Consider the following 55,466-nt stretch of genomic DNA (forward strand, 5'->3'; position numbering starts at 1 on the left):
GGAGGACATCCCCGCGACGGCGAGCGCAGCGCTGCCGGCCGGATTCGAGCTCGACCGCGCCGAGCTGGTACTGCACGGCGCCTGCGCCGACTGCGGCCGCAACGGCGTAGGGGCGCCCTGAACATGCGCCTCGAAGCCCATGTCCACACCCCCCCTGCGGCCATTCCCGGCGGACACGAGCATGCTGCTGCCCCCAGGCTCGCCGCCCAACGCGCCGCCGACCGCGGCACGCCTGCTCCCAGCCTGCTCGGCACCAGCCTGGCCACCCGCCTGGGCGTGTGCGCGGGCGCGCTGGCCGTGTTGTGGCTGACCATCCTGTGGGCGCTGCGCTGACATGGACGCCGCGCGCATGCCGATGATCCAGCTCGACAACCTCACCCTGGGCTACGACCGCCACCCCGCGGTGCACCACCTGTCCGGCGAGATCGCCGCCGGCGCGCTGGTGGCGGTGGTCGGCCCCAATGGCGCCGGCAAGTCCACCCTGCTCAAGGGCATTGCGGGCGAGTTGCGCCCGATCGGCGGCCGCATCGTGATGCCCGCCCTGCCCGCGCACGGCCTGGCCTACATGCCGCAGCGCGGCGAGATCGACCACAGCTTCCCGGTGTCGGTGTTCGACGTGGTGGCGATGGGCTTGTGGCACGAGGTCGGCGCCTTCGGCGGGTTGTCGCGCCGCCAGCGCGAGCGCGTACGCGATGCGCTGGACGCGGTTGGCCTGACGGGCTTCGAAGCGCGCCCGATCGGCTCGCTGTCAGGCGGCCAGTTGCAGCGCGCGCGCTTTGCGCGCCTCATCCTGCAGGATGCGCCGCTGATCCTGCTCGATGAGCCCTTCGCCGCCATCGACAGCCGCACCGTCGAAGACCTGGTGGCGCTGATCCTGGGTTGGCACGCCGAAGGCCGCACCATCCTCACCGTGGTGCACGACCTCGAACAGGTGCGCCGCTACTTCCCTACCGCCCTGCTGCTGTCGCGCGAACCGGTGGCCTTCGGTCCCACGGCTCAGGTACTGACGCCCGAGTTGCTGGCGCGCGCGCGCCGCCTGTCGGAAGCCTTCGACGACAACGCTGCGGAGTGCCACATCGAAGCCGTGCCCACACTGCCCCCGAGCACGGGAGACGGTGCGGCAGCCCCTGGTCACGTGCATGTCCATGATCACGACCATGCCCATGGGCACGACCACAGGCACTGAGCTTACCGACAACGCCCTCGCCCGCATTACGCGCCAGTTCCACCTCGGACCAGCCCCGGTACCAACCTGCTCCCTTTCCCCGTGACCGAATTCCTCATCGATCCGTTTACCGATTTTGCCTTCATGCGCCGCGCCCTGGCCGGCTGCCTGGCGCTGGCGCTGGGCGCCACGCCGGTGGGCGTGTTCCTGCTGCTGCGCCGCATGAGCCTGATGGGCGACGCAATGAGCCACGCCATCCTGCCCGGAGCGGCGCTGGGCTACCTCGCCTTTGGTCTCTCGCTCGGCGCGATGACGGTCGGCGGCATCGTCGCCGGACTGGTCGTGGTGCTGGCCGCGGGCCTGGTCACGCGCGCCTCCATCCTCAAGGAGGACGCCAGCCTGGCGGCCTTCTACCTGCTGTCGCTGGCCGCAGGGGTGATGATCGTGTCGCTGCGCGGGCGCAACCTGGACTTGCTGCATGTGCTGTTCGGCTCGGTGCTGGCGCTTGACGATGCCTCGCTGCTGCTGATCGCCGGCATCGCCAGCGTGACCCTGGTGTGCCTGGCGCTGTTGTTCCGCCCGCTGGTGATGGAGTGCTTCGACCCCGCCTTTCTGCGCGGCGTGAGCCGCTGGTCACCGGTGGCGCATTACGGCTTCCTGATGCTGGTGGTGGTGAACCTGGTGAGCGGCTTCCACGCCCTGGGCACGCTGATGGCGGTGGGCATCATGATCCTGCCGTCGGCCGCTGCGCGGCTATGGGCCCGCGGCCTGCCCATGCTGCTGCTGCTTGCGGTGCTGTTCGCCTTCGCCAGCGGCGTGGCCGGGCTGCTGCTGTCCTTCCATGCCGACGTGCCGGCCGGCCCGGCAATCGTGCTGGTATGCGGCGTGGTCTACTTCATCTCTTTGCTCGCTGCACCCGGTGGCCTGCTCGCCGGCCGCCTGCCGGTGCGCAACCACCTCGAACGCTGAGCGCTGCACGCACAAGGCGCCGCAAGACCCGATGCCCCTTTCCCAGGAGACCCCACGATGAAGCCCCAGCCCACAACCGCCGGACGCCGTCTCGCCCGCGCCATCGCCGGTGGCCTGCTTGCCCTTGCCCTCGGTCCGGCACACGGTCAGCAGCCGCTGGACGTCACCGCAAGCTTCAGCATCCTGGGTGATTTCGTGCAGCAGGTCGGCGGCGAGCGCGTCAAGGTGCGCAGCCTGGTGGGCGCGGACGAGGACGCCCACGCCTTCCAGCCCCGCCCCTCGGATGCGCGCGAGATCGGCTCGGCAGCGCTGGTGGTGGTCAATGGCCTGGGCTTCGATGACTGGATGAGCCGCCTGGCGCGCTCGGGCGGCTACAAGGGTACGATCGTGGTTGCCAGCGACGGCGTGGTGACGCTGGAGATGGCCGACGACCACGGCCACGACCACGGTCACAAGCATTCGCACGGCCACAAGCACGGCAGCAAGGCGATCGACCCTCACGCCTGGCAGGACGTGGGCAATGCCCGCCAGTACGTGGCCAACATCGCTGCAGCGCTGACCGCTGCCGACCCCGCGGGCGCGGACACCTACCGCGCCAACGCCGAACGCTACGACGGCGAACTGCGCGCACTCGATGCCGAGTTGCGTGCCGCATTCGAGGCGATTCCGGCCGAGCGCCGCAAGGTCGTGACCTCGCACGACGCCTTCGCCTACTTCGGGCGTGCCTACGGGGTGCGCTTCCTGTCGCCGGTGGGCGTATCGAACAATGCCGAGCCGACGGCCAAGGGCGTTGCCAGGCTCATCCGCCAACTCAAGGCGGAGAACATCCCCGCGGTGTTCATCGAGAATGTCGTCGATGCACGCCTGATCGAGCGCATCCGCGCCGAGAGCGGCGCCAGGATGGGCGGCACGCTCTACTCCGACGCCCTGTCGGGCGCTGGCGGGCCGGCAGCGAGCTATGTGCAGATGATGCGCAGCAACCTGCAGGCGCTGCAGGACGCGCTGCGCGAGACGCCCTGACCCCGGGCGCCCCGGGCGTTCAGGCGAAGATGCTGTGCAGCATCTTCGCGCACAGCACCATCAACAAGCCGGCAAAGATCTTCTTGAGTGTGGCCACCGGAAGGCGGTGCGCCAGACTCGCACCATAGGGTGCGGTGAGCATGCTGACCGTAGCCACCAGAACCAGCGCCGGCAGATAGATGTAGCCAAGGGTCAGTGCCGGCGTGCCGTCGGCGCCCCAGCCATTGACGAGGTAGCCGATCGTGCCCGAGACGGCGATCGGCAGGCCGATCGCCGCTGACGTGCCGATCGCGTGCTGCATCTTGACGTTGCACCAGGTCATGAAAGGCACGGACAGCGAACCACCACCGATCGCCACCAAGGCCGAAATGCCGCCGATGCCGACACCTGCGGCGTTCATCCCGGCGACCCCAGGCAGCTCGCGCGCAGGCTTGGGCTTGATGTTCAGCAGCATCTGCACGGCCACGTAGGCGGTGAACAGGGCGAAGAAGATCGACAGCGGCACGGTATCGGCACGCGACGCGATGAAGGTGCCGCCGAAGGTGCCAAGCAGGATGCCGGGGGTGATCCGGCGCACGATGTCCCAGCGCACCGCACCGTGCGACTGGTGGGCGCGCAAGCTGGAGATGGAGGTCAGCACGATGGCTGCCATCGAGGTTCCGAGCGCCATGTGCACCACGGACTCGTGAGCAAAGCCCTGGGCAAGGAATAAGGTGGTGAGCATCGGAACCATCACCGCGCCGCCGCCCACCCCGAGCAGGCCAGCAACGAAGCCCACCACCGCGCCAAGTAGGGGGTAGGCGAGCCACCAGGCATTCACATCCATCGGATTCTCCTTGCCGTTGTTCGCGTCAGGCACGATCGCCGGCCGTTAACGTGAAGAAGGCACGGTGATCGCTCACCGCGCCTTCTCGTGTGGCCCCCCGCCTGTGCCGTCTCCGCCGGGCATCCTGAACCTAGGGTTCAGGGAGGTCGCGTTCCTTCCGCATCAGGATCACCCGGCAAGGGGCGTTCACACAGCGGTATCGATGGTCGGCAACCGAGTCTCTCGACTATTGGTTCAAGGAATCTACGACTTCAACGAACACTGCAGGGGATTGATCTTACGTGCCCGACCAGCCTGCCGACCTGCGCAGGAGCAATTCTGAAACAGACGTCAGAAGAGCTTTTCCTGCTGGGCCAGCACCCCGTCGAGGCGCGCTTTCATGAGTCCGATTCTACGCTTCGTGCCCGGCATGTCAAACCCATTGCCACGCTGGAACTGCAGGAACTCGTGTGCAAGGTTGAGTGCAGTCATGACCGCCAGCCGCTCGCCCGCGGCGTTGGTCTTGGCGCCAAGTTCACGAAACTTGTCGTCCAGGTAGGCGACCGTGGCGAGCAACTCGTCCTTGCTTTCGGGGGTGCAGGAGACGCGGTATTCCTTCCCGAGCAACATCACATCCAGATGCTCCATCGACATGACCTCAGGCCTCCGGCAGTTTTTCTAGCAAGCTCTCGACACGCTCGGCGGCGAACCTGACCTTGTCGGAGAGCTGGCGGTTGTCGGTCTCCAGCCGCAGGACGCGCCCGCGCAGCTCGGCATTGTCGGCCCGCAGGCGTTCGTGGAGGCTGATCAGTTGCTCGAGTTGGGCTTCGAGCTGGGCGAGTTCTGTATCCATGGCGGCGATGTTAGTGAGCGGGCGATGACGGGTCAATCAGCGCTGGACCTGGGTCACGTCACGCACCGCGCCGGTATCGGCCGAGGTGGTGAGCGCAGCATAGGCCTGCAGCGCCGCCGAGACGACGCGTTCGCGCTTGACCGGCTTCCATGCAGCAGCCCCCTTGGCCTCCATCGCGGCGCGTCGGCGGGCGAGCTCGTCGGCCGTGACCGCGAGGTTGATGCTGCGGTTGGGGATGTCGATCTCGATGATGTCGCCGTCCTCGACGAGGGCGATCGCACCGCCGCAGGCCGCCTCGGGCGAGGCATGGCCGATCGACAGGCCGGAGGTACCGCCGGAGAAGCGGCCGTCGGTGAGCAGCGCGCACTGCGCGCCCAGACCTCGGCTCTTGAGATAGGAGGTGGGGTAGAGCATCTCCTGCATGCCGGGGCCGCCCTTAGGGCCTTCGTAGCGAATCACCACCACGTCGCCAGCCTGCACCTGTTCGCCAAGAATGCCGTCAACCGCGTCTTCCTGGCTTTCGAACACGCGCGCCTTGCCGGTGAACTTCCAGATCGACTCGTCCACGCCGGCGGTCTTCACGATGCAGCCCTTCTCGGCAATGTTGCCGTAGAGCACGGCAAGCCCCCCGTCCTGGCTGAAGGCGTTGGCCTTGTCGCGGATGACCCCGCGCGTGCGGTCCATGTCCAGCTCCTTCCAGCGGCGATTCTGCGAGAACGCCACTTGCGTCGGCACCCCGCCCGGCGCAGCGAGGAAAAGCTCGAACACGGAGACGTCATGCGCCTGCAGGATGTCCCAGCGCGACAGGGCGTCGCCCATGGTCTTGCTGTGCACCGTCGGCACGTCGCGATGCAGCAGCCCTGCACGATCGAGCTCGCCGAGGATGCCCATGATGCCGCCGGCGCGGTGCACGTCTTCGATGTGCACATCGGCCACGGCGGGCGCAACCTTGCACAGGCAGGGGACGCGGCGGCTGATGCGGTCGATGTCCTTCATCGTGAAGTCGATACCGGCTTCGTGCGCGGCTGCCAGGAGGTGCAGCACGGTGTTGGTCGAGCCGCCCATGGCCACGTCGAGACTGATGGCGTTCTCGAAAGCCTTGAAGCTGGCGATGGAGCGCGGCAGCGCGGAGGTGTCGTCCTGTTCGTAATAGCGGCGGGCCAGGTCGACGATGCGGCGGCCGGCTTCCTTGAACAGCTTCTCACGGTCGGCATGGGTGGCGAGCGTGGTGCCGTTGCCGGGCAGCGACAGTCCGAGCGCTTCGGTGAGGCAGTTCATCGAGTTGGCAGTGAACATGCCCGAGCACGAGCCGCAGGTCGGACAGGCAGAGCGCTCGACGGCGTCGACTTCCTCGTCGGAGCAGTTCTTGTCCGCGGCCTTGACCATGGCGTCGACCAGATCGAGGGAGATGACCTTGTTCTCCCACTTCACCTTGCCTGCCTCCATCGGGCCGCCGGAGACGAAGATCACCGGGATATTGAGGCGCAGGGCGGCCATCAGCATGCCCGGGGTGATCTTGTCGCAGTTCGAGATGCACACGAGCGCGTCTGCGGTGTGGGCATTGCACATGTACTCGACGCTGTCGGCGATGAGGTCGCGCGAGGGCAGCGAATACAGCATGCCGCCGTGCCCCATGGCGATGCCGTCATCGACGGCGATGGTGTTGAACTCCTTGGCGACGCCGCCAGCGGCCTCGATCTCGCGCGCAACGAGCTGCCCCAGGTCCTTCAGGTGCACGTGGCCGGGCACGAACTGGGTAAAGCTGTTGGCGATGGCGATGATCGGCTTGCTGAAGTCCTCGTCCTTCATGCCGGTGGCGCGCCACAGGGCGCGGGCTCCCGCCATGTTGCGGCCGGCGGTCGAGGTGCGGGAACGATACTGGGGCATGGCGGCGCTCCGGAAAATCTGCGGTAAAGACGGTGATTCTAACGCGCACCAGCCAGCATGCACATCGTTCGGCACCACGGCAGCGATCCGGCATCGCACTCGGCGCACCTGCAGGGGCGATGGGCACGGCGGGAGCCGGTGGGAGCGGCGCGAGCCGCGAGCTTTTCATCGCACCCACCCGACGCCCTTCGCCTTCAACCCCTCGCGGCTGGCGCCGCTCCTACGGCGGGAACGGACACCGCGGCGCCCTCCTGTAGGAGCGGCGCGAGCCGCGAGCCTTTCATCGCACCCACCTCACGCCCTTCGCCTTCAACCCCTCGCGGCTCGCGCCGCTCCTACGGTGGGAACGGACACCACGGCGCCCTCCCGTAGGAGCGGCGCGAGCCGCGAGCTTTTCATTGCACCCACCCCACGCCCGTCGCCTTCAACCCCTCGCGGCTGGCGCCGCTCCTACGGCGGGAACGGACACCGCAGCGCCCTCCTGTAGGAGCGGCGCGAGCCGCGAGACGTCGGAGGTGTGCGGGCTGGCGTATCATCCCGGTCTCGTCACCGCCAGGAGGCCCCATGCAGGATGCGAACCCCGCCACCGAAACACAACCGGAAGCCGGCTTCGACCTCACCCCGGCCGAGATCCGTGTGCTCGGGGTGTTGATCGAAAAGTCCTTCATCACCCCCGACGCATATCCGCTGTCGATCAACGCCGTCACGACCGGCTGCAATCAGCTCACCGCGCGCGAGCCGGTGATGAGCCTGAGCGAAGCGGAGGTACAGGATGCGATCGACAGCCTAATGGCCCGGCGCCTGGTGTCCAAGCGCGACCAGGCAAGCGCGCGCGTGCCCAAGTACGAGCACCTGGTGCGCCTGCGCCACTCGCTGCCGCCAGCCGAGCAGGCGGTACTGGCGATCCTGCTGCTACGCGGCGCACAGACTGCAGGCGAGTTGCGCCAGCGCTGCGAGCGCCTGCACCGCTTCGACGACGTTGCAGCGGTAGAAGCGGTGCTGGAACACCTGGCCGACAAATATCCGCCGCTCGTCGCCGCCCTGCCCCGCGCGCCCGGCACCAAGGAGACCCGCCACGTGCATCTGCTCGGCGGCGACGCGGCGGTTCAGGAGATGGCCGAGGCGCAGTCCCTGGGCACAGCGGCGGGCAGTGCGCGCGGACGAATCGGGGAACTCGAGGACGAGGTCCGCCGTCTGCGGGAAGAGCTCGAAGCCCTGCGCAGCGAGTTTGCCGAGTTCCGCAAGCAGTTCGACTGACCACCTGACCCACAAACGGCGCGCAGGACGAGCCACTGGCAGGCCGGCTCAACGTGTGCGCCACGCTTATTGCGCCCATCAGACCCATGCTCGTCCATCCGCAATTCGATCCGATCGCCTTTTCGCTGGGCCCACTCTCGGTGCGCTGGTACGGCCTGATGTACCTGATCGCTTTCGTGCTCTTCGTCGTCCTCGGTCGCCTGCATGCACGCCGCAGGCCTGAGCTGGGCTGGAACGCGCAGATGATCGACGACCTGTTGCTGTACGGCGTGATCGGCGTGATCGTGGGCGGACGCCTGGGCGAGGTGCTGTTCTTCCAGCCCGGCTACTACCTGCAGCACCCGGGTGAGATCCTCGCGGTGTGGAAGGGCGGAATGAGCTTTCACGGTGGCTTCCTCGGCGTGCTGGTGGCGATGTGGCTGTATGGCCGCAAGCACGGCAAGGGCTTCTGGCAGGTCACCGACTTCATCGCACCGCTGGTGCCGACCGGGCTGGCGGCAGGGCGCATCGGCAATTTCATCAACGGTGAGCTATGGGGTCGCCCGGCAAGTTTAGAGCTGCCCTGGGCGATGGTCTTCCCCTGGGTGGACGCGGCACCGCGCCACCCCTCACAGCTCTACCAGGCGGCGGGTGAAGGCCTGCTGCTGTTCGTCATCCTGTGGCTGTACGCGGCCAGCCCGCGGCCGCTGCGCGCGGTGTCAGCCGTGTTCCTGATCGGCTACGGCAGCCTGCGCTTCCTGGCCGAGTTCTTCCGTACGCCCGACCCCGGCATCTTCGGCACCTTGTCTCTGGGCCTATCGACCGCGCAGTGGTTGTGTGTGCCGATGGTGGTGGTCGGCCTGGCCCTGCTGGTACTGACGCGCACCGCCGCACCGGCGCCACGCTGAAGCAGCCGGGACTGCCCCGGCTGCTCAGGCCGCCTTGGCGTCGGCAAGCCCCGCGAGCAGTTCGGGCAGGTCGGCGACGAGGCTGACGGCGTCGGCGCCGAGCGCGCGCGCCGCGCGCGCCGGCATGGAGTCCGCAGCCGGCACGGCAACGACGATGTAACTGCCCGGGGCAACGCGCTTGAGCAGGCCGACGAGACGTGCGGGCTCCTGCGGTGCGACGCTCGAATCGAGAACCACCACGTCGGGATGACGTTCGAAGTACAGGCCCAGGGCGAGGCTCTCGCTCGCAGTGTGACCAACGACGTCTACGCCTGATTCCGCCAGGGCCGCACCGAGCGCCAGCGCGGTGTCGGCCTGCGGCGCATCGGGCGCGACGAGCAGCACTCTCAGGCGGGATTCTTGGGGGCGCATGGCGGCGGCAAGCAGCACGTTATTGCAGACTCGGGGAAGAAGACTGCCCGGAAGATGTCATAGCACCACTGCATGCGCAAGTTCAAAACAGTAAAAATGTCACGCACTGCCCGATTCGGGCTAATGCTATCGTCAACCGACACGATAAGATCGACCTAAATCAATCCGCATGGACAGTGCCTGGGCGCCGCCAGTGCCGGACCAGGGCAGGATCAGGAGGAGAACATGTCAGCTTCGGGACTCGTTTCGCGCAGCCTCTCCAGGGTGCGCGAGCTGGTGGTAAGTGCCGCACATTTCGGCAAGATGCCGGAGGCGGACGATCTGGACAGCATCCGTACGCAACTGCAGGAGTGTGCGGAAGGGCGCGGAGGCGAGGTGTCTACCCGCCAACGCGCGGCGCGACTGGCGGAGACTTACCTGCGCCTTGACGATGCAGGGCGCCACGCCTTTCTCAAGCTGATCGCGCACGAGTTCGGCCCCGACCCGGAACAGGTGGCACTGGCTCACGAGGACTATCAGCACGCGGTGGGCACACCGGCGCAGTGGGATGCCGAGGCGCGGCTGCGCACTGCGATGCGCTCGCGCCGGCTGCGCATCCTGACCCAGTTCAACGCAATCCCCCAGGGAGTGAAGTTCCTGGTGGACCTGCGCGCAGACCTGCTGCGTTTTCTGCCCGAGGACCCGCTGCTCAAGCCGCTCGACCGCGAGCTCGAAGCCCGCTTGACGGCGTGGTTCGACGTCGGCTTCCTCGAACTGCAGCGCATCACCTGGGGTTCGCCTGCAGCCCTGCTCGAAAAGCTCGTGCAGTACGAGGCGGTGCATGAGATCCGCTCTTGGGATGACCTGAAGAACCGGCTGGACTCCGACCGCCGCTGCTACGCGTTCTTCCACCCGCGCATGCCACTGGAGCCGCTGATCTTCGTCCAGGTCGCGCTACTCGAGAACATGGCGGACGATGTCCAGCGCCTGCTCGACATCGAGGCGCCGCTGGCCGACGTAGGCAAGGCGACGACCGCCATCTTCTATTCGATCAGCGCCACCCAGGCGGGGCTGCGCGGGGTGAGCTTCGGCAACTTCCTGCTCAAGCGCGTCGTCGATGACCTTAAGCGCGACTTCCCGCGCCTGCGCACCTTTGCCACCCTGTCGCCCATCCCGGGGCTGGTGCGCTGGGCTGAGCGCAATCCGGAAGAACTCGCCGAAGCGATCACCCCAGCCGACTGGAAACGTCTGCGGACACTCGGCCTGGCCGACCTCGACGCTGCACCGCTGGCCGGCCTGCTGGGTGGAGACAGCAGCTGGAGTGGCGACCCCGCGCTTGCCGATGCCCTGCGCGACCCCCTGCTGCGCCTGACCGCGCGCTACCTGCTCGAGGCCCGGCGCGGCGACAGGCCGGTCGATTCGGTCGCTCGCTTCCATCTCGGCAACGGCGCACGCGTCGAGCGCCTGAACTGGCTCGCGGATACATCGACCAAAGGCCTGCGGCAGTCCTGGGGGGTGATGGTCAACTATCTTTACGACCCGGACAGCATCGAGGCCAACCTGGAGGACTTCGAACGCGAAGGCCGCATCGACGCTTCTTCAGCAGTGAGGCGACTGGCACGGCGCTGAGCCGCGCGCCGTGCCGACCGATACCATGCTCCTGCCCCTGCGCCCAACCTCGATCCGCATCCGCCTTCTGCTCGCCAGCACCGTGGTCCAGGTGTTGCTGCTCAGTCTGCTGCTGGCCAACAGCGTACGACTGATGAACAACGCCGTGTCCGCCAGCCTCGACACCACGATCGAGCAGAACGCGAGCATGCTGCACGCGATGATCACCGCCTACAGCGAGCGCGAACGCCTGGACGCCCTGCAAGACGTGCTCGGCGAACTGCTCGAAGGCGCCGAGCAGGGCCTGGTCTATGTGCGCATCGTCGGCGCCGACATGCGCCCGCTGGTCAGCGCCGGCTCGGGCACCGACGCACCGTTGCCAGAGCCTAGCACCACCCGCCAGAGCTTCGTCGAGGCACTCACCGGCAGCGAGCTGGTTCATGTGCGGCGCCCGCTGCTGCTGGCAAGGAACGAGGTCGGCTTGCTGCAGTTCGGGGTATCGGTCTCGGTCCTGGCGGCCGCACGCAGGGCGATCATGGAGCAAGGCCTCGCCATCGCACTGGCCGAAATCGCGCTCACTTTCGTGCTGCTGTCCTCGATTGGCTTCCTGCTGACTCGCAACCTGCGCCGCCTGCTCGAAGGTAGCAAGGCCATTGCCGACGGCCACCTCGAGCACCGCGTCTCCACCCGTGGCCATGACGAGTTCGCGGTGATCGCGCGGCACTTCAACATCATGGCGGCAACGCTGCAGCAGCGTGTGCATGAACTGCAGCAGACGGCCGAGAGCCTGCGCAGCAGCAAGGCGCGCTATGCAATGGCGCTGCACGGCGCAAACGATGGCCTGTGGGACTGGGACATCAGCGCCGGAACGGCCTACTATTCCGACCGCTTCTGCCAGATCCTCGGCCTGGCACCTGGGGCACTGCAAAGCTCCCCGCAGGCGCTGCTCGACTACATCCACCCCCAGGACCTGCCCGGCTATCGCCAGCGCCTGATCGCGCACCTGAAGGGCGAGAGCGCCCAGTTCATGTTCGAGCACCGGGTGGTGCCGCCCAATGGCGAGGCGCACTGGGTGCTGATGCGCGGCGTCGCCAGCCGCGACGAGGATGGCCGTGCGATCCGTATGGCTGGCTCGCTGGGCGACATCAACCTGCGCAAGCGCGCCGAGCAACAGCTCGTGCATGACGCACTCCACGACGGGCTCACCGGGCTGCCCAACCGCGCGATGTTCATCGAGCATGTAAATCGTGCGCTGGCGCAACGCCGGCGCGGCCACGGCAAGCTGGTCGCGGTACTGACGATCAACCTCGAGCGCTTCAGCCTGGTCAATGACAGCTATGGCCATGCGGTTGGCGACGAACTCCTGCGCAGCGTCGCCCGCCACGTCGGCTCGCTGATGCGTGACGGCGACGTTTCGGCGCGCGTCGGCGGCGATCAGTTCGCCGTTCTGCTCAACGGCCTGGACGACTCGCTCGAAGCCTTGCGCATCTGCGAGGAGCTCGTCGCCCTGCCCCCCTTTGCGCCCAGCAGCGCCGAGTCGCTGCTGCATCCGCGGTGCCGGGTGGGCGTGGCACTGAGCGATGGCGAGCGCGAGGACGCCGAGTCGCTGCTGCGCGATGCCGACAACGCCTTGCACAAGGCGCGCCGCAGCGAAAGCGCCGCCATCGAGTTCTTCCAGCCATCCATGCATGCCCAGGCGCTGCGTGCCCTCAAGGTGGAGGCAGAACTGCGCACTGCCCTCGCCCACGGCGGCCTCGAGGTCTACTACCAGCCGATCGTCGACCTGAGCACACGACAGACGAGCAGCTTCGAAGCCCTTGTGCGCTGGCCCCACCCCACGCTCGGCCTGCTGTCACCGGCAGAGTTCATTCCATTGGCCGAGACCCTCGACCTGATCCACGACCTGGGCATGACGGTACTCGAGACGAGCTGCCGCGACCTGCGTGCCTGGCGCAGCCAACTCGCCGATCCGACCCCCCTGCGCGTGAGCGTCAACCTCTCCGCCCGCCAGCTCGCGCGCGCACAACTGGCCGAGGAGCTGCTCTCCGCCATCGAACGCTGCGGCGTGCCTCGCCGTCTCATCCGCTTCGAGGTGACCGAGAGCCTCCTCGCCAGCCCTGAAGGCCCCGCGCTACGCAACCTCCATGCCCTGCGCGAGGCCGGCATCGACATCCTCATCGACGACTTCGGTACCGGCTACTCCGCACTGAGCTACCTCCACACCATGCCCTGCAACCAGGTCAAGCTGGACGGCTCCTTCGTGCGCTCCATCACCCATGACGAAAGGCTGCGTGCCATCGTGCGCCACAGCATCGAACTCGCCCACGACCTCGGCATGACGGTGGTGGCAGAATGCATAGAAGAAGAAGCGCAACTCGAGATCCTGCGTGAGATGGGCTGCGACTTCGGCCAGGGCTACCTGTTCTCGCGACCGCTGGACCGGGACGCGACCTTTGCCAGCCTGCGCCGTACTACCGGAGAGTACGTTCAATGATCAGATCCTTGCTGGCAGCACTTGCCGTCGTGGCTCTGCCGGCAGCCGCCGAGACCGGCGTGGACTGGCAGTTTTCGGGCTTTGCCACCGCCGGTGCGGTGTATACCAGCTCGCACGCGCTCCAGTTCGCCCGCATCGGCATCGACGCGCCCGGCGGCAATCGAGTCGATGCCGGGCCGGACTCGGTGCTCGGCCTGCAGCTGAACGGGCGCTTCGGCGAGCGCAGCGCGGCAGTCCTGCAGTTGATCACCCGCGAAACCCAGCGTGGCGACCATACTCCGCGACCGGCACTGGCCTTCATCAGCCATGCCCTCACCCCCGCGCTCAGCGTGCGCGCCGGCCGGCTACGCAGCCCGTTCTTCATGCTGTCCGACTCGGCAGACCTCAACTACAGCCACCCATGGGTGCGACCGCCGGTCGAGGTCTATGGCCTGAACCCCTTCAGCGACATCGATGGCATCGACCTGCTATACCGCACACCGGTCGGACCAGCCCACCTCGAACTGCACCCCTACGCCGGACGCAGCCGCATTCCGGTGATCGGCGGCGGACGTGCGACGCTGGACAATCTGGTCGGGCTGAGCGTGACCATGGAGGCCGGCGAGTTCAGCATCAGCGCTGGTCATGCAATCGCGGAGCTTTCCGTTCAGCGTAGCTCGGCCCGTGTCGCGGCGCTTCCGGGCGAACTGCGCAGCCTGCTCAGCGGCGACGACGCGCGCGCCAGCTTCAGTTCGATCGGACTGCAATGGGACGACGGACGTTGGCTGTTCAGCGCCGAACTGGCACGCAACACCGCCGACGCCTTTACCAGCAGCGCACGCGGCGCCTACGCCTCGCTGGGCAGACGCAGCGGTGCATTCACGCCTTACCTCGTCCTCGCACGGCAATGGCAGGACGAACCGGCCGTCCGCCTGGCAACAGCCGACCCCGGCCTTGGCGCCCTCGTATCGGCATTCAACCGCTCGCGCAACCAGTCGCAACGCAGCCTGACCCTTGGCGTGCGCTGGGATTTTGCCAGCGCAGCCGCGCTCAAGACCGAACTCACCCACGTGCGCACCGAGCGCGGAGCCCACGGCACCTTCATCGCCCGCGGCGACCCCTTCGCACGCGGACTGGACAACCGCGCCATCAACCTGCTGAGCGTGTCCGTCGATGTGGTCTTCTGAGCGCACGCCCACCCTCGCGCTGTGCACGACGTGGCTGCTGCTCGCGCTGACGGTGCTGTGGCCGGCAGGCGCCAAGGCCGAAGAGATCGTGGTCGTGACCGCCGCACGCGGTGGGCTGACCACCCTCGATCGCGGCACCACAGAGCAGCTCTACCTGGGCCGCCGCAGCAACCTGTTCGACGGCCAAGGGGTGATGCTCATTGACCTGCCTGCCGGACCAGTTCGGGATGCGTTCTACCAACGGCTCACGCGGAAGAACCCCAGCCAGATCCGCGCCTACTGGTCACGACTGGTATTTACCGGCCGCGCCCAGCCCCCGCGCGAGGCATCGAGCGTCGATGAGGCCAGTCGCCTCGTTCTCGAATCCCAGGGCAGCATTGCCTACCTGCCGCGTACCGCCGCGAACGACCCCGGCCTCCTGATCCTGTTCAGCCTCGAATGAAAGTTGCCGGCCGGCTGCGCATCCGTGCAGCCGGCGATTGACCCTTGGGTAGGCATGTGATCTAATGCGAATCATTATTATTCGCCAGACTCTTACAAATGCTTCCCAATGACTGCGCCCATCCCCGGCCCTCCACGGGGCAAGAGACCGCCGGTGAGACCCTGCCACAGCGCCAGGGCCAGGATGCAGCCATCCGGAGCGAGCAATTGTTCGAGGGGCGGAGCACGCTCGAGATCGAGCACGAGGGATGCCGGTACTTCCTGCGCGCCACGCGCAGCGGAAAGTTGATTCTCACCAAATGAATATCACCGCCCTCAAGGGCAAAATGCGGCTGGGAGGCTAAACTATGTACGTATGCGTTTGCCTTGGGGTCACCGAACGCCAGATCGAACAGGCCGCACGCGCGGGTGCGCGCCGGCTGCGGGATCTGCGGGCGGAGTTGGGTGTGACGACCGAATGCGCGACCTGCGCACGTCATGCCCATAGCTGCCTGCGTGCGGCAATCGACTGTCAAGCCGGGAACGAGACGCTGGCCACAGCAAGGCAAACGCTGCACCCCAACCAATTTGCCCTGGAGGCCGCAGCATGAAAGGCGACAAGAAAGTCATCCAGTACCTCAACAAGCAGCTCACCATCGAGCTTACCGCCATCAACCAGTACTTCCTGCATGCGCGCATGTACAAGAACTGGGGCTTCGACCGCCTCGGCAAGCACGAGTACGACGAGTCGATCGAGGAGATGAAGCACGCCGACATGCTGATCGAACGCGTGCTCTTCCTCGAGGGCCTGCCCAACCTGCAGAACCTCAACAAGCTCCTGATCGGCGAGAACGTGCCCGAGTGCATGCAGGGCGACCTCAAGCTCGAACTGGCAGGGCGCGAGAACCTGATCGAAGCAATTGCCTACTGCGAGTCCTGTAAGGACTACGTCTCGCGGGAGCTGTTCGAGCACATTCTCGAAGACACCGAGGAGCATATCGACTACCTCGAGACCCAGCTCGGCCTCGTCGACAGCGTCGGCCTGCAGAACTACCTGCAGTCGCAGATGAAGCCAGCCGCATCCTGACCCACCGCAGCCCCGTCCAGGGGCATTCAACTGCCCCTGACGATGCCTTCTGCCGCTCACGCCGCGCCCTTTCCGCACCTATCCCCAGTGCCAGACTTCGACACGCCAGCACAGCCTCAGTCCGTTCTGGCAACGCGGGCAGTGGGACAACGCATCCAGCCAACTTCGGTAGGCGCGCCTGGGCGCCTCGCGCTGGCCACGCTCATCACGGGGCTTCACCTCGGCGGCCTTGCGGCGCTGGCCTATCTGTCGCAGGACCCGGTGATTCCCCCCGAGGTCGTCCCGATCCAGGTGTCGCTGATCGCCGGCGACCCCTTGCCGAAGCCGGCCGCGGAGACGCCGCCGGCGCCCGCTCCTGCGCCCGAGCCCGTACCAGCCCCAGAGGTCTTGCCCGTCGAGCCGCCTCCAGAGCCGCCCAAGCCGGTGGTCCGCGAACCGGAACCCCCCCCGCCCGTGGTCAAGAAGCCGCCCCCGCCCAAGCCGGTGGTCAAGCGCCCGCCCCCGCAGACGGTCACAGAGTCACCCACCGCACTCAGCGCGCCTGAAGAAGCGCCTCCGGCACCGCCTGCGCCCGCACAGGCCGCAGTGGCCGAGTCGCAGGCGCCACCGCCCGCTCCGGCAGCAGCGCCCGCAGCCGCATCGGCGGCGGCAGCACCGGTGACGGCCGCCCGCTTCGATGCCGCCTACCTGAACAACCCGCCACCGGCTTATCCGATGGCATCGCGTCGCCTGCGCGAAGAAGGCCAGGTAACCCTGCGCGTACTGGTGCAGCCGGATGGCAAGGCGAGTCAGGTCGAGATCCGCACCAGTTCGGGCTCGGACCGGCTCGACCGTGCCGCACGCGAACAGGTTGCACGATGGACCTTCGAGCCTGCCCGCCAGGGTGGCCGCAAGATCGAATCCTGGGTCCTGGTGCCCGTCGTCTTCAAACTCAAAGGAAACTGATATGGACAGTTCGCAGGCCTTCGGCCTCGCCCACCTGTGGGCGCAATCCGACCTCATCATCCGCGCTGTGGGCCTGATCCTGCTGCTGATGTCGATCACCAGCTGGTACCTGATCGTGGTCCGCGCACTGCGCCAGATGCGCGCACGCCGCCACGGCGGTGCGATCGAGGCGTTCTGGGCCGCGCCCAATCTCGAAGCGGGTCTCAAGCGCCTCAACGAGCAGGCCCCGGGCTCCCCGTTCGAGGCCCTCGCCGAACAGGGCGCCGCGGCTGCCCAGCACGTCCGCCGCCATACGCACAAGGAGACGCTGGGCGGCACGCTCGATGCCGACGAGGTGATCACGCGCGCGCTGCGCAAGTCGATCGCACTATCGACAGCAGCGCTCGAGGCAGGGCTCACGGTGCTCGCCTCTATCGGCTCGACCGCACCCTTCATCGGCCTGTTCGGCACCGTGTGGGGTATCTACCACGCACTCGTCAACATCAGCGCCTCCGGCATGGCCACCCTGGACAAGGTTGCCGGCCCGGTCGGCGAAGCGCTCATCATGACCGCCTTCGGCCTGTTCGTTGCGATCCCGGCAGTGCTCGCCTATAACGCCATCACGCGTGCGAACCGGGTGGAGCTGTCCGAGCTCGACGCCTTCGCCCACGACCTCCATGCCGCCTTCTCGACCGGCTCGCGCATCGCCGCGGTGAGCGCCCGCCAAGGCCAGCCCGAGGCGGCCTCACGCGCCTCGAGCCTGAACCCGGCACCGAACCACGGAGCTGCATGATGGCCTTCGGCGGATTCAGCCAGGGGGACAACCGTCCGCTGCAGAGCGAGATCAACATGGTCCCGCTCATCGACGTCATGCTCGTGCTGCTGATCGTGTTCATGATCACCGCGCCCTTGCTGACGCACTCGGTCAAGATCGATCTGCCGCAGGCGTCGAGCGCACCGACCGATCAGAAGCCCGAGACCGTGGCGCTTTCGCTCGATGGCGAAGGACGCATCTTCTGGAACAACGACGAGATCGACCCGCTCACCCTGCCCGAGCGTCTGGCTGCCACAGCAGCGCAGACTCCGCAGCCCGAACTGCATCTGCGTGCCGACCGCAATACGCGCTATGAGTCGATCGCCGACGTGATGTCGAAGGCGCGCAGCGCTGGCGTCGAGAAAATGGGCTTCGTGACCCTGCCGGAGCATTGAGGACCGTGCGGGGCGAGCAGCCCCGCACAACGAAACCGGGGGCGCTGCATTGCTGCAGCGCCCCCGGTTTTTCTGAAGCAAGCGGCCGCGTTGCGCTCAAGCGCTGCGGTTGCGCACCCTGACGATGACATCAACCTCTTCCAGCTCCACGCCAGCTGGCAGGCGCGGCGCGCCGATCACCTCGATCTCGTCGGCGGCGAGGTCGCGCACCTCGCCGGTATCCATGTTGTAGAGGTGAAAATGCGGCGTGGTGGTGGAGTCGTACACGATGCGCTGCGGATCAACGAACAATTCGCGTACGAGGTGCTTCTCGGTGAACAGCCGCAAGGTGTTGTACACCGTGGCGCGCGAAACATCGGGCGCAGTGGCCTTGACAGTGGCCCATATCTGGTCGGCCGACATGTGCACCGGTGCCGAAAACAGCACGCGTGCAATCTCGATCCGCTGCTGGGTGACGGGGACACCGGCCTTGCGCAGGCAGGCGATGGCATCGTCGGTGGTGTATGCGTTCATGGGCTATCCAGGGCATGGCGCGCAAAAAAGCGTGCTATGCAGCAAATTCATTGACGATGGAATCGTGAACGGCTTCCCGGGTAAACGTCAACAGGCGTACGTACCCTGCGGCACGCACGCCTGCGAAGCAATCGGCAGCCAGTCACACAGCACTGGCTGCCAGAGCCCTCTCCCACGCTTACTTGAAGGGATCCGGACGCGGCGTTGCGTTGCTCGACGGCGGCAGGATCGGCATGGTGAGTTGCGGCTGGTCACCGGTCATCGTCTTCAGGAAGGCGACGATCTTGCCGATTTCGTCGTCACTATAGGTGCGTCCGAGCTGCAGGCGGCCCATGATATCCACCGCCTGCTCCAGCGTGGCAGCTTCACCGTCATGGAAGTAGGGGTAGGTCATTTCGACGTTGCGCAGCGTCGGCACCTTGAAGTTGAAGCGGTCCGCATCAACCCCAGTGACTGCCGAGCGCCCTTCGGCCGGCGAAGTCGACTGGTACGGCTCAACCAGGCCCATGCGCTGGAACGAGGTACCACCGGCAGCAGGACCGTTGTGGCAAGCCACGCAGCCGCTTTCCTTGAACAGCGTGTAGCCGGCGAGTTCCTTGGCGTCGAGCGCCTTGTCGTCGCCCTTGAGCCACTTGTCGAAGCGCGAGTTCGGCGTGACGAGGGTCTCCTCGAAGGCCGCGATCGCACTGGTCACCATGTCCATGTCGATCTGTTCCTTGCCGAACACACCCTTGAACTCGGCAACGTAGCCCGGAATCGACTGCAGCACGTCGAGCGCCAGCGTATGCGGCATGTTCATCTCGACATCGGCCTGGATCGGGCCACCAGCCTGCTCCTGCAGGTTTGCGGCACGACCGTCCCAGAACTGGGCGATGGCAAGGCTGGAGTTGAGAACGGTCGGCGAGTTCACCGGACCTGCCTTCCAACCATGGCCGATCGAGGTCTTGAGGTTGTCGGTACCACCGCGCGACAGGTTGTGACAGGTATTGCAGGAGATGATGCCGGACATCGACAGGCGGGGTTCGAACCACAGCTTCTTGCCCAGTTCGACCTTGGCGGGGTTCTCGACCTTGGCGGGTTGGATCGGCTGGATCGGCTCATCACGGACCGTTGCAGCCCATGCGCTGCCCGCAACCATCATCGCCACCGCCACACTCATCGTCTTCAGCTTGAACATCTTGCTTCTCCTTGACTTGCCATTCGAACCGTTCGCTGGAACCCGGGATAACAAACCATCGGGCTTGTTGTCTTTTAGACGGCGTCCAGATATTGGCGCCCATTAGACGCCTGGCTGACGTACCCGATCTTGACTTTAGTCAAGCTTTCTTCCGATGAACCAAGTCGGCGTCCATAGGTCGGTTCAGCCTGCACGGGCTTCAATCCGATACAAAGACGCTGTGGCCGCTCCGTTATGCTGCAAACGTCCTGACACGCTCGTTCCCGTGCGCTGTCGCCAACTGCCAAGACTCGCAATGCAGAACTCCAACGCTCTTCCCAAGCCCCGCACAACCGGTCGCCGTACCGTCCTGGCGGCGCTCACGATCTCCGCAGCACTTGTCGTCGGCGCATGGCTCGCCTGGCCAAAGCTTTTCGGCGAGCGCGATCCGCTCGCGCAATACCAGCTCGCAACCGTCCAGCGCGGCACGGTCGAGGACGTGGTCACCGCCACCGGGACCCTGCAACCGCGCGATTACGTGGATGTGGGGGCACAGGTTTCAGGTCAGCTCGAGAGGATCCACGTCGAGGTCGGCAGCGAGGTCAAGGAGGGCGATCTGCTCGCTCAGATCGACCCGACGGTCTACCTCGCACGGGTCGATGCGTCACGCGCACAGTTGCGCAACCTGCGCGCCCAGCTGAAGGACCGCGAGGCTCAGCTCGCGCTCGCCCACATCCAGCTGCGCCGACAACGTGCATTGATGGCCGAAGACGCGAGCACCCAGGAAAACCTGCAGACCGCCGAGGCCTCGGCGAAATCGGCCGAGGCCCAGCTCGAGGCCTTGCGGGCGCAGATCGAACAGATCGAATCCACCCTGCGCGCGGACGAAGCCAACCTCCAGTACGCCCGCATCCTGTCGCCGATGGCCGGAACGGTGGTCTCGATCACCGCACGCCAGGGCCAGACCCTCAATACCAACCAGCAGGCGCCGGTCGTGATGCGCATCGCCGACCTGAGCACGATGACGGTTCAGACCCAGGTCTCCGAGGCCGACATCAGTCGCCTCAAGCTCGGCATGGAGGCCTACTTCACTACCTTGGGCGGCGCCGGCAAGCGCTGGTACGGAAGGCTGGAGAAGATCGAGCCAACGCCGACGGTGACCAACAATGTCGTGCTCTACAACGCGCTCTTCGACGTGCCCAACCCCGACGGCAAACTGATGACGCAGATGACCGCCCAGGTCTTCTTCGTCGTTGCACAGGCCAAGGATGCGCTGCTGATCCCGATGGCAGCGCTCTCGCAGGGCGCAGTGCGCACGCCGCAGCCCGGCAGTGCAAGCACGTCGACGGCACCCGGCGCCACGCCTGGCAACGCCCGCGCTGACGGCCAGGGGCGGCGACCAGGCGCCCGCGACTCGGCCTCCATGGCGGGTACGCGTACGCTGAGGGTCGTCGGCGAGCGCGGCACGCTTGAGGAACGCAGCGTCGAGATCGGCGTCACCAACCGTGTCCAGGCTCAGGTGCTGAGCGGCGTACGAGAGGGCGAGCGCGTGGTCGCGGGCATCGTGAGCGGCGCTGCCGCAGGCAACCGTCCGCCGATGACGCCGCGGCTATGAAAGTCGAACAGCTCCCACCGCCGGCATCGGCCCCCTTGCCCGCGACCGCCACGACACCACTGATCGCACTCTCTGGGGTTACGCGCAGCTTCGTCACCGGCGAGGTCGAGACACAGGTGCTGCACGGTATCGACCTCGAGATCTTCCCCGGCGAGTTCGTCGCCATCGTCGGCGCGTCGGGCTCGGGCAAGTCGACGCTGATGAACATCCTCGGCTGCCTCGATCGACCCAGTAGCGGCACCTATCGCTTCATGGGCGAGGACGTCGCCGGCTTCGACCGCGACGCGCTCGCACGCCTGCGCCGCGAGGCCTTCGGCTTCGTGTTCCAGAGCTACAACCTGATCGGCGGCGCCAGCGCGCGCGACAACGTCGAGGTGCCGGCGGTGTATTCGGGCATGCCGCCTGAGGAGCGCCACGCCCGTGCCGAGTCGCTGCTCGCCACGCTCGGCCTGGGCGAGCGCATCCACCACCGCCCCAGCCAGCTCTCCGGCGGCCAGCAGCAGCGCGTGTCGATTGCACGCGCGCTGATGAACGGCGGCCGCATCATACTTGCCGACGAGCCCACCGGCGCCCTCGACAGCAAGAGCGGCGCCGAGGTGATGAAGCTGCTGCGCGAGCTGTCAGCCGCCGGCCACACCATCATCCTGATCACCCACGAGCGCGAGGTCGCCGAGCAAGCGAGCCGCATCATCGAGATCCGCGACGGACGCATCGTCGGTGACCCCGGTCCGCACCCGCCGCAGAGCGAGGAGCCCGACTTCGCCCCCCATGTGGACCGCACGTCACCGCTGTCGGACGTCGTCGAGGCCACCCGCACCGCGCTGCGCGCACTGCGCGCCAACCTGTTCCGCGCCATCCTCACCTTGCTCGGCATCGTCATCGGCGTGGCTTCGGTGATCGCCATGCTGGCAATCGGCGACGGCGCCAAACAGAAGGTGATCGACCAGGTCAGCGCGATGGGCACCAATCTGCTTACCGTGCGTCCCGGCGCGCCCAACACGCGCGGCCGCGACGCCCCGGCGACGCTGGTGATCGAGGACGTGCAGGCGATCGCCGAACTGCCCAACATCCTTGCCTCGGTCCCAGAGCAGGGCGGCACCATAACCATCCGCGCCGGCAACGTCGACCACCGCACCAGCGTCAACGGCACCTCGGCCGACTACGTGGTCGCGCGCACCTGGGTACCGGCCAGCGGCACCTTCTTCAGTGCCGAGGACGAGGCCCGCTACGCCACCGTGGCCGTACTCGGGCAGACCGTCGCCAATGCCTTGTTCCCGGCGGGCAACGCGGTAGGCGAGTTCGTGCTGGTCAACAACATCCCCTTCCAGGTCGTCGGCGTGATGTCGCCCAAGGGCGCCACGCCATGGGGGCAGGACCAGGACGACATCGTCTTCGTGCCCTACACCACGGGCAGCCTGCGCATCACAGGCCAGCGCTTCTTGCGCAACGTGACCGTCGCCGTGGAGGACGTCTCGCGCATCGACGAATCGCAGGCCGATGTGCACGCCCTGCTGCTCGCGCGGCACGGCGTCGAGGACTTCCAGATCCGCAACATGGCCTCGGTGATCGACACCGTGTCCGAGACGCAGAACACGCTCACCATCTTGCTCGGTACGGTGGCGGCGATTTCGTTGCTGGTGGGCGGCATCGGTGTCATGAACATCATGCTGGTGTCGGTCACCGAGCGCACACGCGAGATCGGCATCCGCATGGCCACCGGCGCACGCATGAAGAACATCCTGCAGCAGTTCCTGATCGAGGCGCTGGTGGTGTCCGCCGTCGGCGGGCTGATCGGCGTGGCAGTGGGCCTGGGCAGCGCGGCGATCATCGAGCGCTTCGGCACCGCTGTGCAATATTCGTTGACGCCGGTCGTACTCGCCTTCAGCTGCGCCTTCCTGACCGGCCTGATCTTCGGCTACCTGCCTGCACGCAAGGCAGCCCGCCTGGATCCGGTCGTCGCCCTCGCTTCCGAATGAACCCTCGCCGCCTTACGCACTCCCGCCTCGACACCGCAGGCCAGCCTGCGGCCAACCCCGTTAGCGCCCCCATGCAGCCCACCCGACGCAGCCTTCTTCCCCTCATTGCCACCCTGCTCGCGACCGGTTGCGCGATCACCGAACCGATCGCCCGCCCGACGCTCTCCGTACCGAGTGCATGGTCGGAGCGCGCTACCGAAAGCGGCGACGCTGTCGCCACCGACTGGTGGCATGACTTCGGTGCTCCCGAGCTGGATGCGCTCATTACCGAGGCGATGTCCGCCGCCCCCGACCTGCGCATCCAGGCCGAGCGCGTCGTGCAGGCCGAACTTGCGCTGCGCCAGGCCGGCGCCTCGCTCTTTCCGGCGCTCAACCTGAGCGGCGGCAGCGGCACACGCAACGTCGACGGCAGGGAGTCCGGCTCCACCGACCTGAGCCTCGGCGCCAGCTACGAACTCGATCTCTGGGGCCGCATCGCCGCCGGGGCCGATGCCAGCCGCGCCAGCCTGGTCGCCACCCGCCATGACTACGATGCCGCCCGCCTGTCGATGAGTGCGAGCGTGGCCACCACCTGGTTCCAGGTGCTCGCGCTGCAGGAGCGCATCGACATCGCGCGCCGGAACCTCGACATCGCCGAGCGCGTCTTGCGTGTCGTGCAGGCCCGCTACGACAACGGCGCGGCCTCCGCGCTGGAGTTGAGCCAGCAGCGCAGCACCGTACTCAACCAGCGCAAGGCGATCGAACCGCTGGAAGTGCAGCTGCGCCAGACGCGCAGCGCGCTTGCCATCCTGCTCGGACGCAGTCCGCAAGCCAGCGTCGCGGCCGACGTACGGCTGCATTCCCTGCACGTGCCACATGTCAGCGCCGGCCTGCCCTCGGACCTGCTACTGCGCCGCCCGGACATCGCCGCCAGCGAAGCTCGGCTCGAGGCCGCGGCCGCCAACATCGCCGCGGCGCGCGCCGCCCTGCTGCCCAGCATCAGTCTGTCGGCAGGCGCAGGCATCGGCAGCGCCGCCCTGCTCTCGCTCGCCGACACCACACGCACGCTGTCGCTTTCGGCTAGCGTGGTGCAGAAGATCTTCGATGGCGGCCGCCTGCGCACCGAGGTCGAACTGCAGCGCTCACGCCAGCGCGAGCTGCTCGAAACCCACCGCCGCACCCTTCTCGTCGCCCTCAAGGAAGTGGAGGATGCCCTCGCGGACAGTGCACGCGATGCCAACCAGGAAGCTGTCCAGCGCGAGATCCTCGCCGAGGCCGAGCGCAGCCTGCGCCTGGCCGAGCTGCGTTACCGCGAAGGCGCCGACGGCCTGCTCACCGTGCTCGACGCCCAGCGGACCCTGTTCTCAGCCCAGGACCAGCTCGCCCAACTGCAGCTGGCGCGCCTGAGCAATGCGGTCGGCATGTACAGAGCACTGGGAGGCGGATGGCGCAATGCAGCCCCTTAATACGAATTGTTCGCAGTCTTATTGACATGGCACGCCCATAGACCGAGAATGGTAAGCATCTGCAACAGCAGATCGTGATACCCGCTGCAGGCCCGCGTCTGCACGTCGCGGCGGGTATCGCCTAAGCCAGCCAGCCACTCCGCCCGTGCGGATCAGCCAGCCAAGCCAGCCCGAGTCAGCTTGACCTGGAGATCCGCACGTCTCCCGTCGCAACACGATGCAGCCCCCCCTAGCGCCCCCGACGCGGCAGGCGGGGGCAGCATCCTGTTGCCTGGAGCACGCTCTGCCGAACCACCAAGCACGGGCTGATCACCCCCGGATGTATCGACCAACCGTGATCAGGAAGACCCGATGTCATTGAAGCAATCGCAGGCCTTGCGCCCTAACTCGCTGCGCAAACGTCCCATCGTCACCGCAATCGCCGTCGGCCTGTCCAGCTTCATGCTGGCACCGGCAAGCGCTCTCGCTCAAGCACAAGCGCAGGCGAACGCCGAAGAGGCCAGCCTGCAGACCGTACGTGTCGTCGATACTGCGCTCGAAGCAAACCCCAACGCGGAACCAGGCGTCCCCTACAAGGCCAAGTACTCGGGTGACGAACGCCACAAGCGCCCGCTCGCCGAGACGGCACAGAACATCCAGGTCCTGACCAAGGCACAGATCGAGGACTCCGGCTACACCGACCTGCGCGAGATTCTCGACGCCCAGCCCGGCATCACGCTGGGCACAGGCGAGAACGGCAACGCCTTCGGCGACCGCTACATCATCCGCGGCCAGGAGGCACGCAGCGACGTCTTCGTGGACGGTCTGCGCGACCCCGGCATGACGATCCGCGAAAGCTTCGCCACCGAGCAGGTCGAGATCTCCAAGGGCCCCAACTCGAGCTTTGCCGGCCGCGGCACCTCCGGCGGCGCGGTGAACTCGGTCACCAAGCAGGCCACCACCGACTACACCTACACCCGCCTGTCGACCGGGTTCGGCACCGACAAGTACACCCGCCTTACGCTGGACACCAACCAGGTTGTGACCGAGGACTTCGCCCTGCGTGCCAACCTGCTCTACGGCTACCAGGAAGTACCCGACCGCGCCCCGACCGACCGCGACCGCAAGGGCGTTGCACTGTCGGGCTTCTGGACGCCCACCGACAAACTCGACCTCACGCTCGATTACTACGGGATGCGCGCGGAGGACAACCCCGACATGGGCAGCTTCCTGCAAGGCACCGTGCCCAACCGCAAGCCAGCGAAGAACGTACCGGTGTACGCCCAGCAGCAGGACTTCCTGAGTTCCGATGTCGACACCTTCACCGCCCGCGTGCGCTACAAGTTCGACCAGGACACCCGCATCACGAACCTCACCCGCCTGGGCATGGCCGACAACGGCTATGTCGTCACCGGCGCGCGCGCTGCCACCTTCGGCGCCAATGACCCCCGCGCCGGGGCTTCGACGATCTCGCTCAGCACGCACCAGGGCTGGCAAGAGGTCGACTACTTCGTCAACCAGACCAACCTGCACCTGGACCGCGTCATCGGCGGGCTCAAGCACGAATTCATCTTCGGCCTCGAGTATTCGGACCACAAGGTGCTCAACGGCGTCTATCGCATCGCCAATTCGGGGCAGAACTGCATCACCGGCAATACCTCGACGACCAACAACAACTGGTGCGTCACCAACTCGGACGGCAGCACCGTCAATGGCGTCAATACGCTGATGAACCGCAGCATCACGCGCGGCCCGTGGGACCAGGACTGGAACGTCAAGACCGTCTCGCTATCGCTCATGGACACGGTCGACCTCAATGACAAGTGGACCGCCTTTGCCGGCCTGCGCTGGGACCGCTACGACTACAGCCAGACGATCCAGAACACGACGACTCTGGCGCGCACGCCATATAACCTGACTGACTCGCTGTGGAACGGCCACATCGGCCTGACCTACAAGTTCCGTCCGGACGCCAATGTGTATGCCAGCTACTCCACCGCTAGCGACATCAACGGCGGCGAGTCGGACGTTGGCACCAATGCCGGCTACGGCGGCTTCATCCCGGGCGCGGCCAAGCCCGAGAAGACCGAACTTATCGAGCTCGGCACGAAGTGGAACCTGATGGGCGAGAAGCTGCTGGCAACCGCTGCCGTATTCCAGATCACCAAGACCGACGTCATGGAAGGCAACGGCTACACGGCAACCGGCACCTTCAATTCGTCCGAAAACCGCGTCCGCGGCATCGAACTCGGCCTCACCGGCATGATCACCGACAAGCTGACCGCACAGGCCGGTATCGCGATCATGGAGGCCGAGGTGCTGAAATCGGCCACGCCGTCCCGCGTCGGCAAGACGCTCAGCAACTTCGCCGACACCAGCGCCCACGTCCAGCTCAAGTACCAGGCGACGGACAAGTTCTCGTTCGGCGGCGCAGCCAAGTACGAGAGCGAGAAGTACGCCGGCCAGCCGGACACCGCAGCCAGTTTCAACGCAACGACTGGGCAGTACACGCAGCCGATTCCCGCCTACACGGTACTCGACTTGTTCGCCAACTACCGCATCAACAAGAACATGGATGTGCGCCTGAATGTCGGCAACGTGACCAACAAGGACTACTACACGGCGGCCTACCAGTCGGGCTCCTTCCTTTACAAGGGTGACGCACGCAATGCCCGCGTGACCCTGAACTACGATTTCTGAACCTCGTAGTGTTTCATCCGGCCGGGCGACGCGTCACTGCGCCGCCCGGCCGTTCCCGTTCAACAGGCAAGCCTGCGGAGCCGTTCATGCACACCGAAGCACCATCGCACCCTGCACCTCGATCCATTCGTATTTCCCGTCGCCGCGCACTGCAGGCGCTCACGGCTGGCATCGCCGGCACCGCGCTGCCACGCTGGGCCCTGGCCGCACCGGAAGGCGCCCGCGCGGTCGTGGGTGCAGCCTGGCGTGGGCCGCGCGCGGACGACCAGAACTTCGCCGGCACCCTGGTTGCGGACTGGGAAGCACGCACGCTCGGTTTCGGCTACAAGCTGGCTCTGCCGAGCCGGCCACACGGCCTGATGGCGGAGCCCGACGGCGGACTGCTGGTCTGCAGCGCACGCCCCGGCACCTGGCTGCTACGCTGCGACGCACAGGGCAATGTCGTCCAGCAGCTCGACGTTCAGAAAGAAGGCATGTGCCGCCTTGGCGGCCATGTCATCGTCTCGGCCAACGGCGAACACCTGTACACCACCGAAACCGACTTCAGCAGCGGCAAGGGCAAGATTGGCGTGCGCGACCGCCGCAGCCTGCGCAAGCTTGCAGAATGGGACACCCATGGCCTCGACCCGCACCAGTTGCTGCTCGACGCCCAGGGTCACCTCTTCGTCGCCAATGGCGGCATCCCGCGCAGCTTGGAGGACAAGAAGTTCGATATCCATCGCATGGACGCGTCGCTGGTGCGCATCGACACTGCCAACGGTGCCCTGCTCGGCCAGTGGCGTGTCGACGACCCGCGGCTTAGCCTGCGTCACATGGCGTGGAGCCGACCGCCGCAGGAAGGCGACGCCCTGCTCGGGATCGCAATGCAGGCTGAGCACGACCTCGAGGCCGACCGCCGTCGCGCGCCAATCCTGGCCGTGTTCGATGGCGAGCACCTGAGCATCCCCACCCAGGAGAACGATGGTATCGGCTACGCCGGCGACATCGCCCCGGCACTCCATGACGGTTTCGCACTCTCCAGCCACCAGGCCGACGTGACCAACCTGTGGCATCCCGGGCTGCCCGAGCGCATGCGACCCATCGTACAGCTCAAGGCATCCTACGCCCTCAGCGGCTGGCATGGCCCCGCCGACGGCGGAGGCGTCCTGGTGTCGACCGCCTACGGACTGGCCCGCTGGCACCCGAGCGCACAAGCAAATCTGCTGCCCTGGCCCGAACCAATGGCACTGGACAACCACTGGATCCTGCTCTCGGAGGCCTGACGACGGCAGGTGGCGGGCGAGCCCTGCTCAAGGGCAGGGCAAAGCAGTAACAACTTGATTCTTACAAATGATATCAGTTATCATTATCGATTACATGTAGCCAGCCACCTGTGCACCCCCTTGAGGCCGTGCGCGCAGGAAGCCAGCCAAGCCTCCTGCATGCAACCCACTCAAAGGAATTCACCTCGATGGCCTACGCCAACAATCAGCGCGCGCGCATTCCAGCGCTGCGCCCATGTTCAGCCGCATTACTGCTCGCCTTGTCCCTCCCGACTGCTGCTCAGGAGGCACGCCAACTCGGCGCAGTGGTCGTTTCTGCCTCCGGCTTCGAGCAGGAGGTGCGAACAGCCCCCGCATCCATCTCGGTCGTGACGCGCGAGACCCTGGAAAGCAAGCAATTCCGTGACCTGGCCGAAGCCCTGAGCGATATCGAAGGGGTCGACGTCCGCGGCGCAACGGGCAAGACCGGCGGCCTGAACATCAGCATTCGCGGCTTGCCCTCGGAGTACACCCTCATCCTGATCGATGGTCGGCGCCAGAGCGTGGCCGCTGACGTCGCACCCAACGGCTTCGGCGATGCGCTTACCAGCTTCATGCCACCACTCTCCGCCATCGAACGCATCGAGGTGATCCGTGGCCCCATGGCAACCCTTTACGGCGCCGATGCCATGGGCGGTGTCGTCAACATCATCACCCGCAAGGTTGCTCAGACCTGGAACGGTACCGTGGGCGTGGAGATGGGGCTGCCGCAGGACGGTGGCGACTCCGACGCCCAGCGCCTGAACATCTACGCCAATGGCCCCATCCAGCACGATGTGCTGGGTGTGGCAGTGCGTGGCAGCATCTACCGCCGGGGAGAGGCCGAAAGGTTGCGTCCCGCAGCCGCTCTGGGCGCCGCGGGTGGTCGCGACCCGGCAACGCCGCAGAGCCGACAGTACAACCTCGGGGCCCGCTTCATGCTTACCCCAGACAAGGACAACGACATCTGGCTGGACCTGGAGCAGAACCGGACCTGGTACAACAACGATGACTGCCGTCTCGGCCGTCTCGACCGCCTCAACTGCGCCACAGGAGCGACCGTCGCGCAGTCCTTCGGCTACCGTGACTACCTCCGCTTCAATCAGGATCAGATCGCGATCGGCCACACCAGCCGGCTGGATTTCGGCGTACTTGAATCCAGTTTGACGCGCACCGTCGTGGAGACCCAAGGACGTACCATCCCGACCGACGCACGAAGTGCAGGCAGTCCCGACATCGGCAAGGATCGCAAACTCGAAACCACGAACACCTTGTTCGATACCAAGCTGGTGACCGCACTCGGCGAGGCCAACGTACTGACTGTTGGCGGGCAGTGGTGGAAGGCCGAGCTCGAGGACGGATTGCTCCGCAAACGCCACGACCAGACCATGTGGTCGCTGTTTGCGGAAGACGAATGGAGCATCACCCAGTCGCTGGTGGCGACCTTTGGCCTGCGTCACGATGACCACGAACGTTTCGGCAACCAGTTGAGCCCACGCGCCTATCTCGTATGGACCGCCAGCGACAGCTGGACGGTCAAGGGTGGGGTCAGCACCGGTTTCAAGGCGCCCAACGTGAACCAGCTCATCGATGGCGTCAATGGCATCAGCGGCCAGGGCCTGACCATCAATATCGGCAACCCGAACCTCCAGCCGGAGAAGAGCGTCAGCACGGAAGTCGGTTTCCTGTATGACAATCGGCACGGCAGCAGTGCCGGCATCACCGTGTTCAGGAACGACATCCGCGACAAGATCGTCAGCGGCGCCGGTGACTGCGCCATCGACCCCATTTCCAGTTGCGCAGCCAACCCAACCGCAACCTACGCCCTCAACCAGGACAAGGCGAAGACATGGGGCGTCGAGCTCAACGGCCGCATTGCGCTGGCAGCGCGATGGGCACTCAGCATGAACTACACCTGGACAGACAGCGAGCTGATCCAGGACGGAGAGAAGGTCGGCAAGCTCAGCGACACGGCCGAACACATGGCAAACACCCAGCTGCAATGGTCCGCCACGGACAAGCTCAACCTTTGGCTGCGTGGCGAGTACCGAGGCAAGAGCCGCCGCTTCGACAAGGATCCGCGCTTCCTGACCGGCAACTCACTGCGTGAATACGCGGTGACGGGCGAGTACATCAAGGACTACACCCTGTTCCATCTGGGCGGCAGCTACAAGTACTCGAAGGGTGTGACGCTCAACGCCAACATCTTCAACCTGTTCGACAAGGACTTCCGCAACACCCAGGTCTACACAAACACGGCCGGCAACCCCGTCGTGACGGGGGACTACTTCAGCTCCATGCAGGCAACCAAGGGTACCGTGCCGAGCGGAAGGACGCTGTGGGTCTCCGCGACCATCGACTTCTGAGTCCGCAGCACCACGGGAGAGGCGCAACACCGCCTCTCCCGCTCACGGCAACGCCAATGCACGACACAACCGCAACAGCCCATCCGTCTAGGTCGTCGCCAGCCCAGCGTCGAGCGTGGTGGCTACGCGCCCTCCACCAGTGGCACTGGATCAGCTCCGCCGTTTCCCTGTTCGGGATGCTGATGTTTGCCATCACCGGCATCACGCTCAACCATGCCGGCGCGATAGAGTCGAAGCCACGCATCGAGACGCGGGTGGAGGCCATGCCCACGGCACTGGTCGAAACCTTGCGACTGGTCGCCGCCAATCCGCCGTCCGCAGGGCAGTCGCTGCCGGCGGATGCAGTGGCCTGGGTCGGACACGCACTCGACGTGCGTCTGCCCAGCGGCGCAGCCGAGTGGTCCGAGGGGGAGATTTATCTCGCCCTGCCCCGCCCCGGTGGCGATGCCTGGTTGCGCCTGGACCTCGAGGCCGGCGAGGCCGAGTACGAACTTACCGATCGCGGCTGGATCGCCTGGCTCAACGACCTTCACAAGGGTCGCAACACGGGCGAAGCCTGGCGCTGGTTCATCGACATCTTCGCTGTGGCCTGCGTGCTGTTCTCGCTCACCGGACTGCTGATCCTGCAAGCGCATGCAGCCAACCGGCCGGCGGTGTGGCCAACGGTCGGTTTCGGCGTGGTGCTGCCCGTACTGCTGGCCCTGTTGTTCATTCATTGACCTGCCCAACCTACTGGAGCTGAAATGCACAAGCCCCTGATCATGGCCGCTGCCCTCGCCTTCGGCACCGGCCTGGCCACTTTCGCAACTGCTGGGGGAATCGACGTCGAGATCGAACTGCCGCGCATCGATGTGTCGGACTACCGCCGTCCCTACGTCGCCGCCTGGATCGAGCGCCCGGACAATAGCGTCGCCGCCAATCTAGCCGTCTGGTACGACGTCAAGATGCGCAACGGCGAAGGCGCGAAATGGCTCAAGGACATGCGGCTGTGGTGGCGGCGCAGCGGCCGCGAGCTCGAAGTGCCGATCGACGGCATCACCAGCGCCACGCGCCAGCCGGGCAAGCACACCCTGAGCTTCACCACTGGCCAAGAACCTCTGGGCACGCTTGCGGCAGGCGATTACCGCCTGGTGGTGGAAGCATCGCGCGAACACGGCGGCCGAGAAGTGATCACGCTGCCACTGACATGGCCACCCACTGTAGCCACTCGCACCGAAGCGCACGGCGAGCATGAGATCACGTCGGTCGTAGTGCAGCTCAAGCCCTGAGCACCTTGCCCCCGCGCCACCAACCCATGCATAACGTCACGAGGCCCCTGATGTCACTCAAGAACGCCCTCCGCCACCGACTCGCACGCCTGAGTCTGTCGCTCGCAGTCCTGCCGGCCACCCTGAGCGCACCGCTTGCGCATGCGCACGAGGCCTGGCTGCTGCCCTCTTCAACGGTACTGTCGAGCACGGGCTACGTCACGATCGACGGCGCGGTCTCCAACGACCTGTTCTTTTTCAACTACCGTCCGATGATGGTCCGCGACAACCTCGTCATCAGCGCACCGGACGGCAGCACCGTGCAGCCGGAGAACCTCCTTCAGGGCCAGTTGCGTACCGTTTTCGACGCCAACCTGCAGGCCGCTGGCACCTATCGTATCGCACTGGTCAATGCGAGCCTCATGGCGAGCTGGAAAGAAAATGGTGAGACCAAGCGCTGGCGCGGCAGTCACGAGGATCTGGCTGCCAGCGTTCCGGCCAATGCCGAAGAGCTTGTCATCCGCGAGGGCAACAGCCGCATCGAGACCTTCATCACGGTGGGACGTCCAAGCGAGCTCAAGCCAAGCGGACGCGGTCTCGAGTTGCTGCCCGTGACCCACCCGAATGATCTCTATGCCGGCGACCCGGCAACGCTCGCTTTCGTCATCGACGGTAAGCCTGCAGCGAACATCGAGGTCGAGATCATGGCCGGCAGCACGCGCTATCGCGACCAGCTGGAAAAACAGAAGCTGGTGACCGATGCACAAGGCAGGATCACTCACACCTGGCCTGCACCGGGAATGTATTACCTGAAGACGACGGTCGACGGCCAAAGCGATACCATGCAGAACACCGAGCGACGCCTTTCCTACGTTGCGACACTGGAAGTGCTCGCGCAATGAAGCTTGGCACGAGCCCGGTTCGGCAACTCACGAGCGGACTGCACAAGGGATGATCGCGCTCGAGCTGCCCCGCCTAGGCGCCGCAGCTGGGGTCCTTGCCGCATATGCGGTGCTCTGCCTGCAAAGCTGGCGTCAGTATCGCCGGCTTGCAGGCAGAACAGTAACGGCCACAGCTGCCGATGGCGTGCTTATCGCCTACGCCAGCCAAAGCGGCTTTGCTGCCGAACTTGCCGACGAGGCCGTTCAGGCACTGGGTAGCGCGGGGGCGCAGGCGACCTTGCTCGCGCTGGACCAGATCGACGAACGTCTGCTCGAGTCCTTTTCATCGGCCCTGTTCATCGTCAGCACCTGCGGCGAGGGTGATGCGCCCGACAACGCTGCCCGCTTCGCCGACACCCTGATGCGCGAGACCGCCGGGGACGAAACGGCAGAACTCCCGCTTGACCTGCAGTATGGCCTGCTGGCACTGGGCGATCGCAGCTACAACCACTATTGCGGCTTCGGCCGCAGGCTCGACGCTTGGCTGGAAAGCCGTGGCGCTCGGCGTATCTTTCCGCGTATCGAGGTGGATCGCGCCAACACAGAGGCGCTGCGGGCCTGGCGCCATCAGCTGGCGGCCTTTGTCGGCATTGCCGAACTGGATGCGCTCCGGTTGCCGGCAACCCGCCCCTGGCGGATCCGTCGCAGCACGCTGCTCAATCCGGGAAGTGCGGGGGCCGCCGTCCATCATGTCGAACTCGAGGCGCTCGCCGACGATGCAAGCGCCGAGGCACCGAACTGGGAGGCCGGCGACTTGCTGCAGCTCTACCCAGCTGATGGCGATGCTTACCCGCGAGACTACTCGATCGCCTCCCTGCCGGAGGATGGGGCTGTACATCTGCTCGTGCGCCGCGTGATCGGCGCCGACTCGAAGCCGGGCGTCATGTCCTCGCGCCTCACAGCACCGGACGCGGTCGGCACGATGGTACGCGGACGCATCCGCAGCCATCAGAACTTCCGCATCGGTGACAACAGCTCACGCCCACTGCTACTGATTGGCAACGGCACTGGACTTGCGGGACTGCTAGCCCACCTGCGCCAGCGCGCACGCAACGGCGACGGCCGCAATTGGCTGGTCTTCGGCGAACGCAACGCCGCCTGCGACGACTTTCACGGTTCCGAACTCGACGATCTACAGGGCCGCGACCTGCTCGCGCGTTGCGATCGCGTGTTTTCGCGCGACCTGCCGGCACGCGAATACGTGCAGGACCGGCTATTGCGTGCTGCGGACACGGTACGCGAATGGGTGAGTGGCGGCGCCGCGATCTACGTCTGCGGCAACGCGGTGGGCATGGGCCCGGCCGTGGATGAGGCCCTGCGGACAATCCTCGGCGCCGACACCATCGCGCAACTGGCCCTCGAGGGCCGCTACCGCCGCGACATTTACTGATGCCGCATCAAGGCATCGCCCCGCCTTCCTTCTTCATCAACCCCGTTCTGGAAACACCAAGCATGATCAAGCAAACACTGGCCTCAATCACCCTCGGCGCCCTGACCGTTGTCTCATCCGCTGCCCTCGCCAATGACGCTGCGCCGGCGAACAGGGTCTCGCACTATCAGGCGCAACAGGCCGAATCCATCGCACAGACCATGGCCAACCTGCGCGAAGCCAATGCAAAGCTCAGAGCACTGCTGGCCGGCGAGGTCGGCGAATACGACATTCACGATATCCACAGCCTTAGCTACACACTTGAGGATTCGCTGGCGCGTATCGCCGAAGAGGTCAAGCAATTACACAACACCGTCGCTGACATGCACTTCGCGAGCGAGGGGCTCAAGCGCGATGCGGTCATCGACTTCGGCACGGCATATCTGGAAGGGATCGACAAGATCGTCTCACCCTGATCATCACGTTTGACGAACAACGAGTCTCGCGCAAAGCTGCAAGCACCCCCCTCTTCAGTTGAGGACGGTGCTTGGCGCAAAGCTACTTCACGACCTTGCGCGAAGTCTCCAGGTAGGCCTTGCCATGCTTGATGACGCCCTCGCGGTCGAGCTTCTCGGACGCCTGATGCACTTCCTCGAGCGTCTCGGCAAGCTTGCCCATCTCCTCGTTCATCTTGGCAAGCGCAGTCTCCAGCGTATAGGTCAGCTGGTGCACGTCGGCCATGTCGCCGTCGCTGACGGCGCCGTCGAGGATGGCCTGCAGCTTGGTGTTGTATTCCGAAAAGTTCGCGACTGCCTGGTCAAGGGTCTCTGACGGCTTGGCTTCGAAGTGTGCGTACTTCTCCCCCGGGCCGGATGCCCACGCCGGGGTCGCCAGCGTACCGAGGGTGAGAACAGCAGCGAGGATCATTTTTTTCATGGTGTTGCCCTTCTGAGTAAATGCACTCTTCGCGTGGCCATGGCTACGCGAAGACGTTCGAACGGATTTCACTTGCCCTTGCGAGGGCAGCCTTTGCAGGGCTTGTCTTTCCTGCAGCACTTCTTGCTCATGAAATACTCCGTGGTGTCAGCTTGTCGCCGTGCGGGCCATTATTGCAGGTGTCCCGGACACTCGGCTGCGCTCCACGACTCGCCCAGCACCTCATAGGCGCGCCAGTCGGACACCAGCCTTGCGGCGCACTCGCGCACGCTTTCGGGCATGCGCGTGTCGCCACCGATGAGCGCCAGGTGTGCGGCGATGGCACGCGCCACTGCGGGCGAGCGCCGCGCCGGGAAACGCGACAGCAACTGCAGGACCGCGGCGAGCGCGAGGTCGGGCGAGTGACCGTAATCCGGCCCCTCTGCACACCCGGTGTGCGCCAAGGGTTCCGCGGCACGGCGCTCGGGAGTCACAGGCGCACCGCGTAGTATTCGACGACTTGCTGCACCTCGACCGGGAACGGCACCTCGTCGGCCGAAGGCGTCCGCATGACCTGCGCGCTCAGCGAGGCCTCGTCGAACGCCAGCCATTCGGGACGGCTGAGCGCCGGCTCGGCGAGCGCCTCGACGACCACCGGAATCTTGCGTGCACGCTCGGTGAGCGTGATGCGGTCACCCGGACGAATGCGGATCGACGGGATGTTCACCAACCGGCCATTGAGCAGGACATGCTTGTGCCGCACCAGCTGCCGAGCGGCGACGGCGGTCGGCGCAAAGCCGGCGCGGAACACGAAATTATCCAGGCGGCGCTCGAGCAGTTCGAGCAGCTTCTCGCCCGTGGGCGCCTTGTCGCGCTTGGCTTCACGGAACAGGCGCTGGATCTGGCGCTCGCCCAGGCCATAGTTGAAACGCAGCTTCTGCTTCTCGATCAGTTGCGAGCCGAACTCCGACTTGCGCTTTGGGCGCTGGCCGTGCTGGCCTGGCGGGTAGTTGCGTTCCCCCAGCGGCTTGCGCGACAGGCCGGGAAGCTCGCAGCCCAGTGCGCGCATCACCTTCAGGCGGGGGCCGGTATAACGTGACAAGTCGTTCTCCTTCTGTTGTTCCGTGAGTCTGTGCAGCACGCCTCAGGCGTGCGAAAAGTGCGATTGAGGCAGCTTCGAAATCGAGACCGCGTCGCGTGCGACTGCGCTGGAACGCAGCGCTCGGGGCGGCTGGCTGTTCGCGATGGCCTGTTCGAGTTGTTCGCATGAGCGGTTCAGCTCCTGGTCGATCGGACGCGCGTCGAGCTCGCGCAGCAACATGCCCGCCTCGTGCGCCGCACGAGGACAGCCACTGTCCAGGTAGCGGGCCACGTGTGAGATGAGGCCGGAGATCAGCCTGAGCTGTTCGGTCGAGACCTGAAGAGACATGACGAACTCCTTTCTGAGAACAGTTCTCATTATTATTACTATCCGCAGAAAGTCAAGCCTTTCTTGCCCTTGATGGACTACTCCGGAACATAGACGAAGGAGCCATCCTTCATGCGGTAGGCGACCCCAGCCTTGGCGCCCTCTCCCGAGCCGATCTCGCCACTGGCCTGGTAATGCTCGATGACCTCGCCCTTCTTGACGATCATCTCCATGTTCGGCTGCCCGGGGTTCCTGATGATGGTGACGTCATCGGTTGTGAAAGGGTTCATCGGGTTGCTTGCGATCGCCAGCAACAGCGCGGCGATGATCACCAGGAACACGTCGATCAGATTGACCACCGACAGGATGGGGTCGTCGGCCTCGAGGTCGTCCATCAGGCGCAGGCTCATTGCACACCCTCCGCGGCCAGCGGGGCGAGCGGATCATCGTATGGCGCACCGCCCTGTTCGTGCGCAGCAGCGCGGCAGCCCCGCTTCTCGATATCGGCCAGCTCGGTCGCCAGCCAGCGGCGGCGCACGCTGACGACCCAGTAGGTAATCGCAGAGGCGATCAGCGCGAGGATCACCGCTGAGAAGGCGATCATCAGGTTGCGGCTGACCTCCTGGAGTTGCCCATCGGAGAGTGCCATCAAGGCCGGCCCCATGGGGATCATGGTTGCGACCAGGCCGAGCATCGGCCCGACGCGGGTGGCGATGCGCAGGGTCTCGAGCCGGTGCACGGCGATTGCTTCCAGATCGGTCACCCCCAGGCTGGGATCCAGGCGCAGCGCGGCATGGAGTTCCTGCGCACGCGGGTCGCCGCGACGGCGCTGGCGCGCCTGCATGAGGAAGCGGCCGAGGGCGTGGAAGGCGTAGAAGAACAGCACGGTCACGAGCAGCAGCACAGGCAGCATGAAGAGCTGACTGAGTCCGTACATGGCGGTTTCGATCAGTTGGGAAAGGGACATGTGTCCTCCTTGGAAGGTGAATGGGTTGGTGGTAGTGGTCGTGAATGTGCCGGGGCAGTGGCTGCTACCACTTGCCCTCCAGGGTCAGCAGCCAGGTCCTGTCGCCGCCATCACGGCCGGCCAGCTGCCAGCGACGGTCGTCATCGCGCGCCACACGTGCATGGCGATCGCGCGCACCGAGCAGGTTCTCCCCGGCCAGGCGCAGATCAACCCCAGGAGCGAGCTGCCGGGTGACATGGACGTCGATACGCGTGCCACTGCGGTTCGTCCCCTGCAGTTCGCTGGCCCGCGCCGTGCGTACCGTCCCCGTGTGGCGGAGTTGGACGCCATAGCGCAGGGCCGCACCCGAAGGCGCGTGTTCATAGCCAAGGCTGGAGACATGGCGGGGCGTGTCATTGGCGATACGCCGGACGCCCAGCCGGGCGTCGTCGACCTCGGCCCGCGGCAGGGTAAGGGTTGCGCGCAGGCTGCCGCCGGCCGGCAAGGTGCCAGCGAGGGCGGCGCTGTCCAGGCGCACGCTGAGCTCGACGCCCCAATGGCGCGCATCGCCAACGTTGGCGGGGCGCTCGACCCAGCGTCCAGCCTCGTCGGCCAGCGTGCGCTCGATGAAGTCCGCAGTGCGACGGAAGTAGGCGTTGGCCCCAAGCACGCTGCGCTCGCCGCCGAGATAGCGCTCGACACCGATCTCGAAGCGCTGGATGCGCTCCGCAGCCAGGCCCGGCCGCCCGCCCAGGTCGGGTTCGAGTGGCGTATTGACGCCCGCACTGCGGGTGACGACCGGACTGAGCTCATCCAGCTTGGGCGCGCGCAAGCCACTTCCGACGCTGGTGCGCAGCACCCAGGCCGGCGCGAACGCCCAACGTAATGCGAGCGAGGGCGACACCGCCTCGGTATGCCGCTGCCCGCCGCCCGAACGCTGGCGCAGGCCGTCCACGCGCAGGCCGCTGGTGAGCGTAAACGTGTCGCCGTCGGCGCCGCCGAAGGTCCATTCGTCCTGGAACCAGGCCGCCGCGCTTGTTTCACGCAAGTCATGACGGCGCAGCGCTAACACCGTAGCCGATCCCGCCTCCTGTGCATCCTTCCGGCTGAGCACCGCGCCCTCAAGCGCCCAGGTCAGCAGGTGGGCCCCCACTGCCCTGTCGAGCCGGGCCGACCCGGTGAGTTCGCGCTCGCTGCGCTCGAGCGCCTCGACTGCGGCCGTGCCCACGGCAGGCAGGCGACGGGTGTCCGTCCGACGGTCGCCGTCCATCACCGCAAGCCGCAGCCCGAGCCGGCCATCGACGGACGCCAGCGGCATGCTGGCGTCGGCGCGCAGGCGCGCGATGCGCATGTCGCTGCGCTCGCGGTCGACGCGGGTATCGACGCCGCCGGCGCTGAGCTGCTGGCGCCGCCAGCCGTTGTTGAGATAGAGGCTTGGCCACACGGTCAGACGTCGTTCGCCGTCCTTCAAGGACAGGCGTGGCGACAGGATCAGTTCATCGACACGGTAGCTGCCCAGCGTCCGCTCATCGGCCACGACGCCGGCCGGATCGCCGCGCATGCGCTGCTGGTCGACCGGCATGCGGTGGCGGTTGAACGTCAGCGGCAGGGTCCACGCACGCTCGGCCACCCCGCCTTCGACGCTGCCGGTCAACTGCAGGTTGGGTTCGTCGCCGCGCAGGCCCACGGTGGCCTTCAGCGAGCGGCTCGGCTTGGCCTGCGGCGCACGCACGACAAGGTTCACCACCACCTCGGCGGTAACGCCGAACTCGGCCGAGCCGCCGCGCATCAGTTCGACCCGTTCGAGTTCGCCAGCGGGCAGCCGGCCGACCACGGTAAGCGCGTGCCGCCCGCTCGCCGTGGGGCGCTCGCCATTGACGAGGATGAGCACCGAATCACGCGCCATCCCGCGCGCCGAGGCCGAGGCGCCTTCCATGCCATCCGCACCGCGCTCCAGTCCGGGCAGCTTGCGCAACACCTCGGACACCGACAGCCCGCCCAGGCTGGCGATGTCCTCGCGGTCGAAGACCACTTTCTGGCCCGCCGCATAGCGCTGCTCGGCGACCGCATCGAGCACGGCCTCGACCTCGATCGCCTTCAGCTCGGTGTCCGCCAGGGCGCCCACCGGCAAGCCGGCGGCAAGCGCCGCAAGCAGCGACCCAAGGTGCGCACGCGCCCGCATCATGCGCGCGTACCGGGCATGACGCCCGGCTGCCGGCGCGACTGGCTCAGCGTACCCGCGAAGAAGGCGCCCAGGGTCAGCAGCGCAAGCAAAAGCTCCAGCCAGGGCGCCGGCATGTCGGCGGCCGCATCAGGTGCGACCTGCTCAAGCACCTGTCCGGTCACTTGCTGCGGCTCTGCCTCGGCCGCGGTCGGGGTCGGGGTCGGGGTCGGGGTCGTCGCCGCATCCTGCGCAGGTGCCGTGCTCGATTCCAGCCCGAAGCCGGCCGCGAGCGAGCGGGCATAGGCGTCCACCTTGCTGCTGACCGGCTGGTAGTCGAGTCGCTCGACCGCGTCGGCATAGATCTCGACGAGCCGCGTCAGCGTGGCCTCGTCGGTGCTCCAGTACTCCTTGCGCGCGGCCTCGAGCATGCGCTCTGCGATCTGGGCACGGGCGGTGGGGTTGTGGCGCTCGAACCACTCTTCCATGCCCAGCTCGAGCGAGTCCTCGACATAGACCTCGAAGAACTGCTGCCACTGGTCGTCGCGGACGATCTCAGGCGCCACGGCGGTCCAGCCCCAGAAGTTGTTGACCGTATCGACGACCGCCAGCGTGCCGGCATAACCCTCCTGCTGCATCGCCTCCACCCACTGCGGATGGAAGTAGCGCGCACGCAGCTCCGCCGCCAGGAAGCGCCCTGCGCCTTCGACCCGGGTCTTGCCCTGGTCGCGCAGGTTGCTGATATAGAGCCCGGGCGTGCGCCCGTCGAGGCGGCGGACGGCGAGGCCGATGCCGCCCAGGTACTGGAAGGGATCGTCGGTGGTGAGCATGCCGTAGAGGTTGGACGAGCGCGCGAGCACGGCCGCCTCGGTTCCCTTCAGGTGCTCGGCATAGAGGTTGAAGCCGCCCTTGCCTGCCGCACCGCCCTTGCCTGCCGCGCCGCCAGCCGCCTCCCGATTGCCGGGCGCACGCACGCGCTCGCCCCAGCGCGAGGGGTCCGGACCATAGGCGTACTGCATCCGCTCCAGATAGAGATCGGCAAGCTTGCCCTCGTCATCCCAGGTGTCGGATGCGAGCGTAGCGTCATCCAGGCCGGTGCCGTAGGCGCCGCTCTCGCTCGAGAAGATGCGCGTCAGCGCGTGCAGGCGCGCGTCCTCGGCGGTGAAGCCCTGCTCGATGAGGGAGCGCTCGATCTCCAGCGCGTTCGCGCGTACGGCGTTGTCGGGCTCGTCGAGCTCCGCCACGCGCTCGACCGCACGCGCGATGAGCGTCATGACGGTCGGGAAGTGATCGCGATAGAGGCCGGTGGCGGACACGACCACATCCACCCGCGCACGGCCGAGTTCCTCGCGCGGGATGACCTCCACGTCGCTGATGCGGCCGAAGCGGTCCCACACCGGGCGCACGCCGAGGGCGTGGAAGACCTGGGCCTCGAGCACGCCGAGGTGGCGCATCGCCTCGACCGACCAGAGCGAGAACGCCGCCTTGCGCAACGGCGTGCCGTGCTCCGCCCGGTGCGCTTCGAGCAGCTGGGCAAAGGCGTCAGCGCCGGCGAGCCAGGCCTGCTCGGTCGGGATGCGCGAGGGGTCGAAGCCGTAGAGGTTGCGCCCGGTGGGCAGGCTCTCGGGGTTCCTGATCGGGTCGCCGCCGTACTGGGTGTCGATGAAGCGGCCGTCGAGCGCCTTGAGCAGACCGGCGTGCTCGCCGGCTGCGGCAAGTGCGTCGAAGTAGGCGCGCCCCTCGCTCAGCAGCGGGGCTTCGTCCGCCGCAGGCTCGGTCGCGAACGCGCCGGCGAGCAGGCGGTAGGGGGCAGACTCGGGCAGCGCCTTGTAGTCCTCCACGAACAGCTCGTCCGGCTCGGCCAGGCCGAGGCTTGCGTACAGCCGTTCGCCGAGCATCTGCATCACCGTGCCGACGCGATGCTCGAAGCGCGGCGCCTCGCCGAAGGTGTGCAGGCCGAGCGGCTGTGCGGTCTGCGCCAGCGTGTGCAGCCAGTCGTGCAGCTCGCGCTCGAAGGAGCGAAAGTCTGCGCGTGCGCGCTCGACCGTCCAGCCGATGTCCTCGATCAGGGTCAGGCGTGCCGCCTCATCGACGATGGCGCCCATGGTGCGATCCTTGACTGCGCCGACGTCGAGCAGCTCGTACTCGTGCAGCAGGTCGTGCAGCGGCATCAGCTGCGCATGCAGACCGGCCGGTGCGAACGAGGGCGTCTGGTGGCTGATGATGGTCGCCCTGCCACGCCGCTTCGCCTGGGTGGCCTCGCCGATGTTGTCGACGATGTAGGGATAGATCACCGGCAGGTCGCCCAGCACCAGGTAGGGGTCGTCATGGATGGACAGGCCGCGCTCCTTGCCCGGCGTCCACTCCTGGCTGCCGTGGGTGCCGAAGTGGATCAGCGCGTCGGCATCGAAGGCGGTGCGCGCATAGAGGTAGGCGGCAAGGTAGAAGTGGGTCAGCGGCACCTTGGTGTCGTGGTAGATCGCCTTCTCGGGCGGCTCGTCGATGCGGCCGCGCGGCGGCTGCGGCATGATCACCAGGTTGCCAAGCTGCAGGCGCGGGATCGCGAAGCAGCGCGTGTCACCCGCACCGACCAGCATCGGGTCGTTCTCGGGCGGCCCCCAGTGCTTGTTGATGCGCTCGCGGACGTGCGCAGGCAGGCCATCGAACCAGGCAAGATAGTCGGCAAGGGGCAAGGCCGCCGCGAGGTTGTCGGCCAGCAGGGCGTCGAGCCTGCCCTCGCGGTAGAAAGGTGCGAGCAGACGGGCTGCGCTGTCGATGAGCGCTTGTTCCTCGGCGGGCGGCACGGTGTAGCCCGCGCCCTGCAGGGCCTCGGACAGGCGGGCGAGACTGCGCGGTACGTTCAGGAACGAGGCCGACAGGTTACGCTCGCCGAGCGGGTAGTTGTAGAACATCAGCGCCACACGCTTGTCCGCATTCGCCTTCGCGCGCAGGCGGGCAATGCGGTACGCCTTATCCACCAGGGCGTTCGCCTGCTCGGGGATCAGCACGGCACGCTCGTCCTCGATCGCGGCGACCATCAGCGGGTCGCTCAGGCCAGCCTGCTCCGGAATCGCGAGCAGGAAGGGCACGGCACCCCCGGGCACCCCTTCGGCACTCGCACGCCAGTGGGCGGCGTCGCCCTCGCGCCAGGTCATCGCCTGCAGCACCGGGACGTCCAGCCTGGCGTAGTCCTCGCGCCGGCTGCCCTGGTACATGACCTGGAAGTTGAGCAGCACATCCACCGCCGCTCGCCCTTCGTCCATGACGATGTCGAGCGCGCCGCTCGGCGCCGTCAGCGGGTGGTAGAACACCACCGGCAGCGCCCCCCGCGCTTCCAGCATGCGCACCAACTCGTCGATGTGCCCCATGCCCATGTTGCCGACATAGGCCTGGTGGACGACGATGCCGACCGCCGGGCTGCGCCGAGCGCGCTCTTCGCCCAGCCACTGGCGGTAGGCGGCAAGATCGCCGACCACGAGGTCGGGGTGATCCGGGTGGTAGATGCCGGTGTCCGGGAACACCACCGGGGCCGGCACCGCGACGGCGGTTTCGCCGAAGAGGTGATGGCGGACATGGGCGAAGAAGCCGGCAAAATTGCGCTGGCTGCCGTTGCGGTAATAGGCGTACAAGGCCTCGCCGGCCGCAGACTCCAACCCGCCGCCCACCTGTACGCCACGTGCCGACGACAGCATCCAGGGCACAGCGAGGCGTTCGAGCACGGGCACGACCTGTTCGCGCATGCGTCGGCCGTCCTCCTCGCGCGGCGCGTCCAGCACGGCCAGCCTCACGCCGCGCAGGGCAGCCTCGACCGCATCCGCGGCGTCACGGTCGACATTGACCACGGCAAGATCCACCCCGGCCGTGTTGGCCAGGGCGCGCAGCGCGACGAACTTGCCACCGAGCACGAAGTCGCTGCTGATCACGGCAACCCGCCCAGCACGGGGCTGCGGCTGGAGGGCGATCGCCAACGCGGCGGCAAGCACGAGCAGCACACAGACGAAGATTAGATGACGCCAGGGTGCACGGGCTGGCGCATGCGAGACGGATTCGACCGGAGTGGAGCTGTTCATGGAAGGTATCGTGGGTTCGACAAGCGCCCCGCAGGAACGCGGGACGCAACAACGGGCAGGCGGCGATCAGAACGCGCCGTGCAGCGTGACGCGCAGCGCGCGCGGGGTTTCCGAGTAGCTGAACAAACTGGACTTGTCGGCCAGGCGGACATTGGTGATGTTGTCGATGCCCGCCGTCACGCGCAGGTGCTTGTTGAACGCGTAGCCACCCTGCAGATGCAGCAGGTTGTAGGCTGGCGCCTTGCGCGCCGCCGAGGTGACATACTGACGGCCGGTGTGCTCCAGGCGGAGGGCTGCGCTCAAGGGCCCCTGCTTCCAGCCCAGACGGGCATTGAGCAAGTGGTCGGGCCGCGCATTGAGCGGCTTGCCCGAGGTCTTGTCCTCGGTGTCGAGCCATTGTCCGCTCAGGCGGGCATCGAAACCGCCGCCAAGATCCACGCGCAGTGCGGTCTCGACCCCCTGGATGCGGGCATCGTTGATGTTGTCGTAGATGTAGAAGGCCCGGGGGCCGACGCGCCGGATCTCGCGCGTGGTGATGAGATCGGTGACACTGTTGCGGAACGCGGTGAGCTCCCAGTCGATCGCACCCTTGGCGTACATGAGACCGAGCTCCCACGACTTGCTCGTCTCGGGCCGGATGTCACCGTTGCCGTAGAAGGTATGCGGTCCTTCGGCGCCCTCGTACGACGACGAGGCCTGCTTGAGCGTTGGCGCGCGGAAGCCTTCGCCGTAGCCGCCTCGCAGCGTCCAGGCATCGGTCGCATGCCAGACAAGGTAGGCGCGCGGACTGCTCTCGGCACCGAAGATCGAGTGTCGATCGCGACGGAAGCCGAGCGTGAGCGTGAGATCTGCAGCCAGTGCAATCTCATCCTGGATATAGAGCGCGCGAAAATCGGCGTCGTCCTTGCCACCGGCAAGGCCGGCGTTCTTCATCGTCTCGGTCCGGGTGTCGAAGCCCACCGTCAGGTACTGCATGCTGCCGAGCGCGAAGCCGACGCGCCCGTCCACACCGCGGTCGTCCATGCTCTGCGGGCGGGTGGGCGCCACGCCATTGGTGCGCCGGTTCGACACCGAGAAATCGGACTCCCAGGCGCGCAACTGGGTCTCCACACCCGACCAGTCGGCGCGCCAGGTCGCGATCGACTGCGAGCGATCGATGTCGTAGGTATCGCGGTAGTAGGTGCCGCTGCGGACCTGGTCGCGCTCACGCTCCTCGTTGCTGACGCGGTGCTCGAGGTCGAACGTGTGCGCGGCCAGCGGCTGCCAGGACAGCAGCAGATGCCCCGACTGCAGGTCGGTACCCTCGATCTCGGAGGTGCGCCGGTCTTCCTTGCGCTCGAGCGGCGAGCGCTGCAGCCGCGTGGCCGAGATCGCCATGCGCAAGGTGTCGGTCAGGCCACCGGAAAAATGGACACCGCCGCTGAGCGAATCACCCCCACCCGCACCCGCTACGCTGCGCCCGCCGAGGCGAACGCCGCCACGCCATTCGGCGTCGGGCCGGCGGGTAATCGTGTTGATGACGCCACCGAGTGCATCCGAGCCATAGAGCACGGACATCGGCCCTCGCACAACCTCGATGCGTTCGATGCTGTCGACAGGCGTCCAGTCATACTGGAAATCGGAATGTCCGACCCAGTCGTCGGTATTGATGACGCGCAGGCCATTGACGAGATAGAGGGTGTGCTTGCCGTCCATGCCGCGCAGGGACATCGTCTTGCGGCCAGCAACGCTTTGCCCGACGAGGCCGATTCCCGTCGTCTCGCGCACGGCCGCAAGCACATTGTCGGCCCCTGCGGCCTCGATTTCTTCGCGCTTGACCACCGCTGCCGCTGCGGGCACGTCGCGAACAGCCTGCTCGCGCTGAGTGGCGGTCACGAAGACCTCGTCGAGCCTCGAATCGGAAGCCGCCCCAGCCCAGGCCTGCGCGGCGGGCAGGACGGCGAGCGCCAGCATGATCCGTGACACACCGCCAAACGATGCGGACCGAAGCGTCGACTGAACGCCAGTGAAGGTAACCATCAAGCTCTCCAGGAAGGAAGATTTGGCTGGCTACCTATCCGTACAGGCGTTGGTTGCTGGCTGATATGCGAAAAAGGGACCGAACACTCCGCTTGGCTGCAGACAAGCACAGCACAAGCGGGCAAAATTGAGCTAGATCAAATCTAAGTAAGAATGATTTCTATTTGTAATTATTATACGCCGGCTTTGCCTCGAAATGAAAGCCGGCCCCGCAATCAGGAACACATCGGTATGAACCCACGGAAAACGCGCATTGCATCAAGCTCACCCGGTCGGCTGCGAATCCGGGACCTGGCCCTTCGCGACCGCGACCGGATCGCACAGTTCGAAGCGCAGCTACATCAGATCGACGGCATCCGGGAGATCGAGGCGAACGCAAGCGCCGGCAGCGTGGTGATCCGATACGATGGCGGCCGGATCGAGGCCGTCGAGTTCGAGCGCCGCGTCGATGCACTGGTCGACGCCGTGCTCGCCGCACCGCGCAGCCCGGGCCGCCGCAGCCTGCGCAGGCACGCGAACCGCATCGCCAAGGTCGGCATGCTGGGCAGCCTGGGGGCATCGCTTGCGCTCGCGGCCACCGGCAACAAGCGCTGGCACGCGCTCAGTGGCGGCGTGTTCGTAGCCTGTCTCGGCGTGCACATCGGGCTGCACCGCAAGGCCTTGCTGCGCTGACCGCCTTCCCGCGGCGATCAGGCAGCAGCCGTGTCTCAGGCGCAGCATCCGGCCAGGTGGATGATCCGGCGCGCCAGCAGGACAGCTGAAGCGCGGCGGGCAGCATCATCCGGCAGGTAGACCTCGACGCCCAGGTAGGCAAAACGGGGGTTGTTCCAGACCGCCTCCGGGATGACGGTGCGCGCATGCAAGGGCTGGCCCGCGTCGAGCGCAACGATACGCACCTGCTCGCGCAGCGAGGGCAGTGCTTCGCCCGCCGCAAGCGTAGCGGGCGACTCGAGCGCGTGCATGAGACAGGCTCGCAGGCGCGGACTCGCGCACAGCAGGTCTGCGCTTGGCCCCCTATCGTCATGTCCGGCATGGAGGTCAAGCAGCAGCCGGTGAGCGGGGCCGAGTTGCGACAGGAGCTGAAGGTAGAGTGCGCGGTGCACAACGCGGTTGCGGAAGCACTCGTCGGGCAGGGGCCGACGGCCGGACAAGCCGTCGGGAACCTCAAGCACGTCGATCTCGCCTCGATCGAAGCCATCGAGCACCTCGCGACCGAAGGCAAGCTCCTCGCGGTGGATACCGATCACGACGAGCACGCCCGCCACCACACTGCCTCCGTCTGCGCTCACACCGTGGCGTCGCCGCCGGCCCCCTTGCCTGCGGCCCGCTCATCGCCCGCCCGTTCATCGCCCGCCCACTCGTAGACGGCGACCGTTGCCGGATCGCACTTGCAGCAGGTGGTACCACAAGCCGATGCGGCGGCCAGGCGTCGCACCCTGCCCTTGCGTTCGAGCGTGGCGAGCATGGGTTCGAGCGCAGCCGGCGTGCTGCCCAAGCCGTTCGCCATGTCGGCAACGCTGGCGCGGCGGCGCTCCCTCAGGTAGTTGCCCAGGCGTGACAAGATCATCGCTCCCCCTCAGACCTGCTGCGGCAGGGGCATGCTGGCGCCTGCCTCGCGTGCGCCGTGACGCCGCAGCGCCCACAGCACCAGCCCCATGAACACGGTAACCCCGGCGATCCAGGCCAGCGATGCACCCGGATGCTGCGCCCAGGTGGCGGCCTGGTAGTACACCGTGGCCACGCCGTAGCCCATCGCCGTCGTCCATGCGGTGACGAACACCGCCCAGCGCGCACCCGACTCCTGATAGATCGCCGCGATCGCAGCCGTGCATGGCGCATAGAGCAGGATGAACAACAGGTAGGCGAAGGCCCCCGCCGCGCCGTCGAAGCGTGCGGCCATCGCGCCGAAGGTGCCGGTCGACACTGCCTGCTCCTCGGCCACCGCAGCCTGGTCGCTGAGGTCGCCAACGTCCAGGCCGATCGGGTCGGCCCAGGCGCCAAGCGCATCGGCCAGGTTCGCCGGGATGGTGGCGAAGGCGGCGGCGACGCTTTCGACGAGGTCGAAGGGGGTCTCCTCACCGCCCTCTTCACCCGCGTCCTTGGCGGCGAGCGCAGAGTAGGCGGCGTCGAGCGTGCCGACGACCGCCTCCTTGGCAAGTACGCCAGTGAAGATCCCCACAGCAGCCGGCCAGTTCTCCTCGGTCAGCCCCATCGGCGCAAAGGCCGGCGTGATGCTCCGCCCCACCGCGGCAAGCACGGAGGCATCGCTGTCCTCGTTGCCGTAGCTGCCATCGGTGCCAACCGAGTTGAGCACATTCAGCACCAGTACCATCGGCACGATCACCCGGCCGGCGCGCACGATGAAGGCCATCAGGCGCTCCCAGGCGTGGCGCAGCACGCCGCGCACGGTGGGCAGGTGGTAGGGCGGCAGTTCCATGATGAAGGGCGTCGGCTCGCCCTTGAGCAGGGTGTTGCGCAACACCAGCCCGGTCAGCACCGCCACTGCGATGCCGATCAGGTAGAGCCCGAACACCACGTTCTGTGCACCGCTCGGAAAGAAGGCGGCCGCGAACAGCACATACACCGGCAGACGCGCGCCGCAGGACATGAAGGGCGCCATGGCAATCGTCATCAGGCGGTCGCGGCGGTGCTCGAGCGTACGCGTGGCCATGATCGCCGGCACGTTGCAGCCAAAGCCGACGATGAGCGGCGCGAAGGACTTGCCGGGCAGCCCCACCCAACGCATGAAGCGGTCCATCACGAAGGCTGCGCGCGCCATGTAGCCCGAGTCCTCGAGCACCGACAGGAACAGGAACAGGAAGCCGATGATCGGGATGAAGGTGGCGACCACCTGGATGCCACCACCGATGCCCTGCGCGAGCAGGACGGTGAGCCACTCGGGCGAACCCAGGCCGGACAGCAGTTCGGCAAAGCCATCGACCAGCAAGGCACCGGCAAACTGGTCGAAGAAGTCAATGAAGGCGCCGCCGATGCTGATGGTGAAGAGGAACATCAGGTACATCATCAGCAGGAAGATCGGCACCCCGAGGACGCGGTTGAGCACCACGCGGTCGATGCGGTCGGTGAGATCGCGCCCAGCAAGGCCGCTGACGGTGACCGCCGCCGCGGCGATGCGGTTGGCGAGCCCATAGCGCGCATCGGCCACCATGATGTCGAGATCGTCGTCAAGCCCAGCCCCCAGCCGCTCCACTTCGGCAGCAACCGCCGGCCCCGCTGCGCGGCGTGCGAGGTCGTCGCCCTCGAGCACGCGGACCGCAAGCCAGCGCGCAGACGTTCCGGCAGCCCGGGCCGGCTCGCCGAGCAAGGGAACGAGCGTCTCGATGGCGCGCTCCAGCGCCGGCTGATAATCAACCGTGGCGCTCGCCGGCTGGCGCGCCTGGACAGCGCTGCGGATCGCTGACTTCAGCGCATCCACGCCGCGGCCTTCGGAGGCCACCACCGGGATCACCGGGCAACCGAGCCGGCGCGACAGCTCATCGGCATCGATGCGCAGGCCCTTGGCTTCGGCCACGTCCACCATGTTGAGCACGACCAGCAGTGGCACGCGCATCTCGACGAGCTGGCTCGTCAGGTAGAGGTTGCGCTCGAGGTTCGCGGCATCGACGATATTGACGACCAGCCCGGCCTCGTTGCCATGGACAAAGTCGCGCGCCACGCTCTCGTCGAGCGACACCTCGCGATCGACCACGTCGAGCGAGTAGGTCCCGGGAAGATCCACGACTTCGAAGTGCCGCCCATCATGCCGGTACTCGCCGCACTTCTTCTCGACAGTGACGCCGGGCCAGTTGCCGACACGCTGGCGCGAGCCGGTAAGGGCGTTGAACAGGGTCGTCTTGCCGCAGTTGGGATTGCCTACAAGGGCAATGGTGTGTTCGTGGTTCATTGCAGCACCTGAATCAGAGTTTCTCGACTGTCAGGGCGTCGGCCTCGCCCTTGCGCAGCGTGAGCGCGAAGCCGCGCACGCGGATCTCGACCGGGTCGCCCATGGGAGCGACGCGCACGACCTGCAACTCGGCCCCAGGCGTGAGCCCCATCGACAACAGTTTGCGGCGATAGGCCCCGCCCGCCTCGGCAAAACCACTGACCTTTGCGCGGTCTCCGACCTCGAGTTGCTTCAGCATCATCACAACGACTCCAGCTGTTGACCGCGCGTGCAGCACGCACCCGCAGCATGTGAAGGGACGCGCGGCTCAGGCGCCGGCACGCGCCACCAGGATCTTGTGGGCCATGCCGGCGCCCAGGGCAAAGCGCGTCTCGCCGCGCCCCACCACCAGGCCACCCCCCTGGCGCTGGCGGACGACGAGCTCACTGCCGACATTCAGGCCGATCTCGGCCACGCGCAAGGCCATGGCCGAACCGCCCAGGATGGCAACCACGCAAACGGCCTCACCCTCGGCGGCCATCGCCAGGGGGAAGGCACTGGAACGGTCTGGGTGGCTCATGCGGCTACGCCTCCTTGTGCGGCGCTTTCGTTCCGTACGCTCGGTCCGCGCGGCAGGCCGGCGCCAGCGAGCGCACGCAGCAGGATGGCGATCGTCGTACCGTTGTGCAGGGCCGAAGCGGCCACCGGCGTCAGCCAGCCGAACGCAGCAGCCGACAGGATCGTGGTGTTGAGGCCAACCGTGAGCTTGAAGTTGCTGTCGATGAGGCGCCGCGTCGCCAGCGCGAGCGCACGGGCATCCGCCACACGGGCGATGTCGTCCTCGAGCAGCGCCACGTCCGACGCCAGCCGCGCCACGTCGGCACCGTTGTGCATCGAGATGCCGACGTGCGCACCGCTGAGTGCCGGCGCATCGTTGACGCCATCGCCAACGAAGGCGATGCGCGCACCCTCGGCCGCCAGCGCCTGCAGGATGCTGGCCTTGTCCTGTGGCATCAGCCCGGCATGGAACGCGTCCAGGCCGAGTGCTTCCGCCATTGCACATGCGCGTTCGGGGTGATCGCCGGTGAGCATCAGCACACGCCTGACGCCGAGCCGGCGCAAGCGGCGGATGGTTGCCGCGCTGTTGCTGCGCAGGCCGTCACGCAGTGCAATCACGCCGAGCAGTTCGCCGCCGAAGCCGATGTAGAGCAGGGTCTTGCCCTCGACGTGGAGACGATCGATGACCTCGCGGTGGGCCGCAACCGGAATGCCCTCGTCGTCCTCGACGAAGTGGCGCGAGCCGACCACGATGCGCCGTCCGTCAATGACGCTGGCCACCCCGTGGGCAACGATGAACTCGACTTCCTTGTGGTCGAAGTGGCGTGGCTTCTCCAGCCGCCGCGAGGCCTCGACCACCGCCAGCGCGAGCGGGTGGAAATAGTGTTCCTCGACCGACGCGGCCAGGTTGATCAGGTCCTCGGGCGAATAGCCGGGCTTGAAGGCCACCGAGTCGGTCACCTCGAGCCTGCCGGTGCTCAGGGTGCCGGTCTTGTCGAACACGAAGGTGTCGGCCTCGGCCAGTCGCTCGAGCGCCTTGGCGCCCTTGACCAGCATCCCGGACTTGCCGGCGGCATACATCGCCGCCTTGAAGGCCACCGGTGTGGACAGCTTGAGCGCGCAGGAATAGTCCGCCTGCAGCACGGCCGCCACACGCTGCCAGTCACGCGACACCAGCCAGGTGGCACCCGCCAGCCCCAGCACCATGGGCACCAGGCGGTCGGCCATGCGCGCGGCCTCGAGCTGGGTCTTGCTCTTGACCGCGAGCGACTGCTCGACGAAGTCGGCGATGCGCGCGACTGCAGCCTGGGCGCCAACCTTCTCGGCATAGATGCGCAAGCGCCCTTCCTCGACCAGCGTGCCCGACAGCACCGCATCGCCACGGCGACGCGCCACCGGCACGCTCTCGCCGGTCATCGTGGCCTCGTTGACCAAGGCCTCGCCGCCGAGCACCGTGCCATCGACCGGAATCACGGCGCCGGTCGCGACGATCACGGTGTCGCCGACGCGCACCTCGTCCGCGTCGACCTGGACTTCCTCTCCGTTGCGCTCCACCCAAACCTCGTCGACCGCAGGTTTGAGCAGGTGCTTGAGCAGTTCGTCCGAGCGGCGCTCGATCGAGGCCTCGAGGTACTCGCCGAGCGCGAGCAGGAAGGACGTGGTGTTCGCGGCGAGGAAATCGCGCCGGCCAATGGAGATCGCCACCGCCATCGCCTCGAGCACGTGCGACGTCACCCCCTTTTCGAGGAAATCGTCCATTGCCTCGCCCAGCAGCGGGATCGCCGTGCCGAGGGCCACCGGAGCCTGCAGCCCGGGCTGCAGCGAGCGCGTCGCAAGCAAGGTCGCCGCGCTCAGCGCCAGCGGTGCCGCGCTCGGCTCGCCATTGGCGGCGCCCGCCCTGCGCGCACGGACGGCATCCATGCGCAGGATCTCGATCGCGACGCGTTCGGCCGTAGTGGTCCTGTGGTCGTACTCCACGACCAGTGCGCGCGCAGCCGCATTGACGCGCACCTTGCGCACCCCGTCGACGACCAGGACCGCACGCTCAAGGGCCTGCACGTCGGCCGATGCACCCGGGCGCAAGGCATAGCGCCAGCGCACCCGCCCCCGGGTCGCATGCACGGGCTCGAGCGCAGACACCCAGGCGCTGGCCATCATGCGTCCCCGTGGCGCTCCGCCTCGACCTCGGCGCGGATGTCGGACATCTGCTCCTTCATCTCCTCGAAGCCGCCGGCGACACCGGCGTAGAGCTTGATTGCCGACTTCACGATCTTTCCGCGCAGTTCCTCGTCGCTCAGCACCCAGGCCGCGGCGGCGCCGATGAGCGCCCCGAGCAGGAACTGCTCGGTGTTGCGCGTGCGCAGGAAGGCCGGCATGCCCTGCAGCAGGCCCTTGTCCAGGCCAGCCGCGTGCAGGCCCGCCTGCAGACCGTCATACAGGCCCTGGCCGCCCTGGCCATCGCCCACGCCCTGCCCAAACCCGCCACTCGCTCCGTACATGCCCGTCATCGCCGGATCAGCCGCCATGCCGTTGTGGCCGTACTGCGGGTATTGGCCGTAATGCCCCTGATACATCGGGCCGGCAGCCCCCGGGTGGCCACCCGCCATCTCGCCATAGGCGCGGCGGTGGGCCTTCTTATGCTTCTTGGACATCCTTCTTCTCCTGTTCGGTCTGCACCCGTTCGCGCAGCATTCGTTCGATGATCAGTACGCCGGCAGCACCCGCAGCCGCAGCGAGCAGCGCCGCCGCGTAGTCCTGCCGGCGTACGGCGTGGGCCGCGGCGCTGCCGGCGGTCAGCGCCGTACCGCCCTGCAGCCCATGGCGGAGCACGCGCTTGAGTTCGGTTCTGGAAAGGGGCGAGGCCTGATCCTGGAAAGCCGATACGCAGGCCCCTGCAACGAAGCCCTGCACGAAGGTGGCCCCCCCTATCCTGGGCGTCGGCGCCGGCATGAGGCGTGGCAGCGGCCTCATGACCCGGCCTCTCCATCATCGGCCGGCTCCCCGCCAGGCGCGGCTTTGGCCTTGGAGCTGGTCTTCGGAGCACGCCCTGCCGCGGGCCTGGCGGCACGCGCTGCACGCTTGCGCGGTGGCGCTTCGGGGGCGGCGGCGGGCGCAACGACATCGGCAACTGCTTCGGCAGTTGCGGACACCTCTGCATCCTCGGCCGTCAAACGCTGGCGCACGCGTGCGGAAGCGCTCTCGATCGCCTCAAGGCTGGACACCGTCGCGCCGCGCAGCTTGTCCTGGGCTTTCTCCAGGCCAGCCTTGGTCTTGTCGGTCTTGATCAGGCGGAGCGCGACTGCGCCGGTCAGCACCCCAGCTACAAAGGGAAACAGCGGGAACATGTCAGTTCTCCTTGCGTTGACGGCCGATCCTGTCCTTCAACAGGTAGACTCCGGCGCCCCCCGCGACCATGCCGGCCAGCATGGCGGGGTGTGCACGACGCAGAAGCGGACTGAAGACACCGATGGGGCCGGCATACGGGCCCAACTGCGAGAAGGCGCGCTCGAGAAAGTCGGACAGCGGTCCGTGGCTCACATAAGCCTGTTGTGGCGGGATGCCATGAGCGGCGTGGTAATTCTCCTGGGCCGAGGCAGCTGCCACTGCCTGGCGGAACGCGGGCAGGTGGTTATGCAGGGCCGCCGCCTGCAGGTTCTGGAACACCCGGCGCACCTCGGGCTCTGCCACCTGGGTGAGCAGGTAGGCATACAGCTGCACATTGGCGATCTCGCCGACGACGGCGCGCTGGCAATTCGCCAACCAGGTCGGCTCGACCGTCGTCTCATGCGCGAACGGATCGAGCGGACGCGGAATGCCGAAGCGCTCGCAGAGCCCCAGCAGGGCCGCGACATGTTGCCCTTCCGAGCGCAGGATGTTTGCGAACGGCGGCCGCTCACCGAAGGCTTCGATCACACGGGCGTAGAAGCTGCGGGCCGCATACTCGTCATAGAGCGCGATCCTGACAGCCTGGTGCACCACCGGGTACGGCGCGCGCGGATCGATCCGCTGCGTACGCAGGATCAGTTCGTCATGGTTTTGCATTGCCGATCTCCACGTAGGTATCGCGCAGAATGCGCTCGAGGATTGCTGCGGCATCCGACACCCTGCCGTCCAGCAGGTCGCTCCACGCCCGTTCGGGGATGAGCGCGGGGTCGTACTGCACGGTGCACGAGCGCGCGAGCAGATTGACCTGGACCGAGCGCACGCCCGGGATGTGGTCGAGCAGGGACTGGAACACCTGCGCACGTTCGCGCGGAAAGTCGATCGACACCGCCGCCGCCTCGACCTTGAGGCGGATTCGTCCGCGGATATGATGGGCGATGCGCACCTCCCGCAGGAAAGCGCGCAGTTCTTCGAAATCAGGCATCTTGCAGATCCACCCATCCACGCCGGGGGGCTGCGCAAGGGGTACGGATCGAGCACCGCACGCAACGCCAGCCACCCCGAGCGAAAAACGCTCCAGGGGGTTCCTGGCTGGCAACTTCGGCTGGCTACGCGAACCCGACTCAATGCAGAAACCGGGCGGGAGCGAATCCACCGCTCAACCACCCCTTCACATCGATGAAAAAACTCTACGCCATCCCGCCGCTGCGGATATGACAAAAGTCAAACAGGGCTGCAATTGCAGCCCCGGTGCCGGCAGAATCAGAACTCCCAGGCGACGCCCGCATTGGCGATCGTGCGGCCGTTGCCTCGCCCAACTGCAGCAGACACTTTCACACCTTCGGCAATCGTGTAACGCAGCCCGACCTGGCGATCAGGGCCGGAATGCTCCTCGC

At 66.7% G+C, this 55,466-nt stretch carries 57 protein-coding genes and 1 other RNA gene (2 of these 58 cut by a window edge); 29 read left to right on the forward strand and 29 right to left on the reverse strand.

Annotated features, from left to right (window positions below):
• The 5 genes from P7F68_RS02085 to P7F68_RS02105 all read left to right on the forward strand — a co-directional run.
• Positions 1-121: the final stretch of a Fur family transcriptional regulator gene (locus P7F68_RS02085; RefSeq protein WP_002931908.1), read on the forward strand. 338 nt of this gene lie to the left of the window's left edge; only the last 121 of its 459 coding nucleotides appear in the window; the start codon falls outside the window, past its left edge; it ends in the stop codon at positions 119-121.
• Between the two features lie 2 nt (positions 122-123).
• A complete protein-coding gene (locus P7F68_RS02090; protein ID WP_277830265.1) occupies positions 124-333 on the forward strand; it encodes a hypothetical protein in 210 nt (69 codons plus the stop codon).
• Position 334: 1 nt separating this feature from the next.
• Entirely contained in the window at positions 335-1,186 is an 852-nt protein-coding gene (locus tag P7F68_RS02095; protein ID WP_002944468.1) for a metal ABC transporter ATP-binding protein, read from the forward strand.
• An 81-nt stretch (positions 1,187-1,267) separates the two neighbouring features.
• Positions 1,268-2,134, forward strand: coding sequence for a metal ABC transporter permease (locus tag P7F68_RS02100; RefSeq protein WP_002931903.1), 867 nt, complete (start codon positions 1,268-1,270; stop codon positions 2,132-2,134).
• A gap of 57 nt (positions 2,135-2,191) precedes the next feature.
• Positions 2,192-3,154: a metal ABC transporter solute-binding protein, Zn/Mn family gene (locus P7F68_RS02105; RefSeq protein WP_277830267.1), complete on the forward strand. Its 963-nt coding sequence runs from the start codon at positions 2,192-2,194 to the stop codon at positions 3,152-3,154.
• 19 nt (positions 3,155-3,173) lie between these two features.
• Here P7F68_RS02105 and P7F68_RS02110 read toward each other — a convergent pair whose 3' ends face one another.
• The 5 genes from P7F68_RS02110 to ilvD all read right to left on the reverse strand — a co-directional run bounded on the left by P7F68_RS02110 (position 3,174) and on the right by ilvD (position 6,699).
• Positions 3,174-3,980, reverse strand: coding sequence for a sulfite exporter TauE/SafE family protein (locus P7F68_RS02110; RefSeq protein ID WP_277830269.1), 807 nt, complete (start codon positions 3,978-3,980; stop codon positions 3,174-3,176).
• A 90-nt stretch (positions 3,981-4,070) separates the two neighbouring features.
• Positions 4,071-4,253, reverse strand: a non-coding RNA gene (gene ssrS, locus P7F68_RS02115) — 6S RNA.
• Positions 4,254-4,310: 57 nt separating this feature from the next.
• On the reverse strand, positions 4,311-4,613 hold the full coding sequence (locus P7F68_RS02120) for a cell division protein ZapA (RefSeq protein WP_002931893.1): 303 nt from the start codon (positions 4,611-4,613) through the stop codon (positions 4,311-4,313).
• A 4-nt stretch (positions 4,614-4,617) separates the two neighbouring features.
• The gene (locus P7F68_RS02125) at positions 4,618-4,812 is read right to left on the reverse strand and encodes a hypothetical protein (protein WP_002931891.1); all 195 of its coding nucleotides are present in this window, start codon (positions 4,810-4,812) and stop codon (positions 4,618-4,620) included.
• 36 nt (positions 4,813-4,848) lie between these two features.
• Positions 4,849-6,699: a dihydroxy-acid dehydratase gene (ilvD, locus tag P7F68_RS02130; RefSeq protein ID WP_002944474.1), complete on the reverse strand. Its 1,851-nt coding sequence runs from the start codon at positions 6,697-6,699 to the stop codon at positions 4,849-4,851.
• A gap of 564 nt (positions 6,700-7,263) precedes the next feature.
• Here ilvD and P7F68_RS02135 point away from each other — a divergent pair.
• Positions 7,264-7,956: a YceH family protein gene (locus P7F68_RS02135; protein WP_004248814.1), complete on the forward strand. Its 693-nt coding sequence runs from the start codon at positions 7,264-7,266 to the stop codon at positions 7,954-7,956.
• Between the two features lie 86 nt (positions 7,957-8,042).
• Positions 8,043-8,843 (forward strand): prolipoprotein diacylglyceryl transferase, encoded by an 801-nt coding sequence (lgt, locus tag P7F68_RS02140; RefSeq protein WP_277830276.1) that lies wholly within the window; start codon positions 8,043-8,045, stop codon positions 8,841-8,843.
• Between the two features lie 24 nt (positions 8,844-8,867).
• On the opposite strand, the gene P7F68_RS02145 is transcribed toward lgt, so the two are convergent.
• Positions 8,868-9,254 carry a two-component system response regulator gene (locus P7F68_RS02145; protein WP_277830279.1) on the reverse strand — a complete coding sequence of 129 codons (387 nt, stop codon included), beginning with the start codon at positions 9,252-9,254 and terminating at the stop codon, positions 8,868-8,870.
• Positions 9,255-9,479: 225 nt separating this feature from the next.
• Here P7F68_RS02145 and P7F68_RS02150 point away from each other — a divergent pair, with 225 nt between their 5' ends.
• The 10 genes from P7F68_RS02150 to P7F68_RS02195 all read left to right on the forward strand — a co-directional run bounded on the left by P7F68_RS02150 (position 9,480) and on the right by P7F68_RS02195 (position 18,141).
• Positions 9,480-10,862 (forward strand): malonyl-CoA decarboxylase, encoded by a 1,383-nt coding sequence (locus P7F68_RS02150; protein ID WP_002929687.1) that lies wholly within the window; start codon positions 9,480-9,482, stop codon positions 10,860-10,862.
• Between the two features lie 25 nt (positions 10,863-10,887).
• Entirely contained in the window at positions 10,888-13,335 is a 2,448-nt protein-coding gene (locus P7F68_RS02155; RefSeq protein WP_277830282.1) for an EAL domain-containing protein, read from the forward strand.
• Positions 13,332-14,501: a hypothetical protein gene (locus P7F68_RS02160; RefSeq protein WP_277830284.1), complete on the forward strand. Its 1,170-nt coding sequence runs from the start codon at positions 13,332-13,334 to the stop codon at positions 14,499-14,501. Before P7F68_RS02155 ends, P7F68_RS02160 begins: the two co-directional genes overlap by 4 nt.
• Positions 14,488-14,943: a hypothetical protein gene (locus tag P7F68_RS02165; protein WP_004248821.1), complete on the forward strand. Its 456-nt coding sequence runs from the start codon at positions 14,488-14,490 to the stop codon at positions 14,941-14,943. The genes P7F68_RS02160 and P7F68_RS02165 overlap by 14 nt, the downstream gene beginning before the upstream one ends.
• Before the next feature lie 98 nt (positions 14,944-15,041).
• Positions 15,042-15,245, forward strand: coding sequence for a hemin uptake protein HemP (locus P7F68_RS02170; protein ID WP_277830287.1), 204 nt, complete (start codon positions 15,042-15,044; stop codon positions 15,243-15,245).
• Between the two features lie 44 nt (positions 15,246-15,289).
• A complete protein-coding gene (locus P7F68_RS02175) occupies positions 15,290-15,532 on the forward strand; it encodes a (2Fe-2S)-binding protein (RefSeq protein ID WP_004248823.1) in 243 nt (80 codons plus the stop codon).
• Positions 15,529-16,008 (forward strand): bacterioferritin, encoded by a 480-nt coding sequence (bfr, locus tag P7F68_RS02180; RefSeq protein ID WP_002929663.1) that lies wholly within the window; start codon positions 15,529-15,531, stop codon positions 16,006-16,008. The genes P7F68_RS02175 and bfr overlap by 4 nt, the downstream gene beginning before the upstream one ends.
• 141 nt (positions 16,009-16,149) lie before the next feature.
• Positions 16,150-16,953, forward strand: a complete 804-nt coding sequence (locus P7F68_RS02185) for an energy transducer TonB (protein ID WP_277830291.1) — start codon at positions 16,150-16,152, stop codon at positions 16,951-16,953.
• 1 nt (position 16,954) lies between these two features.
• On the forward strand, positions 16,955-17,725 hold the full coding sequence (locus P7F68_RS02190) for a MotA/TolQ/ExbB proton channel family protein (protein ID WP_002929660.1): 771 nt from the start codon (positions 16,955-16,957) through the stop codon (positions 17,723-17,725).
• Entirely contained in the window at positions 17,725-18,141 is a 417-nt protein-coding gene (locus P7F68_RS02195) for an ExbD/TolR family protein (RefSeq protein WP_002929659.1), read from the forward strand. The genes P7F68_RS02190 and P7F68_RS02195 overlap by 1 nt, the downstream gene beginning before the upstream one ends.
• Positions 18,142-18,237: 96 nt before the next feature.
• Here the strand turns inward: P7F68_RS02195 and P7F68_RS02200 are convergent, their stop codons facing one another.
• Positions 18,238-18,654, reverse strand: a complete 417-nt coding sequence (locus P7F68_RS02200; RefSeq protein ID WP_002929658.1) for a Fur family transcriptional regulator — start codon at positions 18,652-18,654, stop codon at positions 18,238-18,240.
• 178 nt (positions 18,655-18,832) lie between these two features.
• Entirely contained in the window at positions 18,833-19,831 is a 999-nt protein-coding gene (locus tag P7F68_RS02205) for a cytochrome-c peroxidase (RefSeq protein WP_002929657.1), read from the reverse strand.
• Positions 19,832-20,126: 295 nt separating this feature from the next.
• On the opposite strand from P7F68_RS02205, the gene P7F68_RS02210 reads away from it, so the two are divergent.
• The 11 genes from P7F68_RS02210 (at position 20,127) to P7F68_RS02260 (ending at position 35,204) form a co-directional block, all read left to right on the forward strand.
• Positions 20,127-21,425 (forward strand): efflux RND transporter periplasmic adaptor subunit, encoded by a 1,299-nt coding sequence (locus P7F68_RS02210; RefSeq protein WP_277830300.1) that lies wholly within the window; start codon positions 20,127-20,129, stop codon positions 21,423-21,425.
• A complete protein-coding gene (locus P7F68_RS02215) occupies positions 21,422-23,401 on the forward strand; it encodes a MacB family efflux pump subunit (RefSeq protein ID WP_277830302.1) in 1,980 nt (659 codons plus the stop codon). Before P7F68_RS02210 ends, P7F68_RS02215 begins: the two co-directional genes overlap by 4 nt.
• 71 nt (positions 23,402-23,472) lie before the next feature.
• On the forward strand, positions 23,473-24,846 hold the full coding sequence (locus P7F68_RS02220; RefSeq protein ID WP_277830304.1) for an efflux transporter outer membrane subunit: 1,374 nt from the start codon (positions 23,473-23,475) through the stop codon (positions 24,844-24,846).
• A 351-nt stretch (positions 24,847-25,197) separates the two neighbouring features.
• Positions 25,198-27,525 carry a TonB-dependent receptor gene (locus P7F68_RS02225; protein ID WP_277830306.1) on the forward strand — a complete coding sequence of 776 codons (2,328 nt, stop codon included), beginning with the start codon at positions 25,198-25,200 and terminating at the stop codon, positions 27,523-27,525.
• Between the two features lie 86 nt (positions 27,526-27,611).
• Positions 27,612-28,787, forward strand: coding sequence for a DUF1513 domain-containing protein (locus P7F68_RS02230; protein WP_277830308.1), 1,176 nt, complete (start codon positions 27,612-27,614; stop codon positions 28,785-28,787).
• Between the two features lie 188 nt (positions 28,788-28,975).
• The gene (locus tag P7F68_RS02235; RefSeq protein ID WP_277830310.1) at positions 28,976-31,171 is read left to right on the forward strand and encodes a TonB-dependent receptor domain-containing protein; all 2,196 of its coding nucleotides are present in this window, start codon (positions 28,976-28,978) and stop codon (positions 31,169-31,171) included.
• 56 nt (positions 31,172-31,227) lie between these two features.
• Entirely contained in the window at positions 31,228-31,890 is a 663-nt protein-coding gene (locus tag P7F68_RS02240) for a PepSY-associated TM helix domain-containing protein (protein WP_277830312.1), read from the forward strand.
• Positions 31,891-31,914: 24 nt separating this feature from the next.
• A complete protein-coding gene (locus P7F68_RS02245) occupies positions 31,915-32,439 on the forward strand; it encodes a DUF2271 domain-containing protein (protein WP_277830314.1) in 525 nt (174 codons plus the stop codon).
• 50 nt (positions 32,440-32,489) lie between these two features.
• The gene (locus P7F68_RS02250) at positions 32,490-33,320 is read left to right on the forward strand and encodes a DUF4198 domain-containing protein (RefSeq protein WP_277830316.1); all 831 of its coding nucleotides are present in this window, start codon (positions 32,490-32,492) and stop codon (positions 33,318-33,320) included.
• A 184-nt stretch (positions 33,321-33,504) separates the two neighbouring features.
• The gene (locus P7F68_RS02255; RefSeq protein ID WP_277830318.1) at positions 33,505-34,749 is read left to right on the forward strand and encodes a sulfite reductase subunit alpha; all 1,245 of its coding nucleotides are present in this window, start codon (positions 33,505-33,507) and stop codon (positions 34,747-34,749) included.
• Positions 34,750-34,811: 62 nt separating this feature from the next.
• Positions 34,812-35,204, forward strand: a complete 393-nt coding sequence (locus tag P7F68_RS02260; protein WP_051018824.1) for a DUF6746 family protein — start codon at positions 34,812-34,814, stop codon at positions 35,202-35,204.
• 82 nt (positions 35,205-35,286) lie between these two features.
• Here the strand turns inward: P7F68_RS02260 and P7F68_RS02265 are convergent, their stop codons facing one another.
• From P7F68_RS02265 to P7F68_RS02305, 9 genes are all read right to left on the reverse strand, one after another.
• On the reverse strand, positions 35,287-35,664 hold the full coding sequence (locus P7F68_RS02265; RefSeq protein ID WP_232433267.1) for a DUF6746 family protein: 378 nt from the start codon (positions 35,662-35,664) through the stop codon (positions 35,287-35,289).
• A gap of 170 nt (positions 35,665-35,834) precedes the next feature.
• A complete protein-coding gene (locus P7F68_RS02270) occupies positions 35,835-36,137 on the reverse strand; it encodes a hypothetical protein (RefSeq protein WP_002929632.1) in 303 nt (100 codons plus the stop codon).
• Complete coding sequence (rpsD, locus tag P7F68_RS02275; protein ID WP_002941680.1) at positions 36,134-36,745, reverse strand: 30S ribosomal protein S4; 612 nt, start codon at positions 36,743-36,745, stop codon at positions 36,134-36,136. Before rpsD ends, P7F68_RS02270 begins: the two co-directional genes overlap by 4 nt.
• Before the next feature lie 42 nt (positions 36,746-36,787).
• Positions 36,788-37,072 carry a hypothetical protein gene (locus P7F68_RS02280; RefSeq protein ID WP_002929630.1) on the reverse strand — a complete coding sequence of 95 codons (285 nt, stop codon included), beginning with the start codon at positions 37,070-37,072 and terminating at the stop codon, positions 36,788-36,790.
• A gap of 77 nt (positions 37,073-37,149) precedes the next feature.
• Complete coding sequence (locus P7F68_RS02285; RefSeq protein WP_002929629.1) at positions 37,150-37,461, reverse strand: DUF2149 domain-containing protein; 312 nt, start codon at positions 37,459-37,461, stop codon at positions 37,150-37,152.
• A complete protein-coding gene (locus tag P7F68_RS02290; RefSeq protein ID WP_002929626.1) occupies positions 37,458-38,018 on the reverse strand; it encodes a MotA/TolQ/ExbB proton channel family protein in 561 nt (186 codons plus the stop codon). The genes P7F68_RS02285 and P7F68_RS02290 overlap by 4 nt, the downstream gene beginning before the upstream one ends.
• Positions 38,019-38,082: 64 nt before the next feature.
• On the reverse strand, positions 38,083-40,182 hold the full coding sequence (locus P7F68_RS02295) for a TonB-dependent receptor plug domain-containing protein (protein ID WP_277830327.1): 2,100 nt from the start codon (positions 40,180-40,182) through the stop codon (positions 38,083-38,085).
• Positions 40,179-44,228 carry a cobaltochelatase subunit CobN gene (gene cobN / locus P7F68_RS02300; RefSeq protein ID WP_277830329.1) on the reverse strand — a complete coding sequence of 1,350 codons (4,050 nt, stop codon included), beginning with the start codon at positions 44,226-44,228 and terminating at the stop codon, positions 40,179-40,181. Before cobN ends, P7F68_RS02295 begins: the two co-directional genes overlap by 4 nt.
• Before the next feature lie 66 nt (positions 44,229-44,294).
• Positions 44,295-46,247, reverse strand: a complete 1,953-nt coding sequence (locus P7F68_RS02305; protein WP_277830332.1) for a TonB-dependent receptor plug domain-containing protein — start codon at positions 46,245-46,247, stop codon at positions 44,295-44,297.
• Positions 46,248-46,478: 231 nt separating this feature from the next.
• Here P7F68_RS02305 and P7F68_RS02310 point away from each other — a divergent pair, with 231 nt between their 5' ends.
• Entirely contained in the window at positions 46,479-46,919 is a 441-nt protein-coding gene (locus P7F68_RS02310; protein WP_277830333.1) for an HMA2 domain-containing protein, read from the forward strand.
• 35 nt (positions 46,920-46,954) lie between these two features.
• Here the strand turns inward: P7F68_RS02310 and P7F68_RS02315 are convergent, their stop codons facing one another.
• From P7F68_RS02315 to P7F68_RS02370, 12 genes are all read right to left on the reverse strand, one after another.
• On the reverse strand, positions 46,955-47,536 hold the full coding sequence (locus P7F68_RS02315) for a hypothetical protein (RefSeq protein WP_277830336.1): 582 nt from the start codon (positions 47,534-47,536) through the stop codon (positions 46,955-46,957).
• Positions 47,533-47,814 carry a FeoC-like transcriptional regulator gene (locus P7F68_RS02320; protein WP_002941661.1) on the reverse strand — a complete coding sequence of 94 codons (282 nt, stop codon included), beginning with the start codon at positions 47,812-47,814 and terminating at the stop codon, positions 47,533-47,535. Before P7F68_RS02320 ends, P7F68_RS02315 begins: the two co-directional genes overlap by 4 nt.
• Before the next feature lie 9 nt (positions 47,815-47,823).
• A complete protein-coding gene (gene feoB, locus P7F68_RS02325; RefSeq protein ID WP_277830339.1) occupies positions 47,824-50,151 on the reverse strand; it encodes a Fe(2+) transporter permease subunit FeoB in 2,328 nt (775 codons plus the stop codon).
• 13 nt (positions 50,152-50,164) lie between these two features.
• Entirely contained in the window at positions 50,165-50,392 is a 228-nt protein-coding gene (locus tag P7F68_RS02330; RefSeq protein WP_002929598.1) for a FeoA family protein, read from the reverse strand.
• A 66-nt stretch (positions 50,393-50,458) separates the two neighbouring features.
• Positions 50,459-50,710, reverse strand: coding sequence for a FeoA family protein (locus P7F68_RS02335; RefSeq protein WP_002929597.1), 252 nt, complete (start codon positions 50,708-50,710; stop codon positions 50,459-50,461).
• Positions 50,707-52,845, reverse strand: a complete 2,139-nt coding sequence (locus P7F68_RS02340) for a heavy metal translocating P-type ATPase (RefSeq protein WP_277830343.1) — start codon at positions 52,843-52,845, stop codon at positions 50,707-50,709. Before P7F68_RS02340 ends, P7F68_RS02335 begins: the two co-directional genes overlap by 4 nt.
• Positions 52,842-53,339 carry a hypothetical protein gene (locus P7F68_RS02345; protein WP_002929591.1) on the reverse strand — a complete coding sequence of 166 codons (498 nt, stop codon included), beginning with the start codon at positions 53,337-53,339 and terminating at the stop codon, positions 52,842-52,844. Before P7F68_RS02345 ends, P7F68_RS02340 begins: the two co-directional genes overlap by 4 nt.
• Positions 53,323-53,658: a hypothetical protein gene (locus P7F68_RS02350; protein WP_002941654.1), complete on the reverse strand. Its 336-nt coding sequence runs from the start codon at positions 53,656-53,658 to the stop codon at positions 53,323-53,325. Before P7F68_RS02350 ends, P7F68_RS02345 begins: the two co-directional genes overlap by 17 nt.
• Positions 53,655-54,032, reverse strand: a complete 378-nt coding sequence (locus tag P7F68_RS02355; RefSeq protein ID WP_277830348.1) for a hypothetical protein — start codon at positions 54,030-54,032, stop codon at positions 53,655-53,657. The genes P7F68_RS02350 and P7F68_RS02355 overlap by 4 nt, the downstream gene beginning before the upstream one ends.
• A 1-nt stretch (position 54,033) precedes the next feature.
• On the reverse strand, positions 54,034-54,729 hold the full coding sequence (locus P7F68_RS02360) for a ferritin-like domain-containing protein (RefSeq protein WP_277830350.1): 696 nt from the start codon (positions 54,727-54,729) through the stop codon (positions 54,034-54,036).
• Positions 54,716-55,054 carry an HMA2 domain-containing protein gene (locus tag P7F68_RS02365; RefSeq protein WP_002929582.1) on the reverse strand — a complete coding sequence of 113 codons (339 nt, stop codon included), beginning with the start codon at positions 55,052-55,054 and terminating at the stop codon, positions 54,716-54,718. Before P7F68_RS02365 ends, P7F68_RS02360 begins: the two co-directional genes overlap by 14 nt.
• A 278-nt stretch (positions 55,055-55,332) precedes the next feature.
• Positions 55,333-55,466, reverse strand: partial view of a hypothetical protein gene (locus tag P7F68_RS02370; protein WP_386039385.1) — the 3' end only. It continues 463 nt past the right edge of the window; 134 of the gene's 597 nt are visible here — the last part of the coding sequence; its start codon lies off the right edge, out of view; it ends in the stop codon at positions 55,333-55,335.

The sequence above is a fragment of the Thauera mechernichensis genome (assembly GCF_029588855.1).
Lineage (GTDB): Bacteria > Pseudomonadota > Gammaproteobacteria > Burkholderiales > Rhodocyclaceae > Thauera > Thauera mechernichensis.

What these genes read in the sequence shown, in the direction of transcription:
- P7F68_RS02330 (WP_002929598.1), bottom strand. Translation starts at nt 50,392, where the DNA reads ATGATGCTGAAGCAACTCGAGGTCGGAGACCGCGCAAAGGTCAGTGGT.
- P7F68_RS02210 (WP_277830300.1), top strand. Translation starts at nt 20,127, where the DNA reads ATGCAGAACTCCAACGCTCTTCCCAAGCCCCGCACAACCGGTCGCCGT.
- feoB (WP_277830339.1), bottom strand. Translation starts at nt 50,151, where the DNA reads ATGAACCACGAACACACCATTGCCCTTGTAGGCAATCCCAACTGCGGC.
- ilvD (WP_002944474.1), bottom strand. Translation starts at nt 6,699, where the DNA reads ATGCCCCAGTATCGTTCCCGCACCTCGACCGCCGGCCGCAACATGGCG.
- P7F68_RS02200 (WP_002929658.1), bottom strand. Translation starts at nt 18,654, where the DNA reads ATGAACGCATACACCACCGACGATGCCATCGCCTGCCTGCGCAAGGCC.
- P7F68_RS02340 (WP_277830343.1), bottom strand. Translation starts at nt 52,845, where the DNA reads ATGATGGCCAGCGCCTGGGTGTCTGCGCTCGAGCCCGTGCATGCGACC.
- P7F68_RS02290 (WP_002929626.1), bottom strand. Translation starts at nt 38,018, where the DNA reads ATGTCCCTTTCCCAACTGATCGAAACCGCCATGTACGGACTCAGTCAG.
- P7F68_RS02310 (WP_277830333.1), top strand. Translation starts at nt 46,479, where the DNA reads ATGAACCCACGGAAAACGCGCATTGCATCAAGCTCACCCGGTCGGCTG.
- P7F68_RS02365 (WP_002929582.1), bottom strand. Translation starts at nt 55,054, where the DNA reads ATGCCTGATTTCGAAGAACTGCGCGCTTTCCTGCGGGAGGTGCGCATC.
- P7F68_RS02110 (WP_277830269.1), bottom strand. Translation starts at nt 3,980, where the DNA reads ATGGATGTGAATGCCTGGTGGCTCGCCTACCCCCTACTTGGCGCGGTG.
- P7F68_RS02155 (WP_277830282.1), top strand. Translation starts at nt 10,888, where the DNA reads ATGCTCCTGCCCCTGCGCCCAACCTCGATCCGCATCCGCCTTCTGCTC.
- P7F68_RS02320 (WP_002941661.1), bottom strand. Translation starts at nt 47,814, where the DNA reads ATGATCTTGTCACGCCTGGGCAACTACCTGAGGGAGCGCCGCCGCGCC.
- P7F68_RS02160 (WP_277830284.1), top strand. Translation starts at nt 13,332, where the DNA reads ATGATCAGATCCTTGCTGGCAGCACTTGCCGTCGTGGCTCTGCCGGCA.
- P7F68_RS02295 (WP_277830327.1), bottom strand. Translation starts at nt 40,182, where the DNA reads ATGATGCGGGCGCGTGCGCACCTTGGGTCGCTGCTTGCGGCGCTTGCC.
- P7F68_RS02195 (WP_002929659.1), top strand. Translation starts at nt 17,725, where the DNA reads ATGGCCTTCGGCGGATTCAGCCAGGGGGACAACCGTCCGCTGCAGAGC.
- P7F68_RS02250 (WP_277830316.1), top strand. Translation starts at nt 32,490, where the DNA reads ATGTCACTCAAGAACGCCCTCCGCCACCGACTCGCACGCCTGAGTCTG.
- P7F68_RS02230 (WP_277830308.1), top strand. Translation starts at nt 27,612, where the DNA reads ATGCACACCGAAGCACCATCGCACCCTGCACCTCGATCCATTCGTATT.
- P7F68_RS02120 (WP_002931893.1), bottom strand. Translation starts at nt 4,613, where the DNA reads ATGTCGATGGAGCATCTGGATGTGATGTTGCTCGGGAAGGAATACCGC.
- P7F68_RS02090 (WP_277830265.1), top strand. Translation starts at nt 124, where the DNA reads ATGCGCCTCGAAGCCCATGTCCACACCCCCCCTGCGGCCATTCCCGGC.
- P7F68_RS02175 (WP_004248823.1), top strand. Translation starts at nt 15,290, where the DNA reads ATGTACGTATGCGTTTGCCTTGGGGTCACCGAACGCCAGATCGAACAG.
- P7F68_RS02145 (WP_277830279.1), bottom strand. Translation starts at nt 9,254, where the DNA reads ATGCGCCCCCAAGAATCCCGCCTGAGAGTGCTGCTCGTCGCGCCCGAT.
- P7F68_RS02245 (WP_277830314.1), top strand. Translation starts at nt 31,915, where the DNA reads ATGCACAAGCCCCTGATCATGGCCGCTGCCCTCGCCTTCGGCACCGGC.
- P7F68_RS02205 (WP_002929657.1), bottom strand. Translation starts at nt 19,831, where the DNA reads ATGTTCAAGCTGAAGACGATGAGTGTGGCGGTGGCGATGATGGTTGCG.
- P7F68_RS02215 (WP_277830302.1), top strand. Translation starts at nt 21,422, where the DNA reads ATGAAAGTCGAACAGCTCCCACCGCCGGCATCGGCCCCCTTGCCCGCG.
- P7F68_RS02265 (WP_232433267.1), bottom strand. Translation starts at nt 35,664, where the DNA reads ATGAAAAAAATGATCCTCGCTGCTGTTCTCACCCTCGGTACGCTGGCG.
- P7F68_RS02095 (WP_002944468.1), top strand. Translation starts at nt 335, where the DNA reads ATGGACGCCGCGCGCATGCCGATGATCCAGCTCGACAACCTCACCCTG.
- P7F68_RS02135 (WP_004248814.1), top strand. Translation starts at nt 7,264, where the DNA reads ATGCAGGATGCGAACCCCGCCACCGAAACACAACCGGAAGCCGGCTTC.
- cobN (WP_277830329.1), bottom strand. Translation starts at nt 44,228, where the DNA reads ATGAACAGCTCCACTCCGGTCGAATCCGTCTCGCATGCGCCAGCCCGT.
- lgt (WP_277830276.1), top strand. Translation starts at nt 8,043, where the DNA reads ATGCTCGTCCATCCGCAATTCGATCCGATCGCCTTTTCGCTGGGCCCA.
- P7F68_RS02240 (WP_277830312.1), top strand. Translation starts at nt 31,228, where the DNA reads ATGCACGACACAACCGCAACAGCCCATCCGTCTAGGTCGTCGCCAGCC.
- P7F68_RS02360 (WP_277830350.1), bottom strand. Translation starts at nt 54,729, where the DNA reads ATGCAAAACCATGACGAACTGATCCTGCGTACGCAGCGGATCGATCCG.
- P7F68_RS02260 (WP_051018824.1), top strand. Translation starts at nt 34,812, where the DNA reads ATGATCAAGCAAACACTGGCCTCAATCACCCTCGGCGCCCTGACCGTT.
- P7F68_RS02350 (WP_002941654.1), bottom strand. Translation starts at nt 53,658, where the DNA reads ATGAGGCCGCTGCCACGCCTCATGCCGGCGCCGACGCCCAGGATAGGG.
- P7F68_RS02220 (WP_277830304.1), top strand. Translation starts at nt 23,473, where the DNA reads ATGCAGCCCACCCGACGCAGCCTTCTTCCCCTCATTGCCACCCTGCTC.
- P7F68_RS02170 (WP_277830287.1), top strand. Translation starts at nt 15,042, where the DNA reads ATGCTTCCCAATGACTGCGCCCATCCCCGGCCCTCCACGGGGCAAGAG.
- P7F68_RS02190 (WP_002929660.1), top strand. Translation starts at nt 16,955, where the DNA reads ATGGACAGTTCGCAGGCCTTCGGCCTCGCCCACCTGTGGGCGCAATCC.
- P7F68_RS02355 (WP_277830348.1), bottom strand. Translation starts at nt 54,032, where the DNA reads ATGTTCCCGCTGTTTCCCTTTGTAGCTGGGGTGCTGACCGGCGCAGTC.
- P7F68_RS02165 (WP_004248821.1), top strand. Translation starts at nt 14,488, where the DNA reads ATGTGGTCTTCTGAGCGCACGCCCACCCTCGCGCTGTGCACGACGTGG.
- P7F68_RS02105 (WP_277830267.1), top strand. Translation starts at nt 2,192, where the DNA reads ATGAAGCCCCAGCCCACAACCGCCGGACGCCGTCTCGCCCGCGCCATC.
- bfr (WP_002929663.1), top strand. Translation starts at nt 15,529, where the DNA reads ATGAAAGGCGACAAGAAAGTCATCCAGTACCTCAACAAGCAGCTCACC.
- P7F68_RS02345 (WP_002929591.1), bottom strand. Translation starts at nt 53,339, where the DNA reads ATGTCCAAGAAGCATAAGAAGGCCCACCGCCGCGCCTATGGCGAGATG.
- P7F68_RS02305 (WP_277830332.1), bottom strand. Translation starts at nt 46,247, where the DNA reads ATGGTTACCTTCACTGGCGTTCAGTCGACGCTTCGGTCCGCATCGTTT.
- P7F68_RS02125 (WP_002931891.1), bottom strand. Translation starts at nt 4,812, where the DNA reads ATGGATACAGAACTCGCCCAGCTCGAAGCCCAACTCGAGCAACTGATC.
- P7F68_RS02335 (WP_002929597.1), bottom strand. Translation starts at nt 50,710, where the DNA reads ATGAGCCACCCAGACCGTTCCAGTGCCTTCCCCCTGGCGATGGCCGCC.
- P7F68_RS02285 (WP_002929629.1), bottom strand. Translation starts at nt 37,461, where the DNA reads ATGAGCCTGCGCCTGATGGACGACCTCGAGGCCGACGACCCCATCCTG.
- P7F68_RS02235 (WP_277830310.1), top strand. Translation starts at nt 28,976, where the DNA reads ATGGCCTACGCCAACAATCAGCGCGCGCGCATTCCAGCGCTGCGCCCA.
- P7F68_RS02225 (WP_277830306.1), top strand. Translation starts at nt 25,198, where the DNA reads ATGTCATTGAAGCAATCGCAGGCCTTGCGCCCTAACTCGCTGCGCAAA.
- P7F68_RS02280 (WP_002929630.1), bottom strand. Translation starts at nt 37,072, where the DNA reads ATGTCTCTTCAGGTCTCGACCGAACAGCTCAGGCTGATCTCCGGCCTC.
- P7F68_RS02150 (WP_002929687.1), top strand. Translation starts at nt 9,480, where the DNA reads ATGTCAGCTTCGGGACTCGTTTCGCGCAGCCTCTCCAGGGTGCGCGAG.